Origin of the sequence: Undibacterium sp. RuTC16W, from assembly GCF_049339445.1 — a bacterium.
Classification (GTDB): Bacteria; Pseudomonadota; Gammaproteobacteria; order Burkholderiales; family Burkholderiaceae_D; genus Undibacterium.
Genome location: NZ_JBMPPE010000004.1, coordinates 172,730 through 230,400 on the forward strand (window position 1 = coordinate 172,730; position 57,671 = coordinate 230,400).

A 57,671-nucleotide genomic window follows, 5' to 3' on the forward strand; every position below is an offset into this window, starting at 1 on the left:
AATCACTGCATATCGATTCAATATAAGGTCGTTCGGTTCAAGCTCCTAAGTGAGTTTTTTCGGGGTGGATCAGGGTTGTTATAGACCAATTTCGCCATTGCAGAGAACGCTTGCTGGTATACTTGTGCCAATTTTTCGCACTATCGTGTCAATTTTTGCATCTTCTTGGTCAGGTTTTTGTCCGAAATTTTTGTTTCGATAGAATACCGTAAATTAATGCTCTAGTGATATGTTGGATGAGCTAGTCTCATCGTGAAAAGCATCTAATTGCCTTTATTGATGCGGTATTGATGGATTTTCAGCATCCGATTTCGACATGGCTTGGCATTAACGCGAGCATTCTGTTCTTTTAGAGCGTGGAATAGATACAGAATTGTGTGGATGTCGTATCACTCTGCAAACCAAGATATCAATGATGATCTAAGTCTAAGCGATTTACTTTTTATACCCATTTTTTGCCATAAATTCGGGCCAGTCAAACGATGACAACACAACAATTAAGCGCCGATCCGCAAGTCGAACATTCACTTGCTTCACTACCGGGCCACTGGCGCTCAGAGATTCGGCAGCAACTTTCCACAGACGAAAACGTTTTAAGTGCCGTTGAGGTTGACCTTGACGGTCGATTGCATTTTGTTAAAGGGTTGTTGGTCGTGACCAGTCAGCGTCTGCTGGCACGCGCTCCCGGTGAAACGGCATGGCAAGCCTGGCATTACCAGAAAGGATTGAAACTCCATCATCATGATCATGCTGGTGTCGGTCATTTGGAGTTGTTCGACGATAGCGGGCGACTGGCAAGCTGGTGTTTTACCCTCGGACAAAATCTGCTGATGATCCGTCTGATGGATCAGTTTAAAGAGCAGTTGCACAGCCACGTCACCGGCATGCCGGTAGAGAAGGCCGAGCAAAATATTTGTCCGACCTGCAAAGCACCGTTGGAACCGGATCAGGACGAGTGTCCAATTTGCACTAAAGTAATTTACACGCCGCCATCGACCTGGACTTTATTCCGCCTGTGGCGTTTTGCGCATCCGTATCGCTGGCAATTGCTGGCCGGTTTCAGCCTGATGTTGCTTGGTACCGGCGCTCACATGATTCCGCGTTATCTGACCAAGCCGCTGACCGATGAAGTACTGATTCCATATCAGAACGGGCAGCATGTCGATCCGCATCTGGTGAGCTTGTATATCGGCGGTTTACTGGGCTCTGCCGTGCTCGCCTGGTTATTGAGTTGGGGAAAAACCTATATTCTGGCGCTGGTTTCTGAGCGTATCGGTGCCGACCTGCGTACCACTACCTATCAGCATTTACTGAAATTATCCCTGGAATATTTTGGCGGAAAACGTACCGGCGATCTGATGTCGCGTATCGGTAGTGAAAGTGACCGGATTTGCGTGTACCTGTCCTTGCATTTACTCGATTTTGCAACAGACGTCTTGATGTTCGTGATGACAGTAGTCGCCTTATTGCAAATCAATACCAAGCTCGCCCTGGTGACTTTGTTACCGCTACCAATTATTGCCTGGATGATTCATCTGGTGCGTGACAAATTGCGTACCGGTTTTGAAAAAATTGACCGTGTCTGGGGCGAGGTCACGAATGTGCTGGCAGATACGATCCCTGGCATCCGCGTAGTTAAAGCCTTTGCGCAGGAAAAACGTGAAGCTGTGCGTTTCCGTGAGGCGAACAAACATAATCTGGCTGTCAACGACAAGTTGAATAAAGTCTGGTCCCTGTTTTCTCCGACCGTCTCGTTCTTAACTGATCTCGGTATTCTGGTGGTCTGGGCGTTTGGTATCTGGCAGGTATCACATAACGAAATTACGGTCGGTGCGCTGGTCGCGGCGGTGGCGTTTATCAGTAATTTTTATGGCCGTATTGATTCCATGAGCCGTATCGTGTCCGTCACGCAAAAATCGGCGTCTGCGGCCAAACGTATTTTCGATATTCTTGATCACGTATCCAGCGTGCCCGATCCGCAGCAACCTGTCAAAGTGAACGAAGTCAAAGGTCAGATTGACTTGCGTGAAGTCGGCTTCCGTTATGGCAATCGCGCTGTGAATCGCGGCATTAATTTATCCATCAAGCCGGGTGAAATGATCGGCCTTGTCGGGCATAGTGGGTCCGGTAAGAGCACTCTGGTCAATCTGATTTGCCGTTTCTACGATGTCTCAGAGGGCGCGATCCTGCTTGATGGCGTCGATATCCGTTCGTTTGCGGTATCCGATTATCGTCAGAACATTGGTTTGGTATTGCAGGAGCCTTTCCTGTTCTTTGGCACGATTGCCGACAATATCGCCTATGGCAAGCCAGATGCGACACGTGAGGACATCGTTGCCGCAGCGCGTGCTGCTCATGCGCATGAATTTATTTTGCGTTTGCCACAAGGGTATGACTCGATGGTGGGCGAGCGCGGGCAAGGACTTTCTGGCGGTGAGCGTCAGCGTATCTCGATTGCACGTGCCTTGTTGATCGATCCGCGTATTTTGATTATGGATGAGGCAACATCCTCAGTCGATTCAGAGACGGAAAAAGAGATTCAGAAAGCACTCGATAATCTGGTAAAAGGCCGTACCACGATTGCGATTGCGCACCGCCTGTCGACATTGCATAAAGCTGATCGGCTGGTCGTACTCGACCGCGGTGTGGTGGTCGAAGTAGGTAGTCACGATGATCTGATGGCAAGCGAAGGAGCTTATTTCCGTCTGTATCAGGCACAGGCACGTAATGCAAATCTCGGTGGAGGATAATAAGATGAACGATCAATTTCAACTCAGCCGTAACAACTTCGGCCATCTGGTATTAATTACCGCCAGCGGCGAGATGCATGACCATGTCAGCCCCGTGCGTGCCTTTCCTATCCAGACGCCGGATGAGGGTATCTCAATGGTGTTGCAAGATGGACAGGAAGTCGCCTGGATTGCGAAACTCAATGAGTTGCCGGAGTCAGTGCGCGTGCTGGTCAATGAGGAGCTGGTGGGGCGTGAGTTTATGCCGGAGATCCAGCACATTCTTAGCGTTACCAGCTATGCCACGCCCTGTACCTGGAATGTTAAAACTGATCGCGGTGACACAGCGTTTGTACTGAAGGGTGAAGAGGATATTCGCCGCATAGGCAGAACCTCGTTACTGATTGCCGATAATCACGGCATTCACTTTCTGGTCAGGGACATGTTTGAGATAGACAAGCACAGCAGAAAAATACTGGATCGCTTTTTGTAGAAAATTCTTGCCGTATTGAGGTAATAAGTCATTCGCTTAGTCTTAAGGTGGTCTTCTCATTGTCGCAAAAAAATGCCTACAGGCATACCCTGGCTACACTGTATTAACCTGCACTAAGCGAACCTTAGTCCTATATTTATGGCTACTTCACTGAGATGCTGCGATCCAGAGGAAAACCGGGTTTAACTAAGGCTCGATGACGGGTAAATTTTATTGCCGATTTACTTTGTCATCTTTTTTTCCTGTTATCCGTTCCTGGAACCTGAAGTAAATTTTCGTGCATTCAAACTAATGCATATTAGTTAAAGTCGTGTGTATAGAATTTACTGACTTCTTCTTTGCCATTACGCGTCAAGCGGATAATTTTTTCAAAGCGAAAACCGATTTTTTCCAGTAAATGTGATGAGCGCGCGTTGTCGGGTGCTGTAATAGCAACCAGACGCTGAATTCCTAATGTCTCGTGGGCGTATTGCATCACGGCGCTGGCCGCTTCTCTGGCCAAACCTTGTCCGGCAAAAGCGGGCAGAAACGCATAGCCGATATCAACATTCTCCAGGCCATCTCGTTTGATTAAACCGCAAATGCCAGTTGGCCTGGCTTCTGTGTGTAACTCAACGAGATACAAACTAAAACCCAGTTGCGCCTGCATCGCCATCGGGCCTTGCTGAATCGATTCTTTCGCCGCGTCAACCGTCCGTATTCCTTTATCGCCGATGTTGCTGATGTAGGACGGGTCATTGATGAGCTTCAGATAAAATTCAGCGTCATCGCTGCTGATCGTGCGTAACTTCAGGCGAGCTGTCTCAAGAATATCCATAGTTTTTCTTTTACTCTGAACGGAAAGATGAATTCTTTTTGATTGTAGCAATCAATTGGATTCGGCATCATCTGATATTGACCTTACACCATTCCGAAAGATGTTTATGACCGCCTATATTTGTGATGCAGTCCGCACTCCGATCGGACGATATGCCGGGATTTTCAAAGATGTACGTCCTGATGATTTAGGCGCAATTCCTTTGCGCGCGCTGATGCAGCGGCAGCCGCAGGTCGACTGGTCTCAGTTGGATGAGGTGATTTTTGGTTGTGCGAATCAGGCAGGTGAGGACAACCGGAATATCGCCAGGATGTCTGCCTTATTGGCTGGCTTGCCCATCACAACCGGTGCGGCGACCATCAATCGCCTGTGTGGCTCGGGTATGGATGCGGTAGGCAGCGCCGCACGGGCAATCAAGGCGGGCGAAATTACGCTGGCAATTGCGGGAGGGGTAGAGTCTATGACGCGTGCACCAATGGTGATGGGGAAATCCGAATCCGCTTTCTCGCGCCATGCCGCAATTTTTGACACCACCATCGGCTGGCGCTTTATCAATCCTCAGATGCGCGCTTTGTACGGGGTTGATGCCATGCCAGAGACCGCTGAAAACGTGGCCATCGATTATCAGATCAGTCGCGCTGATCAGGATGCATTTGCACTGGCAAGTCAGCAAAAAGCTTTGCAGGCGCAGGCGAACGGTGTGCTGGCAGAGGAAATTATTCCGGTGAGTTTGGTGCAAAAAAAAGGCGATCCTTTGGTATTGACCCAGGACGAGCATCCGCGTGCAACGACTTTAGAATCGCTGAGTAAGTTAAAAGGCGTGGTCAGGCCTGATGGCAGTGTGACTGCCGGTAACGCGTCCGGGATCAATGACGGTGCCTGTGCGTTGTTGCTGGCATCCGAGAGTGCCTTGCGGCACTACGGTCTTACGCCCAAAGCCCGTATTCTTGGCATGGCAACTGCTGGTGTTGCGCCGCGCATCATGGGCATCGGCCCGGTACCTGCGGTACAAAAGGTCTTGGCGCTGACGGGGCTCAGTTTGTCACAAATGGACTGGATAGAATTGAATGAGGCATTTGCGGCGCAGGGCCTGGCCGTATTGCGTCAGTTGGGCTTGAAGGACGATGATGTGCGGGTAAATCCGAATGGTGGCGCGATTGCTCTGGGGCATCCGCTTGGGATGAGTGGCGCGCGGCTGGTCACGACGGCAATGCACCAGTTACAGCGTTCTGGCGGCAGATATGCTTTATGTACGATGTGTATTGGTGTCGGGCAAGGTATTGCCATTGTGATTGAGCGCGTCTGAACAATGACCTAAAGCTGAATCACAAAGCCACGCTCTTGCCTCCTGCTTATAAAGTGCAGGGAAATACAGATAAATGGCAGTAGTAGGGGTTCCATTAAATATCGATGTCAAAGCGAATCCGAGAGTCCATACACCAACTGATGCGGACCCACCAATACGGCTCACCAATCGTCTCTGCATTCGTCTCCTCCCACTCCTGACATATTGGGAGATAAGGCATGGCAAGGTAAAATGCTCGCAATTTAACAGAAATGAAATCCAATTTATGAAACTCGCAACCCTGAAAGATGGTTCCCGTGACGGTCAGCTGGTGATCGTTTCCCGCGATTTAAAAACCGCGATGATGGCGGATGGCATGGCACCGACTTTGCAGCGCGCACTCGATGACTGGAACTTCATCGGACCGCAATTGCAGGAGGCGTATGAGCGGTTGAATGCGGGTCGGGCGACAAATACATTTGATTTTGATCCCGCAAAATGCATGGCACCCTTGCCACGTGCTTTTCAATGGGCGGATGGCTCGTCCTATGTGAATCATGTCGAGCTGGTGCGCAAGGCACGTAATGCTGAGATGCCAGAAAGCTTCTGGCATGATCCGCTGATGTATCAGGGCGGCAGCGATGACTTTATCGGTCCGAAAGACGATATCGAATTAGGCTCAGAAGACTGGGGTATCGACTTCGAGAGCGAAATCGCGGTGATCACAGGCGACGTGCCTATGGGTGTCAAAGTGCAACATGCTGCGGAGCATATCCGCCTGCTGATGCTGGTGAACGATGTCTCGCTGCGCAATCTGATTCCGGCGGAACTGGCTAAAGGCTTTGGCTTTTTTCAATCGAAACCGGCATCGAGTTTTTCACCCGTTGCGGTGACGCCGGATGAGCTCGGCGACGCCTGGAAAGACGGCAAAGTTCACCTGCCGTTGCGTTCAAGCTGGAACGGCAATCTGGTCGGTCAGCCCAATGCAGGCGTGGATATGGTGTTCTCGTTCCCGCAACTGATTACGCACTTATGCAAGACCCGTAACGCCCGCGCCGGCACGATTATCGGCTCAGGGACTGTATCGAACAAGGATGCGGCAAAAGGTTATAGCTGCATCGCCGAGCAGCGTGCGTTGGAAATGATTGCGCACGGTGAGGCGACCACCTCTTTCATGAAATTCGGTGACAGCATCAAGATTGAGATGCTGGATAAAAACGGGAAGTCGATTTTTGGTGCGATTGATCAGAGCGTGGTAGAGATCGCCAGATAATCTGTATTGACCAACATTAGTCCACATCGATCCGTGTCATCGTCATTGGCCGAGACCTTGAGTCAGCAGAGTCGCCGCTGGTCTGAGGTCTGAGATCTGAGAACAGGAACGTACGCTTAGTTCAGTTGCTTGAAAAACACTTGCTTGAAAAACCATAAGGGGAAATATACTCCCCTTATTTTTTTATTAAACAGGCTATTTCCGCACTGTTTTATTAGGCGTGTAAAATATACTCTACCCTAGTATGTAAATTATCCAATATCGCTTCATTGACGTCCAAGCTGGAAGAAAACGTTTCTGGCACCTGCCGGACCAGCCGCGACACCCAGATAAATCGGCCCCATAAAGCTATTAAAACCGGCAAACAAGCTCGCGCTTTTTCGCAGGGATGACAGCGCTATCTCGTTCTTGGTATTCCAGACATTACCAGCTTCGAGCGAAGTTCCGAGGAACAGACTTTGTCCCGCCAGATCAAACTTCACTGCGCGCAGCAGATACGTGGCGCTGCCGTATAGCATGTAATTACCGGCAAACTGGTCTGGCTGATATGCTGACAATTGCTGAAAACCACCCAGAGTCGAACCTATGCCGCGGATCTCGGTATCGTGCTGAAACAAGCCGGAGCCATTGAATTTGAGGTTGATACTATGGTTGCCAATACTCTGTGCCCAGGTGCTGTTGAATGAAAATTCTTGAAAATTAGTGCGGGTTTTATCGGCGCCGATAAACAGGTTGCTGCCTAATTTATAGCCATAGCGCGGGAAAGTTGGATCACTGAGCTGATCAATCACGAACGAGGATTTGATGCCGACTTGTTGCAAGTCGGCGCTCGGCAGCGGTGCCGAAACAAAATCGCCCGCCGCATTCACCAGCAACAGGCTGCCCAGTTTTGGCCTGACGCGATAGTGATTCAGTCCCAGGCCGATTCTGACTTCACCCAGCATACTTTGCTCACCCAAAGGGAGCGCCAGATCGATACCTGCCTGCTCGCTGCGGAAATTATATTCGGCGATGCGGGTATCGCCGTTATAAAAATTCCGGGTATTTTGTCCCAGCTCCAGATATGGCGCGACGAACATACCTTCGCGTTCGAACAAAGGCTGACGCAACTCGGTGCGCAAGCGGATGACATTGCCGAACTCAACGTCGTTACGCCACTCCAGGCCGCTGTCGGTCAGCCATGGACGGCGGTGGCCGACTTGCAGACGGAAGCCACCTGCACCCTCAAAGCCGCTGGATAAGGCCAGGCCAAAACGTAAAAAATGCGGCCCCCAATTACGTCCCTTGGCATTGATGCGCACACCGTATTCCCCGTCGCGCTGGATCAGCTCATGATTGATACTGTCGTATTCGCGGGAGATATTCATCAGGGCGAGTTTGCGGTTAATTTCTTCGGCATTGTACTTGCTGCCTTTTTGGATCGAAATCTGACGGCGGATATCGCTTTCAGGAATCGATCCATTGGTGTCAATGTCGATAAAGCTGATATCAATGCTCGGCAGTTGCGGACGCAGGCGCGCTTGCTGTCTGGCCACATACAGATGCGGTTGCAGACTCAGCGCGGAGAGTTTTTCCTGAATACCTTGTGCGGCGACCTGACCGATGACGGAGGCTTCCGATGCCCGTCCAAAATCCATAAAACTGATGGTGCCGAGATCGGGTTCGATCAAAATATCGTTGGGACGCAATGATGCTTTTTGTGCTTCGACGTTTTGTTCGGTCAGGATATTCACCATCTGCTGACTGACATTAAACAGGGATTGGAGTTTGTCGCGTGGTAGTAAAGGCGTCCCGATATTCACCGCAATCACGATGTCTGCACCCATGCTGCGGGCAATGTCGACGGGGAGATTGCGCACCAGACCGCCATCGGTCAGCAGGCGGCCATTGACTTCGATCGGGGCAAATACCCCAGGTGCGGCCATACTTGCGCGGATCGCGGTGTGCAGCGGCCCTTGGTCGAATACGACCATTTTGCCACTCTCCAGATCAGTCGCAACCGCCCTGAAAGGAATCGGTAAGCGATCGAATGTGATATCGGGCTGGATATGGATCGTCCAGTTTTGCAGCAACTCCAGAAATTGCGTCGCCTGCACGGCACCGGTCGGCAAGCGCACGCCGCTGGCGCTCAGCCCCAACGTCGCACCGAGCGGGTATTGGGTATCTTCTTCCCTAATTGCCTGGGGTAAGACTCGGCGCTCGACCCGGTCCAGCGCGACGTCATTGAGCTTCAGTGCTTCGAGTTTTTGCTCAATTTCTGTAGCGGACAGTCCGGCTGCATATAAGCCGCCAACGACCGCTCCCATGCTGGTGCCAGCGATACAGTCGATCGGCACATTCAAGGCTTCCAGAGTTTTTAATACGCCGACATGCGCAAAGCCACGCGCACCGCCGCCGGACAGGGCAAGGCAGATTTTTGGAGCTTTGTCGGTTTTGGTATCAGCTTTATACAAGCTAAGCCGCTCGGCCTGAGCGCTGCTACCTAGCAGAGCGGACAAAGTGATGATGAAACCTAGCACAGGACGTGAAGACAGATACAGTGGGCGCATAACGATTAGGGGAGCTATCTAAGAATGAGAAGCAGAATTCTGGAAGTGGTCGTTATAGCATAATAAATGCTTCCAGCTATGTCATCCATGATGAGGATGTGTCAGCAGTGTCCTCGTATCTATTATCATTTTAAAAACTGATCCGCATGTTATATGCGCCTCTCAGGCCAATATGCCTTGGAAAGCCGCATTCAGCCTGCGGATTTAATTTTGAGGGGCTTCCATAAATTTTCACACTAAAAAATCACATTGACAGGAATTACGCAAAAACAAGATCTCACATCATAGAAACACGGAGACACAGAAACACGGACACACAGAGATAGGGCAGGAAGAAGCGGTAATGCCCTTCAGTAAAACCCTAAACTTAAAGCCGTCATTCCTGCGCAGGCAGGGACACAGTGTCTTTTGTCAACGACAACACTCGATTCCAGCCTTCACCGGCATAAGGAAACAAAGGGCACGGTTTAACTGAGCGGCATTTCCGCTATCGCAGGGTTTTCAGATACAAACGACGCATTCATACCGAACTGCCATGATTAGAATGTATACTGGCGCCAGTTAGCAAGTTTGTAAAAATCAAAGCATCACGATTGACTGACCCAATTGCCAGGATTTTGCCAGATTGCGCAAAAACGAATCCGAACCCCTAAGGCCACTCCATGAACCTACACCAACTGCGCTTTGTTCGCGAAGCTGTGCGGCAAAATTTTAATCTGACCGAAGCTGCCAAAGCGCTGTTCACCTCTCAACCAGGTGTATCCAAGGCCATTATTGAGCTGGAAGAGGAGTTGGGCGTAGATATCTTTACTCGTCATGGCAAGCGTATCCGCGGCCTGACCGAGCCGGGACGCGCCGTGCTGAAGTCCGTTGAGCTGATCATGCAAGAGATTGATGGACTCAAACGCATCGGTAAAGAATATGCAGCGCAGGATACTGGCAGCTTCACCATTGCGACCACTCATACGCAGGCACGCTATGCCTTGCCGAAGGTGGTGCAGGCGTTTATGCAAAAGTATCCCAAAGTCCGGCTCTCGCTATTACAAGGCAATCCCAAGCAAATCGCCGAGATGGTCATGCGCGATCAGGCCGATCTGGCAATCGCGACCGAGGCAATTGCGGGTATTGACGGTTTGATTTCTTTGCCGTGCTACCAGTGGGAGCATGTGGTGGTGGTGCCGCCAGATCATCCTCTGCTGAAGAGCAAGAGTGTTACTCTGGAAGAGATTGCGCATTACCCGCTGATTACGTATGACAGCGCATTTGCGGGGCGAACCAAGATCGACCATGCGTTTGAGATTCGTCATTTAAAACCCGATGTCTTGCTCGAAGCGATTGATGCTGACGTGATCAAGACCTATGTGGAATTAGGGATGGGTGTCGGCATTATTGCCGGTATGGCGTTTGATGCTGAGCGCGATAAAGAGCTGCGGTCGATCCCGGTCGGTCATCTGTTTGGCATGAATGTATCGCGGGTGGCGGTGAAGCAGGGTGCCTATTTGCGCAGCTATATTTATACCTTTATCGAACTGATGACACCGACCTTAAACCGCAAACTGATTGATCAGGTGATGCAGGGCGGTAAGGATACCTACGACCTATGAGTATGCAACCGTTGTCGGATTGGCCGCAAGAAGAGCGCCGCCAGATACGCGGCATACTGACCGATATCGACGACACCCTGACGAAGCACGGTAGCCTGAGTGCCCCGGTGCTTGATGCGATACAAAGAGCGCGGCAGGCTGGTTTGAACGTGATAGCTGTAACTGGCAGACCGACTTACTGGACCCTGCCTTTGCTGCGCTTATGCAGTTTTGATGCGGTCATTGCTGAAAACGGTGCCAGTGCATTTTGGCGGGACTCGCAAGGGCGTGTACAGTCAATGTTCTATGCAGATGACATAATTCGGCAGCAGCATCGCCAGCAATTGCAGACATTTGCTAGCGTAATGACGTCCCATTTTCCGCATGTACAGCTTGCCGATGATGCGGCGATGCGGGTCGGCGATCTGGCATTTGATATCGGTGAGCATATTGCGCCATTACCAGCCGCAGAATTGCAACAAGTCGCGGATCTGATCCGCAGCAGCGGATTTTTTGCGACGACCAGTAGTATTCATGCTCACGCATCACTTGCGAGTTTTTCGAAACAGAATATGAGTCAGCGAGTATTGCATGAGGTATTTGGTATCGCAGACGAGGCGGCGCGGCAGACGTATGTTTTTATCGGCGATTCTGCCAATGATGCGAGCATGTTTGCGCATTACCCGCACTCGGTCGGCGTGGCAAATATACGCTTGTCATTAGACCGCTTTGACGCTCATCCCCGCTATGTTTGCCAGGAGAGTCATGGTGCCGGATTTGTAGAATTAGTGGATGCGCTGATCGCGTCATCCTGATTGAAAACGCGGTAAATCAACCTTACCGTGATAGTGAAAAGAAAGAACCCTATGCGCGACTACTACGCTCAACGAGCAAAGACCTACGACAGTATTTATGCCAAACCAGAACGCCAGGAAGACCTGGAAGAATTAAGCGAACGGATCAGTGAAGTTCTGGCGGGCCACACTGTGTTGGAAATCGCCTGTGGCACCGGATACTGGACGGAACGTTTTGCAGAAAGCGCACAGTCGGTTTTAGCCACTGACATCAATCAAATTATGCTGGATATGGCGCTTGCCAAGCCGATCACGCCTGGCAAAGTGCGCTTTGCGATTGCCGATGCGTTTGATCTGCCTAAGGGCGATTACAGCGCTTGTTTTGGTGGCTTCTGGTGGTCGCATGTCAAAAAAGAAGAGCAGGCTGACTTTCTCAAAAAGCTTCAGTCACGCGTCGGCAAAGACTGTGTGCTGGTATTGATCGACAATAATTATGTCGAAGGCAGCAGTCTGCCAGTTGCCCGGACAGACAGCGAGGGCAATACCTATCAGCAGCGCCTGCAGGAAGACGGCACGCGTGTCGATATTGTGAAAAATTTCCCCACCGATAGTTTTATGCGTAAAAAATTCGCTGCCTTCGCACGCGATATCCGCATACATAGAACCGACCATTTCTGGATGCTGACTTGCGTGTTGCGCTGATGTTTCTGAGTGTCGATATACGATTGGGGTAACTATTTAGAGGAAATGTCGGATGCGTATCTTCACCTTTGTGGTCTCTATTCTTGCCTTGGCATATTTTTTATTGTGTGCAGGCATCTTTTTTTATCAACGTTCATTAATTTATTACCCTCAGCAAGGTGTTAAAAGCGTAGCAGAAAATACAATCTGGACACGTTCCGGTGAAGCAAATATCCACATCGCCGTTCGAAAGCATGAGGGGAATGATGCGATTATTTATTTTGGTGGTAATGCTGAAGATGTCGTACTTAGTTTGCCCGATTTTTCAGAGATTTATAAAGATCGAGCGATTTATTTGATGCATTACCGAGGTTATGGAGGAAGCACCGGGGCGCCAAGCGAAGACGTTCTGCATAAAGATGCACTTACGTTATTTGATCAGATTTATAAAAAACATACCAATGTAATTGTGATAGGACGCAGTTTGGGGACAGGGGTTGCTGTTCGGCTCGCAAGTCAGCGGCCAGTGTCTCGATTAATTTTGATAACTCCGTACGATAGCCTCGAAAGCGTTGCTGCATCACAGTTTCCCTACTTGCCAGTGCATTGGCTTTTAAAGGATCGGTTTGACTCTGGAGTTTTGGTGCCGAAATTGAAGATGCCGACTTTAATTCTGATGGCTGAATTAGATGAAGTCATCCCTAAGTCAAGTACCGAGCAGCTTTATAGCCGTTTTTCTAAAGGAGTCGCATCAATAAAAACAATACAAGGTGCGAGTCACAATACTATTTCAGCTAATGATAATTATAGTAAGGCTCTAAAAGAATTTCGGTAATTTCAATCATCGGTGATTCTTCATTCAATTACTGATTGGCCGTCATAAATAAAATTTTGCTTTTATTTCTTGAGTTGCACTTAGCGGATTCCCTCTAAATTCTGGATAACAGCGATACGGCATGATAAATTGCGCGTGGTTTTTATTATTCGATGATAACGGGAGATGATTCATGGATTTACAAGAATGCACAGCAGCAATACGCGCTAAGGTTGGTGAGGATAGTGGTCTCAACGCATTATTGAAATTTGATTGCGGTAGCGATGGCGTGGTATTCGTCAATGCACTCGAAGTGCCGAATACGGTGAGCAATGACAATCTGGACGCCGGTTGTACGGTTACTCTAGCATTGGCCGATCTGAGTGCTCTCTTGTCCGGCGAGTTGAATCCGGTGAATGGCTTTATGATGGGCAAGCTCAAGGTTGCCGGTGACATGAGTGTGGCAATGCGCTTGCAAAAAGTCGTCTGAGCTAGAGTCGGGGTCAGAGTCAGTCTGATTGAGGACTTCTGATTTGTAACGTTCCCAAAAGGGAATTTCTAAAAAACCTTTAATCGATATGTAATGGCGCCGCTTATTCCTGCCTTTCCTCAGTGCCTCAGTATCTCTGTGGTGAGAGGTCTTGGTTTTTGTGTCCGTCGTGTCGATATTATTTTTCAATTTCGCGATTTTTAGAAATTCCCAAAACAAAACACGCAGTATTGATGCGCCTTCCAGCATGAAAGTGGCTGAAGTTCCTCATGAATGCTGCGTGTTTGTTTTTAGTCGTTCTATTTTGAGATTTATTTTTAAAAATCAGGTTCAGTGAGTCCAGGTACTCACACTAAGGACACGGCACCCAAGGCCAGTGCTGAGCTGCCATCGGGATACAGGGCGTCGTAGCAGCGGGTGCAGCAGTCGCAAAACAGGTGCGCACGTTTGACGTGCCGGAACCGTAGAATTAATTGCAGCGGAACGCCACTGCAATGCGGACAGATTTCACGCATTTTTCCAGATGACTGCGCATCCTCAGACAGATATCCTCGCTCTAGCATGACGCCATCAATCACGTCTCTGGGATCAAGTTCGATAAGAGTGAACTGCGGCGCTCTGGTGCCACGGCGTTCGCTATAGGCTAAGTCATTTTCATAGTGGCTTGATGATGTTGCACTGATCATTTTTTACTCCTGTGCCAACGAGATTGTGAATCCACTGCTAAGCTATTACCTTAGCAAATGATTCTGATGGGACTTTTAATCTAGTCAAAACTTTGGCATAACTCAAGCCCGGTAACAATAAGTCTGCGACAGATCAAAATTACTGATGCGTGTTTGCATTTGCTGCGGTGCGATATTGGTATGTCATTGACGTAATCAGTTGACGATTGCGGCCAGCGCTGGGTCAGCTTCAGAGTGAAAATGAAGAGTGAAAAAATGAGATGGATAAAGCAGACGTAGTTTTTCAGGTGACTTTAGTCAGACAGGGCTGGTCGTTCCCGGCGACGGCTGATGTAACCGTGCTGCAGGCGGCACAACTGGCAGGCTTTCAACTGCCGGCGTCGTGCCGGAACGGTACGTGCAGAACCTGCTTGTGTCAGATGGAGAGCGGTGCGGTTGACTATACCGTCGATTGGCCAGGTTTATCTTTTGATGAAAAAGCCGAGGGGGCGATTTTGCCCTGTGTGGCACAGGCCCGCTCGGATCTGTTGCTCGATCTGCCTTTTGTTACGGACGAACGCATTGCCTGACCTGGTTGCTCTGCTTGTCCCAGCAGGCGCTGGCTGCGTTAGCTACCGGATGAGGGATGCCGTCGTCGTCAATTTTTGCTACTACCGTATCCCAGGCTTGTACGCCTTGACGGTTCACGTGCAGACGGATGACCCAACCCTTGGTCTGCGCGTCATTATCCAGCGCATCAATCATAAAATTGCCTATGCTATAGATGATGGGCTTGCCTTGATAGTGTTCGATATCCTGGATGACATGCGGATGGCCACCGATCACGGCATCAGCACCGGCATCAATCATGATGCGCGCCAGGCTACGTTGCCTTTCGCCCGCACTAAGTTCATTTTCCCAACCCCAGTGCATGAACGGAATGACGAGGTCTGCTTTGTACACGCTGCGAGCCTGGCGAATATCGTCAGCGACTTGTTCGTTTTCGCTCCAGGCGATACCTGCGGCATGCACATCGGCTTCAAAACTTCGCGGCATGAATTCGTTATAGGCGAGCAGGGCGATGCGCAGTCCTTTGCGTTCAATGATGAGTGGCGTGTGGGCATCGCGTAAATTTTTGCCGCCACCAAAGTACGGCATCTTTTGCTGATCAAGTAAGCTCAGCATCTCAGTAAATGCGTCACGGCCAAAATCGCCGGAATGGTTATTCGCGATCCCGACGGCATCGAAATGGCGTTTGAGAATAGCCAGGGTACGAGGGTGCGCGCGGAAGGTGAAATTCTTATCTGCGGCGTCACCGCTCGTTGCCACTACACATTCGAGATTGCCGATGCGTATGTCGGCATCTTTCAGAATCGCGGCGAATGCGGCAAAGGGATCTTTGCCTTGTTCGATAACCTGACCCGGTTTGCCATCCAGGACGATATCTCCTGCGAATAAAATACTGACGGTGTCCTCTTTGTTTGCCGGGATCGTGGCTGTCCGGTCGGCTGCGGTAGCTGGCAGAGTGGTAGATAAGCATGCGCACAGGCAGGCGCACAGGGTTGCTAGTGTCATCGAGATTCTGCGCATCATGGCTGTACCTCTTGCAAGGTGCAGAAATACTGTAACTCTCTTTCCACGTCGCCCGCGTATAGTGAGTTTTTTGGCGTCAACTGAACGGGAATTGTTGAAAGCGTAAAAGGCGGATAGTAAGTCGCCTGATGGATAGGCATATCTTTATGGCGTGTCTGAAAGTAGGCGTACAGCTTGATGTAATCGATGGGTTTTTCTTTACCAATTATCACGGCTTTAAATAAAAAACGACCGCCAATATCTACTGGCTCAATGGCATACGGATCTATGGTCGGCGCGGTATCGATGATTTGTGTACTGCCGGCATAAGTGACATGGCAGCGTAACAGCGGTTTGGCATGGGCGTTGCCGGTACTTAATATCGTCATTGTGAGAGCTGTTACAGCGAATAAGACTGCTTGCGCTGAACTGAACTGCGTACAAATAAGTAAAAAAGTCTTTTTCTTGCGATTACCTTTATTACTTGTATTTACGGGTGCTGGCTGCGTCATTATTGTGATCGATTAGAGTAAGGGTGAGTGCGCTCAATACCCCGAGTGATGCGGGTAGTTTATCGGGGTACTTGTTTGAGATTATTCGCTTGGCAAGGCGTTGGCTAGCTTATAGTTTTTTGTGTAGCTCGTCATGTGTTGCAAAAAAACTGTTGCAATCGGTGATAGCCGCTTGCCACGCGGATGGATAACCCACCAGTTTGAATGAATCGGAAAATGCTTCACCGTGAGTATTGTCAGGCCTTCTTGCTCTGGATGCCTTGTTAAGGCGTGAGTGGAAATAACTGCCAGACCCAGTCCGCCGGCAACGGATTGCTTAATGGCCTCATTGCTTCCTAATTCAAGGCGCACCTTAGGATGAAATTCAAGCTGAGCAAAGTGGGCGTCGCAGGCCAGACGGGTGCCTGATCCTGACTCTCTCAGGATAAATAATTCCTCAGATAAGTCCTTTAAATGGAGTGATTTTCTTTTTGCGAGGTGATGCGTAACAGGCGCGATGAGCACCAGCGGATTTTGCAGAAAAGCATGCTGTACCAGATCAATGTCGCCGGGCGGCATCGACATGATGTAGAGATCGTCGGCATTTTGCCGCAATCGTTGCACCACACCGTCCCTGTTCAATACTTCAAACGCAATATCAATATCAGGAAACTGCTGGCAAAAATCTCCCAGGATACGCGGAACAAAATATTTAGCCGTGCTTGCGACGGCTACGCGTAATCGTCCTTTGGTATGGCCAAGCAGTCCAGCAATGGTTTGCTCAAAATTACTCCACTCTTGTTCCATATTACGTGCCGTTTCGACTAGAGCTTCACCGGCCTCAGTCAGATGCAGGCGCTTGCCTATCTGTTCGTAGAGCGGTAAGCCGATCGCATCTGATAGCTCTTTCATTTGCATCGACACAGTTGGCTGCGTGATATGACAGGCTCGGGCGGCCGCGGTGATGCTGCCATGCTCGGCAATGGCGAGAAAGACTTTGAGTTGTCTGAAGCTTGCATGCATAGATATTTATCGATGGTAAGTATTGTTATTATTGATTTTACTTGATGATTGACCGGAATTTACAATTCGCCTCAAATCATTTTTTGAGGACGATATGCAAAATTTTTTAGACCCTGCGATTTTATTTTTTGTGTTTGGCCTGCTGGCGGGACTGGTGAAGTCCAATCTGGAGATTCCGCCACCGATTTCCCGGTTTTTATCTTTGTATTTGTTGATGGCCCTGGGTTTGAAGGGTGGTTTTGCTTTGGCAGGATCGGGCTTTAATGCCAGTGTTGCCACCAGTCTTGCTTGCGCTGTCTTGCTGGCGATCTTGATTCCGGTCATGGGGTATCAGGTCTTACGGCGATTCCTATCAGGATTTGACGCTGCGGCAATTGCGGCGACTTATGGCTCTGTGAGCGCGGTCACGTTCATCACCACGACACAATTTTTGGAGAGCCATCAGATTGCCTATGGTGGCCATATGGCTGCAGCGATGGCGCTGATGGAGTCGCCGGCCATCGTCATCGCGGTACTACTGGCGAATCGCGTGCGACATTCTTTATCTGTACAAAGTAATTCACTGGCGTCGAATCAGCAAGCGCGGATAGCTGGTTCCCAAGTCTCTCTCGGCAAACTGCTGCATGAATCCGTGACTGACGGCGCGCAAATGCTCTTGATGGGCGCTCTGGTCATCGGTATGTTGACTGGGGAGTCGGGTAAAGCTGTGATGCATGTGTTTTCCGTCGATTTATTTAAAGGCATGCTGGCTTTCTTTTTACTCGATATGGGCTTGCTGGCGGCGCGTAATATCAGTGCGTTGAAGACCAGTTCAATCGGCTTGCTGATCTATGCCGTCGTTGCACCAGTGCTGCATGCAGGCATTGCCTTGTTGCTGAGCGTTTTGTGCGGACTTAATCCGGGAGATGCTTGTCTGTTGATGTTGCTGGCTGCCAGTGCGTCGTATATCGCCGTACCAGCCGCATTGCGTATCGCGATTCCGGAGGCGAATCCTTCGCTGTATATCGGGCTGTCACTGGGGGTGACGTTCCCGGTGAATATTTTGGTTGGAATTCCGCTGTATTCACATATCGCCCAGCGTGTTTTGGCTCATTGAGGCTGGCTTAATTGGATATCAAGTACTTATATTGATGATGTTGTTATATCGGATCGGTCCTGCTTGTGCGATAGCTTGACGGTTTAGTAACCGGGTAAAGAACTTTACAAAGCAACTGCTTGCTTTGTAAAATGAGCGTGACTATTGAGCGCACTTTTCAGAGTTTTAATCTATTACACACTCTCTCCGCTATGACACAACACATCATCGATAATCCGGAATTTCAGTACATGCTGCGCATGGTTATGGAAGAGAAAATTCCGTTTTGCCAGCTATTAGGGATCAAACTTGGCGAATGTGATCCTGAGAATCCGATGATTCATTTTGATATGCGCGAGGAGTTGTTAGGCAATTTTGCACAGGGTATGTTGCACGGTGGCGTAATTGCCTCAGTGCTGGACAGTGTTGCGGGTTTCGCCATCCTGTTGAAAATGGCGAAGCAGAGTCCCAAAGACGATCCGCTCTCGCAATTGAAAGAGTTCGGGAACATGAGCACCATTGATCTGCGAATTGACTACTTGCAGCCAGGTAAGGGCAAGCGCTTTACCGCGACTGCGGAAGTCACTCGATTAGGTAAACGAGTAGCGAATGTCCTAATGGATTTGCGCAATGAGCAAGGCGAACGTATTGCGACTGGTGCCGCGGCGTTCATGTTGCACGGGCGAGCATAAAAGTAGACGTTCGTGCGTATTGATGCGCGGCACCTATAATTCTTACTCTTTTATATGGTAGCCCATCAACTGAACTACTGAATCACTATGGCTAAACATCGTCCGCTTGCAACTGTCCTTGACGAGGAGGGGAATCGTCGCGCTGATCTGGTGCGGGTGTCGGCGCGACTTTTTCGTGAGAAGGGTTACGACGCGACGACCGTACGCGATATCGCCAGTGCTGTCGGTATGCGCTCCGGCAGCCCTTTTTATCACTTCAAGAGTAAGCAAGAGATACTCGCCGCAGTAATGGAGGAGGGATTGGTTGCCGGTCTTGATGAGGCCGAAGGCATAGTCGCCAGCGAACTTCCGGCCTTGGATAGATTTAGAAAACTATTACGCGCGCATCTTGAGACTGTCTTGGGAGAGGGACATGATTTTATCCCCGTGTTGCTATACGACTGGCATGCACTGAGTCCTGATTTGCAAGAAAAAATTATCGATCTCAAGGATCGCTATGACCGGCTTTGGCAAACCGCAATTTCAGAATTAAAACAGGCCGGCCTGGTCCGGTCTGACAGCAAGATTGTCCGTTTGTTACTGCTAGGCGCAATCAATTACAGCGTGCAATGGTATAAGCCGGGCAAGGGGCTCGACCTCGATCAGTTGGCGGAACAGATAGTCGATTTTTTCCTGACAGGTGAGGCTGCGTCGCAATAGCTGAGACAGCTACATAAGACAGCTAAGTAATCTTAGTAAAAGTAGTGATTTGAGCGCATAAAATGAGACGAAATACACAAGATTTCTTTTTATTTTACTTTGTAAGGGATTTATGCGTATAATCGAACAATCGTTGAGATTCTAGGTGGTAGTGCAGTATCAGTCTGTCATTTCTTCTTGGTTGAAACGATCTATCGGGCATTTGCCCACATTAACTGAAATAGGAAATAGTAATGGCAACAGGTATTGTTAAGTGGTTCAATGATTCTAAAGGTTTTGGTTTCATTACTCCAGATGAAGGCGGCGAAGATTTGTTTGCTCACTTCTCTGCAATCGTATCCTCCGGCTTCAAATCTTTGAAAGAAAACCAACGCGTTTCTTTCGACGTAACAACTGGCCCAAAAGGCAAACAAGCTTCTAACATTCAAGCGATCTAATTTTCATATTGAGACGCAGAATGCGACTTGTTTAAGTTGCTAAGTAAAAATCCCCGACATGTCGGGGATTTTTTTTGTCTCAATTTTTGTGCTCATCTGGTTTCGAATGCGATTGAATCCGTATATGATGGAAAAGTCAGTGATAGAGATGATAATTAAAGTTGTATGCCTTTAATTAGCGTTTTACACTGCGCTTTTTATATATTTTCCTATGCAAATCACTCAGTACTAATAATGAGGGACACAACATGTTCAATTTGACGATTAAATCTCGATTGATAGGTGCGATGGGATTCATGGCGATCATGCTGGTAATTGGCGCATTCATGGGTATTTATGGTGTGAGCAACAGTAATGCAGTGATTCAGGAAATATTTACTAATCAATTGCCATCTGTGGAAAATTTGGGGCAATCGAGAGTGCTCCTTCTTCGTTCCAGAACAGCAATCGACAGAGTTATTGCTCATCCTGACGCGCCTGATGCAGCAGAAACGATCAAAAGGTCGGAGGACTTCCTGGCAAAATCCGACGAGCTTTGGAAAAAATATCTGGCACTACCTCAGGATGTGGATGAGAAGAAAATATCAGATATAGTTGCTGTCGCTCGTGATAAATATATCAAAGACGCGCATAGCCTCATGGTTGCTGCAATAAAGAGCGGGAATAAGGACGAGGCAGATAGAATTAATATGTCGGTAGTGCCGCCTCTGTTTTCTTCTTACTCGGACAAAATGAGTGAGCTAAGTGATTATCAATTTAAATCGGCATCTCTCGCATTAAATAAAAGTAATGATGAGTTCAAAACATTTGTCTGGATAGATATCTTTGGCATAGTTGCGGGCCTGTCAGCGGTATTTGCTTCAGCTTTTTTCTTATTACGTGCGATTTCGAATCCGCTGAAAGCGGTGCTCCATCAGTTTGAATCTATCGGCAATGGCGATCTGACGAATCAGATCAGGCCCAAGTCCAATGATGAAATGGGAAAATTATTGGCAGGCCTGGAAAATATGCGCCAAAGCTTGGTGCAGACGGTCACTGTAGTTAGGCAGGGTAGCTCGTCAATCGCAATTTCCTCTGATGAAATTGCGACGGGTAATATGGATCTGTCCTCCCGTACTGAACAGCAAGCCGCCAGTCTTGAAGAGACAGCGTCTTCGATGGAGGAGTTAACATCGACAGTACAGCAAAATGCCGATAATGCACGGCAAGCTAACACGCTGGCGGTTGCTGCCTCGGAAGTCGCAACACGGGGTGGGCAAGTGGTTGGCGATGTTGTTCACACCATGTCATCGATTAAAGAAAGCTCTAAAAAAATTGTCGATATTATTGCCGTCATTGATGGCATCGCGTTCCAGACGAATATTCTGGCACTGAATGCTGCAGTAGAGGCCGCACGTGCAGGTGAGCAAGGGCGCGGCTTTGCAGTTGTTGCATCGGAAGTACGTAATCTCGCGCAACGCTCTGCCAGTGCTGCAAAAGAAATCAAAACCTTGATCGGTGATTCCGTCGACAAGGTTGAGGTTGGTACACGATTGGTCGACGATGCCGGTAAAACGATGGATGAAATCGTTACCTCGATTCAAAGTGTGGCGGACATCATGGCTGAAATTACCGCTGCAAGCGCCGAGCAAAGCGATGGTATTTCGCAGGTTAATCAAGCGATTACCAAAATGGATGAAGCGACCCAGCAAAATGCTGCATTAGTAGAGCAGGCTGCCGCAGCTGCCGGTAGCATGCAAGATCAGGCACGTCAGTTAAATCAGGCTGTCAGTATCTTTAAAGTGACGGCTAGTGACACAGGTTCCCATGCCGGAAATAAGGCGCCAGCGATGCAGGCGATTTCATCTCCTAAGCCAGCCAGCAAGACGATCAAGAAAACTGGAGCTAAACCAGCGGTTAAATCTATTAGCAATAAACCCGCGTCAACCTCATCCTCAGCGACCTCCGCAGCCTCAGCCAAAAAAGCCACGGGCGGTGCATCTGAAGATGACTGGGAAGAGTTCTGATTTTTTTCAAGCCCGACAAAAAAGCGATGAATTCATTCATCGCTTTTTTTATATACCCACGATTTTCTATGGTTTTCTGCGGATCAGGATTTATGCCAGTAGTTCGGTTTGCTATAGGCGTGACGTAAAAAATCAACGAAGGCACGTATCCTCAGCGGCAGGTGGCGGCGCTGTGCAAAAATCGCATAAATATCGTTACCTGGCGCAGTAAAGTCATCAAGCACCGTCACCAGTTTGCCTGATTCGATTTCTGTACCGACTTCCCACATGGATCGCCATGCCAGGCCTTTGCCTGCGATTGCCCAGTCATGCAAGACCTCGCCGTCATTGCAGACCATATTGCCCTCGACTTTGAGGATGACATTTTTGCCGTTCTGGCGAAAAGTCCAGCCGCGCTGACTGCCATCACTGCTAAATGCCAGACAATTGTGATTGCTTAATTCATCCAGCGTAACAGGTGCGCCATAACGTTTGATATAAGCGGGAGAGGCAACGACGACACGCTTGTTATCCGCCAGTTTGACCCCGATCAGATTAGAATCCGTCAGCGAAGCAATACGAATAGCGACATCAACGCCTTCGCCAATGAGGTCCACGACACGGTCGTTTAAGCTGAGCGTAAGTTTGACATCCCTATGTTCGCTCAGAAACGATGGTACAAGTGGTGCTACGTGTTGCCGGCCAAATCCCGCAGGTGCCGAAATGGTTAACTGACCGCTGGCGCGTGCGCTGCGTTCCGATACCGAAGTTTCCGCTTCTTCCAGCTCGGCGAGAATGCGCTGACAGTCTTCCAGAAACGCGGCACCTTCGTTAGTGAGCGCGATTTTGCGCGTGGTTCTTTGCAATAATTTCACGCTTAAGCGTTCTTCCAGTGCATCGAGACGACGGCCTATCATGGCGGGAGCAACGCCTTCAGCGCGAGCCGCAGCAGACAGGCTTCCTCTGGCAGCAACCTCGGCAAAAGTAGAAATTTGTTTGAATTGGTCCATGTCGTTGTCGTGAGTAAAAACAAGAAAAACAGCGCTACATTTGACAAATATAGATGATTTTAGTGAGATATGCGATTCATCTTTAACTAAAACGCAAAGATAAAATGATAAAACATCGTATTTATAATAATTTTTACTGAATATACTGCGTATCACTAGATTAATGTTTCTTTTATCGATAGCAGAATTTTTAATTTTCTAAAAAAATCCTCACATTTTGATTGTTTCGTTCATGTCCATTCAGGCAATTGCTTTTGATGCTTACGGTACGCTGTTTGATGTGTACTCGATAAGTGAGCTGGGAGAAAAATTTTTCCCGGGTAATGGCATTGCGCTTGCTGCGTTATGGCGTGATAAGCAAATTGAATACACACGCTTACGCACCATGTGCAGCATGTACAAACCGTTTTGGGAAGTCACTCAGGATGCACTGATCTATTCTTGCAACTGGCTGGGATTGCCATTGAGTCTGGATGCACAAAATGCCTTGATGGGACAATATGCGCGCTTGCAGGCGTTTCCGGAAAATCTCTCTGTGCTGAGGCTATTGCGCGATCAGGGATTGAAGCTGGCAATCCTCTCGAACGGCAACCAGCATATGTTGCAATCCGCGGTGGATGCCGCTGATATGCAAGGTCTTTTTCATCATCTGTTGTCGGTTGATACGGTAAAAAAATTCAAGACGGCACCCGAGGCTTATCAGATGGCACCAGATATGTTTGGCTTACCCGCCAGGAATATTTTATTTGTGTCGAGTAATTGCTGGGATGCGTGTTGCGCTACCTGGTTTGGCTACACCACCTTTTGGGTGAACAGGAATGATGCGCCATTGGAGGAGTTAGGTGTGGCACCTCATGGTCAGGGTAAATCTCTTACCGATGTCATACCGTTTTTAAGTACACAGGATTCGTTTTAAGATTGGTTTTTGTATTTTTTATTTTCATATTGGAGAATCTCATGACACACATCACTTTGCCGGCAGGTATGCAAATTACTGGCGAAATTAAACCAGGCTTTGAACAAATTCTGACTCCGGAAGCGCTCGAATTGGTCGCTAAATTAAGTCGCGCTTTTGAGCCTCGTCGTCAGGAGTTGCTGGCGGCGCGCGTGGCCCGTGCAGCACGTCTGGACGCAGGAGAGTTACCGGATTTTTTGCCAGAGACGAAACACATACGCGAAGGTGATTGGAAAATCTCGCCAATCCCAAAAGCGCTGGAATGTCGTCGTGTCGAGATCACAGGTCCGGTAGAGCGCAAGATGGTGATCAATGCGCTGAATTCGGGTGCAGACAGTTACATGACTGACTTCGAAGATTCCAATACGCCAAACTGGGATAATCAATTGACCGGCCAATTGAACATGCGCGATGCAGTTCGCCGCACAATCAGCCTGGAACAAAATGGTAAAAGCTATAAACTGAACGATACCATCGCCACTCTGGTCGTGCGTCCGCGCGGCTGGCATCTCGATGAAAAACATGTATTAGTTGACGGTAAGCGCATCTCTGGCGGTATTTTCGATTTCGCCCTGTTCTTATTCCATAACGCCAAAGAACAACTGGCACGCGGTGCCGGTCCTTATTTCTATTTGCCTAAGATGGAGTCACATCTGGAGGCACGCTTGTGGAACGACATCTTCGTCATGGCGCAAAATGAAATCGGTTTACCACAAGGTACTGTCAAAGCAACCGTGCTGATCGAAACAATAGTCGCAGCTTTTGAAATGGATGAGATTCTTTATGAATTGCGTGAACATAGTTCAGGCTTGAATGCTGGTCGCTGGGATTATATTTTCTCTTGCATCAAAAAGTTTAAGAACGATAAAGACTTCTGTCTGGCTGACCGCGCCAAAGTGACGATGACTGCACCGTTCATGCGTTCGTATGCCCTGCTATTGTTGAAAACCTGCCACAAGCGCAATGCACCGGCAATCGGTGGTATGGCAGCCTTGATTCCGATTAAAAACGATCCTGAGAAAAATGAAATCGCCATGGGTGGCGTACGCAATGACAAAGCCCGTGACGCCACCGATGGTTACGATGGCGGCTGGGTTGCTCATCCAGGCTTGGTTGAGCTGGCGATGACAGAGTTCAAAAAAGTATTGGGCGATGCACCGAATCAAATCAGCAAACAACGTCCTGATATCGACGTCACGGCAAAAGATTTGCTGAACTTCCAGCCAGAAACACCGATCACCGAAGCCGGCCTGCGTTACAACATCAACGTTGGCATTCATTATCTGGGTGCCTGGTTAGCGGGTAACGGTTGCGTACCGATTCACAATTTGATGGAAGACGCTGCGACTGCTGAAATCAGTCGCTCACAGGTCTGGCAGTGGATACGTTCCAGCAAAGGTTTGCTGGAAGATGGAACTAAAATCACTGCGGACTTAGTGCGCTCCATGATTCCTCAGGAGCTGGCCAAAGTAAAAGAACTGGTCGGTACCGGAGCGACATATGATCGCGCTGCGGTGATTTTTGAAGAGATGTCGACTTCGGATTCCTTTGCTGAGTTCCTGACTTTGCCTTTATACGAAGAAATCTAATCCATCAGCAGCGTCGTGCCTGTCAGCCAATCAGTCAGACAGGTATCAGCTTGATAAAAAGCGATCTGCGGATCGCTTTTTTTACGTGTGAATATATCGCGGCCTGAATTGCGATGAGTTTCTGGGCAGGGGAATTTTATAAAGATGTTTAAATCAACGAATGTCAATTGCGATACTCACATAGTTTAACAATATGGCAATAGTTATTTGTTATATTAATGCGCATCGATACGACCGTATCGTAAAAATGAATAAATCCTTTTTTACAGGAAAGTGAGTGAGCAAATGAAACAATACGGCGCTGAATTTTTTGGAACTTTTTGGCTAGTCCTGGGTGGCTGCGGCAGTGCAGTACTGGCAGCGGCTTTTCCCGGAGTCGGGATAGGATTGCATGGCGTTTCGCTCGCATTCGGTTTGACCGTGCTGACCATGGCGTATGCGATAGGACATATTTCCGGTTGCCATCTGAATCCTGCGGTATCCATCGGTTTGTGGGTTGGCGGACGTTTTCCGGCAAATAAATTGTTGCCCTACATCGTGGCACAAGTCTTGGGCGGCGTTGTGGCGGGCGGTGTGTTGTTCCTGATCGCCAGTGGCAAACCTGGCTTTGATGTGGCAGCAGGTTTCGCTTCGAATGGTTTTGCTGAACATTCTCCCGGCGGTTATTCTTTGCAGGCGGCATGGCTGACTGAAGCAGTGATGACGATGTTTTTCCTGGTGATTATTCTTGGCTCTACCGATGCACGGGCACCGAAGGGCTTCGCGCCGATTGCGATTGGTCTGGGGCTGACTCTGATTCATCTGATCAGTATTCCGGTCACGAATACATCAGTTAATCCGGCTCGTAGTACCGGCGTCGCTCTGTATGTGGGTGGCTGGGCCGTGCAGCAATTATGGTTATTCTGGGTTGCACCGATTGCGGGTGCGGTGATCGGTGCATTCACTTATAAAATGATTGCCGGCGACGGTAAATAAATTGGGTGTAGCCACGTCTGGATAATCGCCTCTGAAGCGAGTTTCGTGTTATTTCCATGCTACTTCAACGCTATTTCAATGCTATTTCAACGTCATTAAGACGGGGTTGAGATAATTAGCGTCAGCCGATTCCTGAGGACGTAAGAACAGCGGAAGATTTATTTTTGCCGCGCTGCGGTAGCAAATAATTGCATGCTATTCTTGCGTCTTCTTTTATTCGGGACTTACGCAAAGCACTAATTGAATTACCCCCTGAATTACCACCTCTCTCCGTGTTATTTGCGCTATTCGTACTGTCTTTGTACGGTCTTCACCGGAGTATCTAGGTAATATCACGTTGCGTAAGCCCCCATCATTGCTTAATATTTTATGCCCGCTACTTTCATTACTGCAAACGACGCAATTGCCGCTACCGAACTCTGGCTGGAAAAAGCGGTAATCGGGCTGAACTTGTGTCCATTTGCTAAAGCTGTTCAGGTCAAGCAACAGATTCGATTCACTTTCAGTGAGGCGAAAACGCCTGACGATCTCTTGCAGGATGTCGTCAAAGAATTGGAACTGTTAGCGGAAGCTAATCCGGAGAAAATCGAAACCAGTATTTTGATCCATCCCTATGTATTGACGGATTTTCTGGACTATAACGATTTTCTCGATGTTGCTGACGCTGCCCTACAAGAGCTGGATCTTGATGGCATCTTGCAGATAGCCAGCTTTCACCCGGATTATCAATTCGCAGGAACCGACCCTGACGATATCGATAACTTCACCAACCGCTCCCCTTATCCTTGTCTGCATCTGCTGCGTGAAGAGAGCATCGACAGAGCGGTCGCGGCGTTTCCCGATGCTGACATGATTTACGAAAAGAACATACAAACCATGCGTGACCTGGGTCTGGACGGATGGCGAAAATTGTTTCCGTCAACGCGTAAAAAATAGAAGCCAGAGCGGATACAAAATGGCGTCAGAAAAAATTGCTGATGCCAGTGCTGCTGGCTGTGATGAGAAGATGACATGTCATCTTATTTCGTGTAACCGAGGCAGTTTAGGGTAAGTGCTTCAGTCACTCATAGGCAGATGAAACGGCGCGTAGATTTTTTTCGGCATTGATATAAAAATGAAGGAAACTTGCAATCATTTTTTTATATCCTTATGCAAATAAGTAATTTACTCACTTTCATTTGCTTTTATTTTAAACACGCCCGTGCTTAATTCTGAAGGCTTCGTTTTTTCATATACTGAGTAGGGGTATATAATATTTTTCTATAAAACACCCGATATATACTCGGACTTGATGGTTCGTCTTAATATACTCCCCTTGTTTTTAAAATTTTCTCGATTAAGTGCGAGATGGCGATTTTCGCTTAATTCGCTAGTGATGCCATCAAGCTGACAATTTCATAAGCAAACTGTTCAGATTTTTGTCGGCGATTTCGCAATGACAGATTTTTTCATCTGATGACTGCTTAAAAAATGGGCAGTGTTGACTTGTTATTTTGCGTAGCAGCATGTAGAGTAAAGGGTTGATTTTCCGCATTTTTTACCCTTTAGGTTTTCTACAGCTATGGCTCTAATCGTCCACAAATACGGCGGCACTTCGATGGGTTCAACTGAACGTATCAAGAACGTCGCCAAGCGCGTTGCCAAATGGCATGATGCAGGTCACCAGATCGTTGTGGTGCCGTCTGCGATGTCTGGCGAAACTAATCGCATTATCGGTCTGGCCAAAGAAATTATGGCGCAGCCTGATCCTCGCGAACTTGACATGATTGCATCCACTGGTGAGCAGGTATCTGTTGGTTTGCTATCGATGGCATTGCAGGCAATCGGCAAGCAGGCCGTGTCTTATGCCGGCTGGCAGGTTGCGATCAAAACGGATTCGGCACACACCAAAGCCCGGATCGCATCGATTGACGATACAAAAGTTCGCGCTGATCTGGATGCCGGCAAGATCGTGATCATTACAGGTTTTCAAGGAGTCGATGATCTGGGCAATATTACGACGCTGGGTCGTGGCGGCTCTGATACGTCGGCGGTCGCTGTTGCTGCTGCTCTGAAGGCGCAAGAGTGCCTGATTTATACCGACGTTGACGGTGTTTATACGACGGATCCGCGCGTGGTATCTGATGCCCGCCGCCTGAATACCGTTACGTTTGAAGAAATGCTGGAAATGGCATCGCTGGGATCTAAAGTCTTGCAGATCCGTTCCGTCGAATTTGCCGGTAACTATCGCATGCCTACGCGTGTTTTGTCTTCGTTGACAGATCCACTAATTCCGCTGGAAGAAGAAATGAATTCCGGCACCCTGATTTCGTTTGAGGAAGATACACATATGGAACAAGCCACCATCACAGGCATCGCGTTTAACCGTGATGAAGCAAAGATCACCGTTTTTGGCGTACCAGACAAGCCAGGCATTGCTTATCAAATTCTCGGTCCGATCGCTGATGCGAATATCGAAGTGGATATGATTATCCAGAATCAATCGGTCGAAGGTAAGACAGACTTTACCTTTACCGCACCACGCGGTGAATACACGAAAGCCATGGACGTGCTGGAAGGTAGCGTCAAAGCACACATTGGTGCAGGCAGCATCATTGGCGATCCAAAAGTCTCCAAAGTCTCTGTCGTCGGTGTCGGGATGCGTAGTCATGTTGGTATCGCCTCGCAAATGTTCCGTACCTTGTCGGAAGAGGGTATCAATATCCAGATGATTTCGACTTCAGAAATCAAAATCTCTGTGCTGATTGATGAGAAATACATGGAATTGGCGGTACGTTCTTTGCATAAAGCATTCGGACTGGAATCTGCCTGAGAAAATTAACAGATTGTTCTGGCTTGGTTGTTGACCAATTCCAAACAAGCAGCTATTATCTCGGTCTTGATTGCGATTGAGTAATTAGTCGCAAACATGTGGAGGCGTGGCCGAGTGGCCGAAGGCACTTCCCTGCTAAGGAAGCATATGGGCTTAAACCTGTATCGTGAGTTCGAATCTCACCGCCTCCGCCAAAGAATATGTGCTCGCTTAACGAAAGTTAAGCGGGCATTTTCTTTTCTTGATCCGGTCATGACTGGAAAATGATGAGTTCTCTTTTGATTGGCGATACACTCTGGGTCTTACTTGTTACCTGCATAAAATAATGACTATTCTTGTCGCCATGACCGCCGATTTCTTTTCACGCTACCTCGCGCAGGCTATTGGTGGTTATGCTGCGCAGAATGTGGAATCCGGTCGTAGTGCTCCCGAGGAGGCGATGGCGCAATCTGAGCTTGAACATCATCGCCTGTTGCCGCAAGGTCAGGCTACTCCAGATCACTATTTTTTTGAAATTCGAGACGATGGTTGTGATAGTAACGATCGTAGCGGCAACGTCACGGTAGGTACTTTGTGGGTGGCCGTGATCGATAAGGGTGGTGTGCGCAGCGCCTATATTTACAATATCGAAATTGATCCGGCCTACAGGCGACAAGGACATGCGAAGCGGGCATTTGTCGCACTGGAGTCTTTTGTCGGTACGCTTGGCTTATCTACCATCGGTCTGCATGTCTTTGCTTTCAACCGCGGCGCGCAAGCTCTTTATGAATCTCTCGGGTACGCTGTCACCGGTCTGAATATGCAGAAAAAAATTCAGACCTTCAGATCATCCTAAGAACTGATTTAGATTCGCTGATGTAGATTACCTCATGTAGATTAACTGACGTAGATTCACCAATGTATCTTCGTCACGCCCATATCCCCCAGAGCTGACTTCGCATAAGTTCAGCTCTTCATTGCGACTACTTCACTGGTTGCCCACACTCCCATCTGATTTTCCTTATTTGTATTGATTCGGTTTTTTTACATCTTGTTTACACCGCGTCCGTCAGTCTTTACAAAATCTTTAGACCCTTCTGGCTATCCTCTCTCTCGTTAAAACAAACTTTCTGAGGATTGTGATGGCGGATTTCATGGATCTGTTTTTTGTTGCAGGAATCATAGGATTCTTCCTGCTGGTATTGGCGTTTACGCATGTTTGTCATGTGTTGGGAGAAACGAAATGAGTATGTTCACTATTTTAGGTGCAGTCGTAGCTGCTGCTTTATTGGTGTATCTGGTGATCGCATTGTTGAAAGCAGAGGAACTGTGATGACGACTCAGGCGATTGTCTTATTGCTGACATTTTTAGCAATATTATTGGTGTTGTCTTATCCGCTGGGGAGCTTCATTGCCAAGCTTGCAGGTAATGGACGTGTACCGGGTTTTGGCTGGTTATCTGGTGTAGAAAAAGTTTTGTATCGTGCCGCTGGCGTTGATCCTGAGCAGGGTATGGGTTGGAAAGCCTACGCGATTGCTTTGCTGGTGTTCAACACGCTTGGCGCCTTGGCGGTGTACTTGCTGCAGCGTGTACAGCAATGGCTGCCGTTGAATCCGCAAGGCTTTGCCAATATTAGTCCTGATTCCGCATTTAATACTGCGGTGAGTTTCGTCAGTAACACCAACTGGCAAGGTTACTCGGGCGAATCTGCCATGAGTTATCTGACACAGATGCTGGTTTTGGTAGGGCAAAACTTCTTCTCCGCAGCGACTGGTATTGCAGTTGTCTTCGCTCTGATTCGCGGGTTTTCACATCACTCAGTAAAAGCGATCGGCAATTTTTGGGTCGATATTACCCGCACGACCTTGTACTTGTTGTTGCCATTGTCGGTGATCTTTGCCGTGTTCCTGATGGGGCAGGGCGTAATCCAAAATTTTGATGGTTACAAAGAGGCGACTTTGCTTGATCCAGTCACTTATAGTCAGCCTAAAGTCGGTGCTGATGGCCAACCTTTAAAAGATGCGCAAGGTGCGCCAGTGATGGAAACCTTGACGACTAAAACCCAAACGATTGCGATGGGTCCAGTGGCATCGCAAGAGTCCATCAAAATGATTGGTACGAATGGCGGCGGCTTTTTCAATGCTAACTCTGCTCATCCTTATGAGAACCCAAACTACCTGACCAACTTCGCACAGATGCTGAGTATTTTCCTGATTCCTGCGGCACTGTGTTTTGCCTTTGGTCGCATGGTCGGTGATATTCGCCAAGGCTGGGCAGTGCTGGGTGCCATGACGATTTTGTTTGTCGTGATGACGATCGGTGTATTAATGGCAGAACAGCAAATCCATCCGCTGATGCAAGCCTTAAATGTCGATCAAGTGACGAGTGTGCTGCAATCCGGCGGCAATATGGAGGGTAAAGAAACCCGCTTCGGTATCAGTGCTTCTGCCTTGTTTGCTGCGATCACGACAGCGGCATCTTGCGGTGCTGTGAATGCCATGCACGATTCTTTAATGCCGCTCGGTGGCCTGGTACCCATCGTGCTGATGCAGTTTGGCGAAGTGGTATTCGGCGGTGTCGGTTCTGGTTTATACGGCATGCTAATTTTCGCGATCCTGGCAGTGTTTATTGCTGGCTTGATGATAGGTCGCACACCAGAATATCTGGGTAAAAAAATCCAGTCCTACGAAATGAAAATGACGGCGATTGTGATCCTGGTTACGCCAGCATTGGTCTTGGTCGGTACTGCGATTGCAGTCATGGCTGATGCAGGTAAAGCGGGTATTGCTAATCCGGGGGCGCATGGTTTCTCTGAGATTTTGTACGCATTTACCTCTGCTGCAAATAACAACGGTAGTGCATTTGCTGGATTGTCTGCGAACACACCGTTCTACAACATCATGCTGGCGATTGCGATGTGGTTTGGTCGTTTTGCGATGATCGTACCTATCTTGGCTATCGCAGGTTCTCTGGCCTCTAAAAAACGTTTGGAAGTGAACGCAGGCACCATGCCAACTCATGGCTGGATGTTTATCTCGTTGCTGGTTGGTACGGTGGTGTTGATTAGCGTCTTGAATTATGTTCCAGCATTGGCGCTTGGACCGGTCGTCGAACATTTGCAATTGTTCGCTGCTCATTAAGCTCACTAAGGAAGAAATTCATGTCTAGCGTTAATTCTCAAAATACAAATAAAGCTGTCGCTGATCAAGGTGATGCCTCCGCGGAAAAACTGCGCAGCGCAAAATCACTCAGCATGATGGATAGCACGCTGATGTTGCCAGCGATTGTGGATGCCTTTAAAAAGCTGAACCCAGCGACGCAATTGCGTAGCCCGGTGATGTTTGTGGTGTATGTCGGCAGTATCCTGACTACGCTGTTATGGCTGCAAGCCTTGTTTGGCAAGGGTGAGGCCAGCGCTGGGTTTATCCTGGCGATATCAGTTTGGCTCTGGTTCACGGTCTTGTTCGCTAACTTTGCCGAAGCATTGGCAGAAGGTCGCAGCAAAGCACAAGCCGCATCCTTGCGCGCTTTAAAGCAAACAGTGATTGCCAAAAAACTGGCAGTGCCAAAGCACGGCACAAGCTGGTTGCCAGCCAATGCCAGCGACTTGCGTAAAGGCGATGTCTTGCTGGTAGAAACCGGTGATGTCATTCCCATCGATGGTGAAGTAGTCGAAGGTGTAGCAACTGTGGACGAAAGCGCGATCACCGGTGAATCTGCACCTGTGATCCGCGAATCTGGTGGCGATTTCTCTGCAGTTACCGGCGGTACTCGTGTGTTGTCAGACTGGTTGGTCATGCGTGTAACGTCGAATCCTGGCGAAGCATTTATTGATCGGATGATCGCCATGGTAGAAGGTGCAAAACGTCAAAAAACACCGAATGAAATCGCATTGACGATTTTGCTGGTCGCACTGACGATTATCTTCTTACTAGTTACGGTCACTCTATTACCATACTCTTTGTACAGTGTAGAAGCTGCAAAATTAGCAGGCATTGCATCTAGCCCAATCTCTATCACGGTCTTGATTGCTTTGTTAGTGTGCCTGATCCCGACCACGATTGGTGGCTTGTTGTCCGCTATTGGTGTTGCCGGTATGAGTCGCATGATGCAAGCCAATGTCATTGCCACATCCGGTCGTGCAGTTGAAGCGGCTGGTGACGTTGATGTCTTGATGCTGGATAAGACCGGTACGATTACTTTAGGTAATCGTCAAGCGTCAGAGTTTTTCCCTGCACCTGGCGTCATCTTGGCGCAATTGGGTGACGCAGCACAACTCGCTTCATTAGCGGATGAAACACCCGAAGGTCGCAGTATCGTTGTCTTAGCAAAGCAAAAGTGCAATTTGCGTGAACGTGAAATGGCGAGCCTGAACGCGCAGTTTATTGAATTCACTGCGCAAACTCGTATGAGCGGTGTCGACATTGGTACTCGTGTCATTCGTAAAGGTGCGGCTGATTCAGTGAAGAAATTTGTTGAAAGCTTAGGCCGTCCTTTCCCCGCCGAAGTCAGCAAAACAGTGGACGATATTTCTCGTCGCGGTAGTACGCCACTGGTGGTGGTGGACGATGGCAAAGTCATGGGTGCGATTGAGTTAAAAGATATCGTCAAAGGTGGTATCAAGGAGCGTTTTGCTGAGCTGCGCCGCATGGGTATCAAAACCATCATGATCACCGGTGACAACAAGTTGACCGCTGCTGCGATCGCAGCAGAAGCGGGTGTGGATGACTTTTTGGCAGAAGCAACACCAGAAGATAAGCTGAAATTGATCCGCAGCTATCAGTCAGAAGGCCGTCTGGTTGCGATGACGGGCGACGGTACCAACGACGCGCCAGCACTGGCACAAGCAGACGTCGCCGTTGCCATGAATTCCGGTACGCAAGCCGCGAAAGAAGCGGGCAACATGGTCGATCTGGATTCTAATCCGACCAAGTTGTTAGAGATCGTAGAAATCGGTAAACAAATGCTGATGACACGCGGCTCTTTAACGACCTTCTCGATTGCGAATGACGTAGCGAAATATTTTGCGATCATTCCTGCCGCTTTCGTCGCCACCTATCCACAGTTGAAGGCCCTGGACGTGATGCATTTGTCCAGCCCGGCTTCGGCAATTATGTCAGCCGTGATTTTTAATGCGCTGATCATTGTGTTCCTGATCCCGCTGGCACTCAAAGGTGTGAAGTATCGTGCGATTGGTGCAGCGCGTCTGTTACGTCGTAATCTGTTGATCTATGGTCTGGGTGGCATCGTGTTGCCGTTCGCAGGCATCAAGTTGATCGATATGATTCTTGCTCTGTTTAATTTAGTGTAATCAAGGAGTGAAAATGAATTCTCTATTCTCCCAATTTCGTCCTGCCGTTGTCCTGTTCGTTGGCTTTAGTCTGATCCTTGGTGTGGCGTATCCCTACGCAATTACTGGCATCGGTAAAGTGGCATTTAACAAGCAAGCTGAGGGCAGTTTGCTTGAGCACGACGGTAAGCTAATTGGCTCTAGTCTGATCGGTCAGGCGTTTAGTTCAAACAAATATTTCTGGAGCCGTCCTTCCGCTACATCTCCAATGCCGAATAATCCAACGGCATCGAGTGGTTCTAATCTGGGCCCATTTAATCCTGCACAGATGGATGCTGTTAAAGGTCGTATTGCTACTTTACAAGCGGCTGATCCGGAGAATAAGCAAAAGATTCCAGTCGATTTAGTCACCGCATCAGCCAGCGGTCTTGATCCAGAAATCAGTATCGCCGCGGCACAATATCAAGCGACTAGAATTGCCCGCGAGCGTAAAATGTCTAACGAACAAGTCATGGCGTTGATCGAACAATTTGCACAACGCCCGGTGATGGGTGTGTTTGGCGAGCCACGGGTCAATGTGCTGGCCTTGAACCTGGCTTTAGATGATGCAAAGTAGACAGAGGCAATGACGGGTAATTGACATCAAGCCAGATAAAGCCGGATAAGCTCACCCCGCTAAGGTTTTGTCCGGAGAATCAGGATTGAGGTGGTATAGGGATACTCCTGTAGGTATTGTTATACCACCTATATAAATAGTGCGGATAAGGCAGTATTTTTATGCATACTCCCCTTAATTGTTGAATAGTATTGATCTGGTGAGCAATGAGCAGTGGTTTTTTTACCCCGCCGCTAAACCTTTCACCTACAAATAGTTTTTTTGAAAAATGGCCAATCTGAACGATCAACGTCCTGATCCTGATGTCTTGCTTGCTCATGTGCAGGCGCAGGAACGTCGTGCCTCGCGTGGCAAATTGCGGATTTATTTTGGTGCTTCTGCCGGTGTGGGCAAGACCTACGCGATGCTAAGTGCTGCGCATAAATTGCAATCCGAGGGGCAGGAGGTATTGATCGGTGTAGTAGAAACCCATGGGCGTCGTGAAACCTTGGCCTTGCTCGATGGTTTGCCGTTGCTGCCTCCGAAGCTGATTGCCTATCGCGATAAGACGCTGAGCGAATTTGATCTTGATAGTGCTTTAGTCCGTAAGCCGCCCTTGATCTTGATGGATGAACTGGCGCATTCAAATGCGCCGGGTTCTCGCCATCCTAAACGCTGGCAAGATGTCGAGGAGTTGCTCGATGCAGGGATCGACGTCTACACTACCGTCAACGTACAGCATCTGGATAGCCTGAACGATGTCGTTGGCGGCATCACCGGTATCCGCGTGTCAGAGACGGTGCCGGACACGGTATTTGACGACGCCGACGAGGTAGTGCTGGTCGATGTACCTGCCGATGAGTTATTGGCGCGCCTGCAAACAGGGCGGGTTTATCACGGGCAGCAAGCCGAGCGGGCAGCAAAGAATTTTTTCCGTAAAGGGAATCTGATTGCGTTGCGTGAACTCGCATTACGCCGTACTGCGGATCGCGTAGAAGAGGACGTGCAGGCGTACCGGATTGAGAAATCGATAGGCAAGGTGTGGAAGACCGACGCCGCGCTGCTGGCTTGTGTCGGCAGTGGACCGGGTGCGGATCATCTGATACGCAGTGCGGCGCGTCTGGCAAGTCAGCTCAGTGCTGAATGGCATGCCGTCTATGTCGAGACGCCGCAATTACAGCGCCTGTCTGCCAGTCAGCGCGAACGGATTTTAAAAAGTCTGAAACTGGCACAAGACCTCGGTGCCAAAACGGCGGTACTTAGCGGTCAGGATGTCGCGAACGAAGTCGTGGATTATGCGCATAGTCATAATTTTTCCAAGATCGTACTGGGACGCCGTCGCTACTCTTGGACGTCGGTGTCATTGCATAAAAAAATGGCCGCACTGGCACCAGATCTGGATCTGATTGAGATCGGACGGGCGGCGACAGATCCCGTTAATCCTGTGAATGAACGACATGATTCCCGGAATCAGCGTAGTCAGCGTGATGACATCGGGCATCGTCAGAGTACGGATTTTTTTGATCATACGCCATCGGCGACCTCATGGACTGACGCAACAATGCCGATCAATCCAGTTCGCTGGCTTACCCGACATCTGCGCTATCTGTATGCCCTGCTGGCGATTGTCGCAGCTGCAATCGCGTGCACACCGTTGCTGAATTTTTTGCATCTTGTGAATATTGCGATGCTGTTTATGCTGGTGGTGGTGCTGGTCGCATTTCGCTTGGGACGTGGTCCCTCAGTGCTGGCGACAGTGGTGGGTGTGGCAGTGTTTGATTTTTTCTTCGTGCCGCCGCGGTTTACTTTTGCGGTCAGTGATTTTCAATATCTGGTGACGTTTGCTGTGATGCTGGCAGTGGGTTTGCTGACCGGACATCTGACCGCGGGTTTGCGTTATCAGGCCAGAGTTGCCTCGCATCGCGAGTCTCGGGCGCGCGCGTTGTATGAATTTGCGCGGGACTTGTCCGGCGTATTGCAAGACGAGCAGATTTCTGAGAGCACGCAAGCGATTATTCAACGGGCTTTTCGCGCCAGAGCGATTTTGTTATTACCCGACGCTAATGGAAAATTACAAGCGCCTGCCGTGATTACTGAAGGGCTGGATCTGGGAATTGCCCAATGGGCTTTTGATAAAGTCGAAGCCGCCGGCATAGGCACCGACACGCTGCCGGCAAGTAATTTCTTTTATTTGCCTCTGGTGGCACCGATGCGCACCCGTGGCCTGTTAGCGATACAACCGGATAACCGTCGATGGATTTTAATACCGGAGCAGCGTCAGCAGCTCGATACGTTTGCCGCGCTTGCTGCGATTGCATTGGAGCGCGTACATTACATCGAGGTTGCGCAAGAGGCATTGATCCACATGGAATCGGAACGCCTGCGCAATTCATTACTGGCCGCTTTATCGCATGATCTGAGGACACCATTGACCTCGCTGGTTGGTATCTCTGAGTCGCTGACCATGTCTAAACCGGCGCTGACTGATTTGCAGCAACAGATGGCGCAGAATCTGCATACCGAATCCTTACGCATGAGCGCTCTGGTGGCGAATCTGCTGGATATGGCGCGCATCCAAAGCGGTGAAGTGAAGTTGAATCTGCAATGGCAGCCGCTGGAGGAGGTGGTAGGCAGTGCTTTACGCGCCAGCACGGCTGCTCTGGCACAAGCCCGAGTTCAGACGGCCTTACCGGCAGACCTGCCTTTGCTACATTTCGATGCGGTGCTGATTGAGCGGGTGCTATGTAATTTGCTGGAGAATGCAGCGAAATACTCGACTGCTCATGCCGTGATTGTTATCCGTGCCGAGATGGATGACAGCCGTCCGATGGTCAAGATCATGGTTGATGACAACGGCCCTGGATTACCTGCGGGACGTGAAGAGCTTATTTTTGAAAAATTTACCCGTGGAGAGCGCGAGTCTGCGACACCGGGTGTTGGTTTAGGACTGGCGATTTGCCGTGCGATAGTTGAGGCGCATGGTGGTCGTATCGCACCAGCGAGTTCGCAACTTGGCGGGGCTTGTATCTGCTTTACTTTGCCACTGGGCTCGCCACCGTCGTTGCCAGATTTTGATGCTAATGATGTTTGAACGTGCCGCGCCTGTTCCGGTGTAAGCGACCTGTCACGATGCACTACCTGCTGCTATTTAATGAATGCTGATTGATTAAAACCAAGTGATGAAAACTGAATCAAAACCTACTGCGCTATTGGTTGAGGACGAACCGCAAATCCGTCGTTTTGTACGTAGTGCGCTGGAAGAGGAGGGCTGGCAAGTTGAAGAGGCCGGAGGGTTTCAACGCGGCTTGATTGATGCCGGTACGCGCCAGCCAGATTTGATTATTCTTGATCTCGGCTTGCCGGACGGTGATGGAGTTGATTTCATCAAAGACCTGCGTCATTGGTCTAGCGTCCCGGTTATCGTCTTGTCGGCAAGGGTTAACGAGGCCGATAAAATCAAGGCGCTGGATGCGGGTGCCGACGATTTTTTAAGCAAGCCTTTTGGTGTTGGCGAATTATTGGCGCGGGTGCGCGCAACCTTGCGTCGCCAGCGCCAGCCAGGTACTGCCACTGACGGAATAGTCCAGTTCGGCGATATCCGCGTCGATCAGCAGGCACGCCTCGTTACCAAGGGGGGCAATATGGTGCATCTGACAAAAACGGAATTTCGTCTGCTCAGTGTGCTGGTCAACAATGCAGGACGAGTCGTCACTAATCTGCAATTATTAAGAGAAGTCTGGGGGCCATCGCATACCGAGGACGGCCATTATCTCCGGATCTACATGGGGCATTTACGACAGAAACTCGAAGATGATCCCACCCAGCCTCGCTATCTGCTAACCGAAACTGCAGTAGGTTACCGATTGTTGCTACCGATGTGACGCGTACTCACGTCAGCTTATCGGTGAATTGCGCTGTGATCGGTAGTGAATATTGAGTGCGCGTTGAACACTGGTTGAACGAGCAAACAGCATTAATCCAATAATCCGCTAATTCCTTTATCTACTTAAGTAGTCATTAATTATTTTCAGCTTTGCCAGGCTGAGAGTCGGGCTTTTGCACGCCTGTTTTTTGTCAAATGGCATGTCGTACTGTTATTAAGTGTCGTTGTCAGTTGCTGTGCGTTGTTGCATATCTTTTCGGGAAGTCCTCGACCGATTTGCCAGAATACCGTACCAGCAGTTTTTTTAAATCAGTAGTTTTATATGAATGTGAAAATCCAATGAAAAAAATAATCTTGATGAGTGTGCTCTCCAGTTTGTTTTATGGAACGGCTGCGTATGCAGACGAGCCAAAGCCAGATAACGAGTTGAGTTTTAATGTTGCGGTGGCATCCGATTATCGCTACCGAGGAATCTCGCAGACCCGCCTGCAGCCTGCCTTGCAGGGCGGTGCTGATTATGCGAACAACCCCAGTGGATTTTATGCGGAGACGTGGGCGTCAACCATCAAATGGACAAAAGATGCCGGAGGTAGCGGCGATCTTGAGATCGATCTGTATGCAGGCAAACGTGGCGAGATCGTTAAAGATATAGGTTATGACGTCGGCGTATTGACCTATGTTTATCCATCTAACGGTTTGGCTGTGAACGCCAATACAACGGAAATCTATGGACAGCTAAGCTATGGTCCCGCCTATGCAAAATACTCGCATGCCGTAACCAATTTATTTGGTTTTGCCGAGAGTAAGAATAGTGGATATCTGGATCTCGGTGTCAATCTGGATCTCGATACAGGACTGGTACTCAATCTGCATGCTGGTCGCCAGAATGTGAAAAATAATTCTGCCGCAACCTATACCGACTGGAAAATCGGTCTCACCAAAGAGCTGTGGTCAATCAACTGGGCAGTCGCCGTTATTGGTACAAACGCAGATAAGCTTGCTTATGCTTCACCTGTGAATGGCAAATTTTTGGGTAAGACAGCGCTAGTGGCGTCTGTAAGCAAAAATTTTTAGTCAAACCTTTTAAGCGCTTTTTCATTCTGCTGGCTTGCATGGTTAAGACTGTGATCAGCGTAAGCCGGCAGTGTGGTTCGCGAGCGTAATATGAATTGATAAGCTCTCTGGCTATAGCAGGTTAGCAACATCAGAAGTTTGCATAGCGTAGAAAGAATTTTCAATTAGTTTCACATTGAATCCGCAATCTGCGTGCGGCTTACAAGCCAAAATGCCTCGGAAAGGCTTGTTCTTATTGCGGATTCCTTTTTTGGGAGCCTCTACACATCGCAACATCGTATTCAAGATGTTGACAGATCCCGGCTTCATGTTTCGGAAGGATCGTCTGGATTCTCAAGAACCACGCCTCCACGCGCATCCCAGATAACATTGGTAATGCCTGGTTCGCTCTCTTCCAGAGATTTTTTTTCTAGCTCTTCGGGTGTGAGTTGATGATGTTCAGCCTGTGCCTGATCAATGATTTTTTTGTCCTTGAGTAGCTGATCTCTGAGATCGAGTGCTAATTGCACATTTTCTTCCAGATCGGCGGTTTCCCACGGCTTGGTAATATAGCGAAATACTTCAGCTTCGTTGACTGCACCCATAATTGTCTTGAAGTCAGCCGATGCGCTGAGCATCATGCGGATACTGTCGCTCTGAATTTCTTTCGCGATTCTAAAAAAATCTACGCCGTTCATCGAAGGCATATGATAATCAGAAATAATAAAATCATATTGAGTCGTCCCCATTTTTTGAATCGCAAGCTTGGGGTCGTTACATAACTCAATATCAATATGCAATTTTTGGGAGATAGGACGAAGGCTGCGCTGAAGAGCGTGTAATACATTCATTTCGTCATCAACTAATAAGGCGCGACGCATTATGTTCTCCTTATAATATTGGCGTAAGGGTTTGTTTGCGCGCTCGCTGTTGCGTTTGGATTTGTTTTTACTCTTAGTGTCATACGGCCACCATTCGATGCATCGTAGAGACGCATTTTTTCTATGATGCGGTCAGTCAGTACATGATCTGCGGGTAATAGCATGACACCGTCACGCGATATCATCTCATTAGACAACACCATGCCAGCTTGCAAGTCACGGATAGCAATCTCCATATCTGACGTAGGTTCGCCAAGGTGACCGCTTAAAACCTGATTGAACGCGTTGACAACATTTTCATCGTAACGACTTTTTAAGCCTCGTTGCACCACTCTTTGAGCTTCGTCGGCGGGTAGCCTGCGTAGTACCAGACTACCAGTTTGCAGACTATCGTAATCACTTGCCAGAGCCAATATACGAGCGCCTAAAGGAATTGCATCCGCGGCTAATCGATCAGGGAAACCGCTACCATCAAAACGTTCATGTTGCGACCGGAGTATTTTTGCAGCGCCTTGCAAATCCTCAAGTGGCATCAGTAACTGCTCTGCGCGTATGGTGTGTTTGTGGTATTCCCCAAGTTCGTCGCCGTTCAGGTTATTAAATGGGGTATTAAGCAGTTCATCTGAAAAACCGATTTTGCCGATATCTACCAATAGACCTGCGACGAAAATTTCTTGTGAGTCTTTGGCATCGCATCCCATCCGGATTGCAATTTTCCTGCCTAGGTCAGCGACTCTTCTGGAGCGTCCTGCAAGTTTACCGCCACGCATTTCAATCAGGCTGGAAAACACTTTGATAGAGGTTAAAAAACTGGTTTTAAGTTTATCGTTGGCATGGATCAGAGAGTCATGTGCTTTTTTTAGTTCAGCAGTCCGGGCTTCTACCTTTGCTTCGAGGCTATGATTCAATTCCTTTAATTCGTCGTTTTGCCGCAAGGTCAGAGCTTCCAGCCTTTTCTTTTCATTCTCCAGTGCTTTACGCTCCAATGCCTGGCGGACCACCAGCATGATGTCGTTATCGTCCCACGGCTTTGTGATGTAGCGATAAATTTCACCGCGATTGATGGCATCAATAATAGCCTGGACATCTGCGTATCCGGTCAATAAAAGACGTAAGGTAGCCGGCCAGCGACTCCGGACTTTCTCCAGGAACTGGGCACCATCCATTTCCGGCATGCGCATGTCAGAGATGACCAGGTCAATCGCTTCAGTTTCCATGACAGCTAAGCCCTCCTGTCCACTATTGGCGATTAGAACTTTGTAACCTTTGGCACGAAAAAGGCGGCGTAACGACGACAGGATGTTGGGTTCGTCATCGACACATAAAATTTTTGCCGACAGAACAAATTGCTCCATTCGTTCCGTTTCTGATTGCTGATCGGGAAGGAGGGGATCGCTCATGTTGTGCTCTCCTTGTTATTGTCTGATTCAGGATGTTTAACTGGTAGTTTGATGCGGAAACAGCTGCCTTTCCCTACCTCCGATGAGAGGCTAATCTGTCCCTGATGTTTTTGAATAATGCCGTAAGCTAATGAGAGACCCAGACCGGTTCCTTTACCTATTGGTTTTGTCGTAAAAAAAGGGTCAAAGATACGTGAGGTAATCTCTTTAGGGATGCCTGATCCGTTATCCTCTATTTCGATGATGACGAATTCCTGTTCATGGTGCAGCTCTGGAAATGTGCGTATGATAATTTTGCCGCGTTCATCGCCAATCGCATGGCTGGCATTCACCACCAGATTCATGATGACTTGGTTAATCTGGGTTGGCAGGCATTCGACATCGGGAATATGCCCATATTCTTTGATGACGTCCGCTTTATATTTGATTTCGTTATTGACGATATTGAGTGTTGAGTCAATCCCATGATGGAGGTTCGACCACTGCCACACATTGTTGGTATCTGTTCTTGAAAAATCTTTGAGATCTTGAACGATCTTACGCACCCGGCCAATGCCTTCTTTAGATTGAGACATGAGCTCAGGTATGTCATCTTTTAAAAAATCCAGCTCTAGGTCTTTTTTTAACTTGCTCAGTTCAGTAAGTACATTTGCCTGACTGATATGCTGTTCGGCAGATTCATATGCAGTAAGCATCTCAAATAAATCGGCTATATATTTTTCTAGTGAGCTGAAATTGGAAAAAATATACCCTACAGGATTATTAATCTCATGTGCGACGCCTGCCGCTAGCTGCCCTATAGACGCTAATTTTTCAGATTGTAGTAGTTGTTCCTGCGCTTTGGATAGCTGGATGTTGAGTTGTGTCAGCTCGCCATTACGTCGTATTAATTCAAATTCGATGATGGCTCGCTGTTGCAAGTCGGCTTCTAATTTTTGATTTGCTTCGGCTAATTGTTCGGTTCTTTTTTTGACGAGTGTTTCCAAGTCATTATGGGCTTTACGCAAAGCCTCTTCTGCATCGTGACGCTCAGTAATATCCTCTAAGGTTTCGATCGCGCCAATGATTTCACCCTGATGAGTGAATAAAGGTGCCGCCGTAAAATGTAACCACAATCCGCTTTGCCCTAGATGAGGGAAAAAATCATCCACTTCATAAGCACCTTTGATTAAAGTCGATGCTTTAAATTTTTTGCTATAGAAGGTGTCGACGCTATTTTCTACCTGTTCTGCTATGACCAGGTCGGCAAGCACCGGACGTTTATGCCGATAAAATGGCAGCCATTGTTTTTGCGTGGAGACCATCGTACTTGCGGAATGCCCGAGAACTCGCTCTGCCGCCCGGTTCCAATGAGTGATGAAGTGTTCTTTATTAATGACAAAGGTAGGAACAGGATTGCTATCTAAGAATTGAAATAAGTCCAGATCCATCAAACTTAAAGCCAGTTCATCGGGCTTTTCTTTTGATAATAAATTGACCGGTGACGTAGTCGAAACATCGTCAGTTGCCGGTGTGTGTTGACTATCTGCAGGTTTTAAAAAATCGGAAGGAGGTTGGTTTATCACTATGTCTCCAGATTAGGCGATCAATATTGCGCAAATTTCTTCACATTGCATTTCTGTGCGGCAGAATATTTTTTTACATGTCTGAGGAGTCAGTCCTAGTTGTTGCCAGGCAAATTCGTTTATTTCGGGTACTGCTTCGTCATGGGAATGAGTGAGATCTAATGCGTGGGCAATTGCATCTGCAACATGTAAAATCATCGCAAGCTGCTGATGGTTTTCCGGTGCATGATGGCAGGCAATCGCGTGTTGAATTTCTTCAGGAAATTTCCAATAGCTTGCCAGTGCGCTTCCAACTGCTGCATGATCAATACCTAACATTTCGTTTTCTAATAAAAACAAAGAAGTATCGGATTGCTTTTGTCGTTCCAGAACTTGCGTATATTGCTCTTGATATACAGTGATCAGGACTAATTTGCCGATGTCGTGGAGCAGGCAGGCTGTAAACGCCTTATCTGGACTCATTTCTACAAAACGAGCAATTTCCTGTGCACATATTGCGCTGGCAATAGAGTGTCTCCAGAAGACGGTGAAGTCAAAAATAGACGCATGATTTTCTCTAAAGCTAGAAATGATTGCAGTAGTGGTTACCAGCGTCTGTATACTGCGGAAACCTAATACGGTAATGGCTTCCTGGATGCTGGTGATCTGATGTTGCATGCCGTAAAACGATGAATTAGCGAGGCGTAAGGCCTTGGCTGTCAGAGTCTGGTCATGTGAAATTTTTGTGACGACGGAACCGATATCGACATCGTCTTTCTCCATGCTTGTCAGCAATTCGGTGACGATTGAAGATAAAGCTGGGAGGCGTTGAATTTTTGTTGCAATCGCCTCCAGTGAAATGTGACCGGTCTGATTCATCCGATCTTCTCCGCATAATATTCCGACAGATATTCCTTTAGCTGCAAGTTAGCAGGCAGATGTTCTGTTTGCTTGAATATCTGATCAAGGCGCTCGTGTAGTTGATTTATATTGCTCGTATCCAGATTGCTTCCTGCATCATTGATTACTATGCATACTTGATCAATGTCACGTTTTATCAGCGATTGAATCAGTGCTGACGTGAGTCTTATGCCTTTGGAGAGTAATATGCGACCCCCTTCATCGAAAAAATTATCGGCGATGATCATGTCGGGGAGCGCGTCGCAAACCCTGATGAGCTTAATCATGCTAATTGTCTAATCGCAAGGTAATTAATTTTCCACGAGATTGTGATCGTTCTCCCATTACTTTCCAGTTGGCGATGTAATACGTATTTTCTATCGCAATTTGAAAATCCTGACCCGCTTCACGTGCTTGCAGAGAGTGACTGAGTTCTCGGGATAATAGTTGAATATTTTCTCCTAGCATTGGGGTGGATTTTTGTAACAGTATCTCCGCTGCCTGATTGATAAACGCGACCATGTCGTCGTCGTCAATGCCAATCAGCGGTACGGGTATATATTGCAGAACTTCTCTGACAATTCCCAGGCTGGTTTCGTCTCGCTTGATTTGTAATTGTTTTTGTTTCAGTACATCGGCCAGATGTCGATTGGTGGTTGCTAACTCCTGATTGGCTGTCTGAATTTGCATATTGAGCCGACGGTTTTCGTCAGCCATTTCTTTATGATGAAAGGCTTCTGCTATTTGTTCTTTGAGCTGCTCATCTTCCCAAGGTTTTGTCAGGAATTTATAGATTGCCCCTTCGTTGATCGCGTCCGTAATCGATTGTAATTCGGTGTAGCCGGATAAGACGATGCGTATCGTATCCGGGTAAAGTTTTTTTGCATTGCGTAGAAATTCAACACCTGTCATTTCAGGCATACGCTGATCTGAGACGATAACATCAACTTTGTTTTCACTCAGTAATCTAAGGCCATCTTGCCCGCTATTGGCGGTAAAGATTTGATATCCGTCACGCCGTAAAAGTCGTTTTACGGAGGCTAAAATATTTGGTTCATCATCAACTAAGAGTAAGGATCGTTGTGGTTTTTCCATGCGCAATAGATGATTTTCCAAACAAATATCATTTTGTAAAAATTCTTTTGTTTTATCTGCTGGCATTGGCCTGGAGAGGAAATATCCTTGAATCTGATCGCACATATTGAGGCTTAAAAATGCACACTGAGCTTCTGTTTCGACACCTTCGGCAATGACCTTAATGCCCAGACTGTGCGCCATGGCGATTACTGCTTTAGAAATGGAGGCATCACCGGAATTTTCGGTAATGTCGCGAATAAACGATTGATCTATTTTGACGTAATCAAAAGGGAAGTGTTTGAGATAGCTGAGTGCTGAATAGCCAGTACCAAAATCATCTAAAGCCAGGGTGATACCATGCTCTTTGAATCCCTTTAGCATATTGCCTACAGGGGTGCGGTGATCCATTAATACACTCTCGGTCACTTCTAAAGAAATCATATCGTGACCGATCTGCATTTCTCTCAAGATATTCAGTAATTTGGTAGTGAAGAAAGGATTCTGCAATTGTCTTGGGGAGACATTGATCGCGATACATGGGACGATAATTTCATCTTGCTTCCAGGCGACTATATCTCGGCAGACCTGTTTTATCACCCAGTTACCGAGCTTTTCAATTAAACCGGATTCTTCTGCGATCGGAATGAAATAGGCGGGAGAGACCATGCCTCTATGTGGATGAGCCCAGCGTAAGAGTGCTTCCAGTCCAATGACTTTCCCTGTTTGTAAATCTGCTTTTGGCTGGTAGTGTACAGATAGTTCTTCAGCAACAATAGCCTTATGAAGATCGTTTGATATTTCGACACGATCTTTCGTAATGTCATTCATTTTTGCTGAGTAAAACTGGAAGTTACTACGTCCCAATTGTTTGGCGCGGTTCAATGCCAGATCCGCAAAAGTAAATAGTTCATCGTCGCTACTGCTATCTTGTGGGTAAAGGGCAATGCCTATACTGCATGAGAGATGTAGCTCAATATTGTTAGCTAAGTAGGGCTCAGCAATGACGCCTGAGATGCGTTCGCAAACATTGATAATGTTCTCTGTTTTTTCAAAATCTTTCAAAATTAATACAAATTCATCCCCGCCGTAGTAAGAAACTGTATCGGCTTCATGAACGGACTGATGCAGTCGTTCGGCTATATTTTTAAGTATTTCATCGCCAGTGTTGTAGCCAACACCATCGTTGATTTGTTTGAAATGATCCAGTCCAAGGTGAAGTATTGCGACTGTGGTCGCCCTTCTGTCTGCAGAGTAGATGGCTTGTTTCGTCCGATCTTTTAATAAACTACGATTTGGAAGTCCTGTCAGGTCGTCGTGGGTTTTTTGAAAAAGAAATTCTTTTTCTAGTTCTTCCTGAATTTTCTTTGCTTCCTCCAATTTAAATTTTTCATTGTAGGAGTAAGCACTCAGGACAACACCTATATCGAAGAAGATTAACTTGAGCAGGGCGTCAAAGTAGAGAGTAAAGTTTGAAAAATCATGTTCGCTGATTTCCCATATGATCGATTTTATTTCAGATAAATATTTTCGACAGGTGTTTAAATAATGTTCATGACTTAAACCCAGACCTTGTTTTTTTATAGCTAAATTCAGTCGATTATGAATGTAATTTTTATCATAAACACCGCTAGTCAGCAGGGAAAAATAGATGCGATTATATTCGTGTAACTCCTCATATTCTGCGGCAGTCAGTGATCGCGTTAACTGATTTGTGTTTTTTAAATGCTGTGACAGCATATCGAGGAGTCTTTGGCGGTAGGGATATATTTCCCCCCCTAGATCAACCAACGCTGCTGCATCTCCCTCGCTAAAATCGAGAAAATTTAGCTGCTGCAACAATATGTCTTCACTACTTTTCAGTGTGTCGAGTATGTGGTTTACTTTTTCATCATAATTAGCTGGGTTTGGCATGGTTCTTGAGCTTATAAAGAGGACAAATTCAGCTAAAATAATTGGTATGCAAATCAGTTTTTCGCAATACCCTTAAGTTCTTCAGCGATCTCTGCTGAGCCTGAGAGCAATCGCATCTATGTATCTGCTCTAGGTTTCTGGCGCATTCTCTGGATGTATCGGTAAATGTAAAGTGAAGCTGGTTCCCTTGCCTAATTCGCTTTCAACCTCAATTCTTCCCCTATGTTTTTTAATGATTCCATAGGTTAAAGATAATCCTAATCCAGTGCCGCTACCGATCGGTTTTGTAGTGAAAAATGGTTCGAAAATACGTTTTAAATTTTCTGGAGAAATGCCTGAACCTGTATCACTTACTTTAATCCAGACCCAGTCGTTCTGTACCCCGGTGCTGACCGTGATAACGCCGGTTTCTTTGATTGCATGCGATGCGTTAACAAAGAGATTCATGAAAACTTGATTGAGCTGGGAAATAATACATTTCACCGGAGGCAGTTTTCCGTATTCTTTGACAATATTCGCTTTGTATTTAATTTCGTTTTTGACGATATTTAAAGTGCTATCAAGTCCTTGATGAATATCAGCTTCTTGCCAGTCAGTTTCTCCGACATGAGAGAAATCTTTTAAGGACTGGACAATATCCTTGACGCGCTTCAGGCCATCCATCGACTCACGAACAAGATCCTCCACGTCTTCTTTTAAAAAAGCCAGATCTGCTTTTTCTCTTATCGCTGCCAGGCGTTTGTGAAATTCAGAGGTCGGAGGAATATGTTGGAATAATTTGTCGTACTGCTCAATGACGCCAAACAGGGTTCCTACATAATTTTGCAAAGACCCCATGTTCGAATTCACAAACCCGACAGGGTTATTGATTTCATGCGCGATGCCTGCCGCAAGTTGCCCGACGGAGGCCATTTTTTCGGATTGCAGTAATTGCTCTTGGGCTTCTTGTAATTTTTGGATCAGCGCTTGTTGCTCTTCGCCTTTTTTTTGCAGTGCTTCTTCCATCTGCTTGCGTTGAGTAATATCGGTGAGTGAGCCGACGACTTCTACTGGATTGCCATCAGCATCACGTATGAGTCTGAGCATATCGTGCATCCAGATGTAGCTTCCGTTACTACCTTTAAAACGATATTCGTAGGTTCTGGATCCTTCAGTAAAGAGCATTCCGATACTGGAAAATATTTGTGGGATGTCTTCTGGATGAATATGATCGAACCAGAAATTGGGATCAGATACCATTTCTTCTGGATGGTAGCCGAGGACACGCAGAGCATTGCTGCTCACGAAGGTCATTTTGAAATCCCCGGTTGGTACACTGCTGTAAATAATCGCAGGGGTATTCTCAATCAGGTATTGAAGACGAGCTGTCGTCGTCGGTGCGGACGCAGGTGCGACGCTCCCGTTGCTGTGCAAGGCAGGCAGCTCTGCTGGCTGCGATAGTGAGCTGAATTCGTCGAATTGATCATTCATCAGTGTAGTCACACCATGAGTAAATCGGAATTACATACGTTTTATTAATAAAAACTATCAGTCTTCTTATACCTATGTTAAACCAAAATCATGCGATTGTAATAATAGAAATGTGACCCGTTGCTTTTTAGTAAGTCACGGTTAAATCCATCCTGACACAGTTAATTTTTGGCATAATTGAAGTTTGTTTACTTTGATCATAGTAAAAAATCAGAGTACTGTTTATTTATCTGCTCATTTTTTATCTCACGATGGCTTCAACGCGATTAAGTCACAGTTTTTTTCATTTACACTACAACTGAAACTTTGCAGAATGTTGATAGTTGTTGCACAAATACATATGGCTAGCTAATTCCTGAAGTTCTTTCTTGAAATTCTTTGCCGGATCACCTATTGTGCAATGCACCAATAATAACAAGGTACACAATTGGCTAATCAACATACTAAAAGCAGCTTAACGGCTCTAACGTTAGCTGCCATCGGCATCGTCTACGGCGATATCGGCACCAGCCCTCTTTACACAATGAAAGAGGTGTTTTCAAAAGAGCATGGACTTCCACTCACTGAAGCAAACATTTTTGGCATAGTCTCACTGATTTTGTGGGGCTTGTTCATTATCGTTGCAGTCAAATACGTGACGCTGATCTTGCGGGCAGATAACCGGGGGGAGGGCGGTATTATGGCACTGACTGCAATGGCGCTGGAGTCCGTCGGCAAGTCCTCGAAATGGCATTTCCTCTTATTTGTACTCGGCCTGTTTGGCGCTGCTCTGTTCTATGGGGACGGTGTTATTACACCAGCGATTTCTGTCCTGTCGGCGATTGAGGGCCTTGAAGTTGCAACGCCTGCGTTTTCTCCCTATGTTGTTCCGATTACGCTGGTGGTGTTGATCGCGCTGTATTCAGTGCAACACAAAGGCTCGGCGGGTATCGGCCGATGGTTCGGTCCGATTATGGTAATCTGGTTTTTGGCATTAGCGGCGATGGGTATATATAACATCATCAAAATGCCGTTGATTCTGGGTGCTTTAAATCCATGGCATGCCGTTCATTTTTTGACAGAAAATCGTTCACTTGCCTTCCTTGCTTTAGGTGCGGTCGTGCTGGCGTTTACCGGTGCAGAGGCTTTGTATGCGGATATGGGACATTTTGGTCCTAAGCCTATAAGGATGGCATGGTTCCTGATTGTCTTCCCTGCATTGGGCCTGAATTATCTCGGGCAGGGCGCGTTGCTGATTGATAATCCTGCTGCTGTGGCAAATCCGTTTTATTCCCAGCTGGGAGCGTGGAGTATTTATCCCCTGGTGGCGCTGTCGGCGATTGCTACGGTGATTGCGTCTCAGGCGACAATTTCCGGCACATTCTCCATGACGAAGCAGGCTATCTCACTTGGATTTTTGCCACGCATGAAAATCATTCATACGTCGTCTAAAGAAATCGGACAGATTTATATTCCTGCGGTTAACTGGTTGCAATTATTGGTTGTGGTTGCTGCTGTTGTCGGCTTTGGCTCTTCATCGAATCTTGCATCCGCTTATGGTATTGCCGTGACGGGTACGATGTTAGTGACGTCTTTACTGACATTCTTCGTGATTCGTTATGGCTGGAAATACAATCCTTTCCTGTGCTTTGTAGCGACGGGTTTTTTCCTGATAATTGACGTTGCATTCTTCTCCGCGAACGTGTTGAAGTTTTTCCACGGTGGTTGGTTTCCAGTCGTGTTGGGTATCATCATGTTCACGATCATGGTCACTTGGAAGCGTGGACGTGAGCTGGTGTTTGAAAATTTAAAGAAACACGCCATTCCTCTGGAAGATTTTTTATCTTCTTTGTTTGTCTCGCCGCCAGTTCGGGTTGATGGAACAGCGATATTTTTACGTGGTGAAGCTGACGGTGTACCGCATGCGCTGCTGCACAATCTGTCTCATAACAAAATTTTGCATGAGAGGGTCGTCTTCTTAACTTTGCATAATAAGGAAATTCCCTGGGTACCTTTCTCTGATCGAATCAGAGTGGCGGATTTAGGGCATAACTGTTTCCAGATTGATGTGAACTACGGTTTTAAAAATGAGCCGGATATTCCTAAGGCGCTGGAGTTGTGTGAAACCTATGGTTTGAAATTCGAGCCGATGGAAACCTCTTATTTCATTGCGCGCCAGACGATTGTTTCTCGCCCTGGCAGCGGTATGGCGTTGTGGCGTGAATGGTTGTTTGTTGCGATGTCGCGCAACGCACGCGATGCAGCGGACTACTATCAGGTTCCAACTAACCGGGTGATCGAAGTCGGTTCGCAAGTTGAGATTTGAGGAATAAAAAAGAGCAAAGGGCTTATCAACTGAAAATTGCTATGCTATAATCTTGGTCTTTCGCGGCTGTAGCTCAGCTGGATAGAGTACTTGGCTACGAACCAAGGGGTCGTGGGTTCGATTCCTGCCAGCCGCACCAGATTCAAGGGACTAGATGCAGATCTAGTCCCTTTTTTCTTTTTTGTCAGTTCTTTAATGAGCTTAAAACCAACCTCAATAAAAAATATCTGAGGTTTTCTATCAGTTGCATTGAATTCTCTCGTGGCTAGCTGGTTCAGTGAGTTTCTTGATCTAGCCTTGCCTGAGCCATTCACTTGGTCTCCTCCCGAGAGGATTTGCCAGGAATTTAGCATAAAACCGTCATTCATTATTGGCTCGGGTGTTCCTAATTGAGGATTGTTATGCTATAATTCTGTTTTTTCGCGGCTGTAGCTCAGCTGGATAGAGTACTTGGCTACGAACCAAGGGGTCGTGGGTTCGATTCCTGCCAGCCGCACCAGATTCAAGGGACTAGATGCAAATCTAGTCCCTTTTTTCTTTGTATTTTTAATATGCACATCACGTATTCGCCGGTGCAAAGTCGGATCAGATAACTTTGCGCGATGGTGGTTGGATGGCGGTGCGATCAGACGGTCTGATTCAATATCAGATGACGCAGGCTCCATCCTTCTGGCGTGCCTTGATTCATACCCGCAGCTGCTATGGTTGTGGAGATACTCGTATCACGATGGGTATCAATTACCGAGGTGATCAGGCGATCAAGTTGTTTGGTATCCGGTAGCATGGTGCCGAAAAACTGCACTGAGTCTTTGTGCTGAATTAAGAGTGTTGGGAAGTTTTCAATCTCGACCTCATCAACCAGATGCGCCTGATCTTCAATGTCTATCCAGGCAAAACACAGGTCGGGGTGCCGCTTTGCCAGTGCATCAAAATGATGGCGATAACTTGTACAGGTGTCGCACCATGCAGCACACAGGCAGGCGACTAGCCATGCTTTGTTTTCTAACTGGCTTTTGATGCTATTCAGATCTTCGGTATTGGTTGCTAATTTCATGTGCTCTATTTTAACCTAAAGCTTTTCATCTCAAAATTTTGGGTGAGATGCCACTCCCGATGGCGCTGTTGGCAATGTTAACAGGCGATGTTCAAAGATCTGAGTTTGGGTTTGTGGCTGCGCCCTGTAAAATACGTCCATGACAATATTACTTGCAATTGAAACTTCTACTGAACTCGCTTCGGTCGCTTTGCTGACAGGCGAGGGTTTGATCAGTCGTGAGTTATCTGGTGTGCAAACACATTCTCAGGGCATCTTGCCCGCCATCCAGTCATTATTATCGGATGCCGGCATTCGCTTGCAGGACTGCGATGCGATTGCTTTTGGCTGCGGACCTGGCGCTTTTACCGGGGTGCGGACCGCTTGCGGCATCGTACAGGGACTGGCGTTTGGCGCTGAGTTGCCCATTTTGCCCGTTGTAAGTTTGCTTGCAATGGCGGAAGCCGCGAAGCAGACGGCTGACACCGCAAATGTAGTCTGTGTTCTGGATGCCCGGATGGGCGAGGTGTATTGGGCGCAATATCGCTATGCCGCAGGTCGCTGGCTGGAACTTGTCGCGCCAGTCTTATCGAAAGCTGATGAGATTAAAGCGATTGAACCGTCTGATGACATCATGTATGCGTTGGGTAACGGCGTAGTGCTGACTCAGCTTGATGCGTCTGTAAGACAGATCCCGTGCATGCCTCATGCCAGACAAATCGCTGTATTGGGAATGCATGATTTTAAAGCAGGTCTGGCAATGGATGCATCGCATGCGCAGCCTCTGTATTTACGCAATAAAATTGCCTTGACTACAGCTGAGCGCCAGCAATTGAAAGAAGCAGTTTGATGCAAGAAGGTACGCATTTTTCCCGGCTTGGTTTCGAGGATGTTGATGTCATTCTGGCGATTGAAGAAAAAGTCTATACCCACCCCTGGACGCGGGGTAATTTTTTAGATTCTTTATATAGCGCTTACCATTTCCTGGGTTTGCGCGACGCCGATCAGACCTTGATCGGCTATGTTGTCTTGATGCCCGTGATGGATGAAATGCATTTACTGAATCTGGCCGTGGCTGCCGAGTATCAAAGACAGGGTTATGCCCAAAGTCTGCTTGAGCAGATGCTGGTGTTTTGCCGGGAAAAAAAATGCCAGTCAATTTTGCTTGAAGTCCGTGTCAGCAATCAGCGCGCGGTCGATGTGTATAAGCGGTTTGGATTTAATGAAATTGGTCGGCGCAAGGGCTATTATCCGGTGGACGACCAAACAAGAGAAGATGCGATTGTGATGCGCCTAGAATTGTGAGCTCCTATGAATAATGCTGAACAACACGATACCTTCCTTGATGAGTTGGGAATAGGTCCAGTCTGGAAGTTGCGAGATAGCAGTGTATCGGCCGCTAATATTTCTCATGTTGCTGACGTCACCCCAGTTACGCATGTTGTGATGCCGCGTCCCCCACTTATCCCAGCTAGTCACGGTCTGTTGAATGCGGTTGTGAGTGACTCTGTACCAGACGCCACTCGCACTCTTGCTCCGGCCACTACCGATATGCATCAACCTCTATCGATAGTGCCAGCCGTATCTGCTGCCGTTGCAGATATGGACTGGACAGATTTAGAAAGTACGGTAGCGGCATGTCGTGCTTGCCAGTTGTGTGAGGGCCGGGCGAATACGGTGTTTGGTATCGGCGATCAACGTGCAAAATGGTTGTTCGTCGGTGAGGGGCCAGGGTATCAGGAGAATTTGCAGGGAAAACCTTTTGTCGGGCCTGCCGGACATCTGCTGGATAATATTTTGCGAGCATTGGGCATGCAACGTGGTGAGAATACCTACATCGCCAATATCGTGAAATGCCGGCCGACGGATGCCCAAGGCAAGGACAGGGCGCCATCGCCTGAAGAGGTTGCTGCATGCCTGCCTTATTTAAAGCGGCAGATTGCTTTGATACAGCCTGAAGTCATCATTGCTTTAGGTAAGACGGCGGCGGTTTCCTTGCTTGATCTGAACCCGGAGACGCCTGTGGGGCAATTGCGCGGTAAGTTGCATCGTTATCAGAACCTGCCTCTGGTTGTCACTTATCATCCCGCGTATTTATTGCGCAAACCAACCGAAAAAAGCAAAACCTGGGAAGATCTTTGTCTCGCATTACGTTCGATGTGAGGTATGAAGACTTATCAAAGCCAGTTTCATCATCAATGGCAACATCTGCATGATAAGCACGTACGTGCTTTGGCCTGGCTCATTACTTCACCGTCATTGCTGACAGAGGTGCCGCCGTGGCGAGGTAAGATCGCTGAGATTGAAGCGAGTGATGATCACGGTTTGATTACGTGGCTCACAGAGCTGGATCGTCACCCGGAAACCTTGCACCAGGTTCTGGAAAGTCATCATCAGCGCCGCCTGGGACGCTATGCCGAAAATCTCCTGGCGTTTTATTTGCAACATCTGAATATTTTGTATGCAAAAAATGTACAGGTACAAAATGGCAAACATACGCTGGGTGAGTTCGATTTTCTCTTAAATGATGTCAATGGTTTGTTGCACTGGGAGCTGGCGACAAAATTTTACATTCATGTCGCGGGGGGAGATGGTATCGATAGCGGCGTGCATTTGCATGACTATCTGGGACCCAATCTGGTTGATACCCTGTCTGCCAAGTTAAATAAAGTGTTCACTCAGCAGTTGCAGTTATCCCATAATCCCGCCGCTGCATCCGTGTTGCCTTTGCCAGTGCTGAAGGCACAAGCCCTGATCAAAGGCTGGCTATTTTATCGGCCTGATGATGCATTTTCTTCAGTGGCATCATTGGCATCAGTAGCTTCAGTGACGTATCCTGCGGAGATCGCGGTGAATCATTGTCGAGGCTATTGGTGGAGTATTGCTGAAGTCATGCAACTGGAATTATCTGCCGGACTGATATTGGACAGGCTGGACTGGTTGGCGCCTGCCCAGGCTGGCGATGCCGATGTGATAGAGACGGCAGAATTGCATGAGCAGGTCAGACAGCGACTCATACGCGATCAATCTCCCATTTTGCTGGCTGTGATGTCAAAAAACGGGGATGTCTGGCAAGAAAGTTGTCGTGGCATGGTAGTGCCAGATACGTGGCTGACCAACGCCTTACAAAGGCGTTTTCAAAACAGGCCTGATAATCAGTCAAGTTAAATTGGTGGGGTACACAACGATGAATTTTTTCATCTGGCAAGATGGGAGGAAGCCGCATAGTTAGCTATGCAATGACGAACAACGGCGCCGAGCGGAAAAAGGCGCTATATATATCTACCTGATTCAGCTTAGTTTACTGCTCGTGCTTATGTTCGCCGATCAATGCCAGTGAGTCAAATTCCAGCTGATTCGCTGCATGTTTGCGTATCACCATATAGGTTGTCCCAGATACAAACAGTCCAAACAAAATGATGACGAGGTGAATATTCAAATTGTAGTACACCATCAAGGCATACAAGGCCAGCATGGTCAGAACAGAGAGGTTTTCGTTAAAATTTTGTACGGCGATCGAGTGTCCTGCACTCATCAATACATGGCCGCGGTGTTGTAGCAAGGCATTCATCGGAACCACAAAAAATCCAGCCAGGGCACCGATCAATATCAGCAGGGGATAGGCAACCCAGACGTTGGTCACCATGGTCATCGTAATGACAACCAGACCCATCGCGACGCCCATAGGCATCACCGACAGCGATTTTTTTAACGGAACGAAACGGGCCGCAGCAACTGCACCTAAAGCGATTCCGACTGCCGTCACCCCTTGTAAGGCTGCGGCTTTGTCCAATGTCATATGCAAGGACTTCTCTGCCCATTTCAACACGATAAATTGCAAGGTAGCACCCGCTCCCCAAAACAGAGTGGTCACAGCGAGCGAGATTTGACCTAGCTTATCTTTCCATAAAACACTGAAACAGCCAGCAAAGTCCGCAACAAGTTTGATCGGATTACGCTGTTGGCGTGCATATTTTGCACCAGTGTCAGGTATGCGGAGATTGAATAGAGCGCCCAGCGCATACAAACTAACGATGACGCACAGGGCAGCCTCGTTCGGTGTATTGATACCGAAGTCCAGAACCGGGAAATCAAAATTCAGGAGAGTAGCCGAAATATGTGGATTCACCAGCAGTCCGCCTAAAACCGTACCAAGAATGATGGAGGTCACCGTCAAGCCCTCAATCCAGCCGTTTGCTGCCACCAATTTTTCAGCCGGAAGCAACTCAGTCAGAATGCCGTATTTTGCAGGCGAATAGGCTGCTGCGCCAAATCCCACGACACCATAGGCAACCAGAGGATGCACGTGAAAAAACATCAGGGCGCAGCCGCCAACCTTGATCAGGTTTGTGATGAACATGACCTTGCCTTTGGGCAAAGAGTCTGCAAATGCACCAACAAAGGCTGCCAGCAATACGTAGGATAAAACGAAGAACAGTTTTAAGAGAGGCGTCATCCAGGTCGGTGACTGCATGGAGATCAGCAAAGACATCGCAGCAATCAGTAAAGCATTGTCTGCAAGCGACGAAAAAAACTGCGCCGCCATGATTGTGTAGAAACCGCGTTTCATTCTTTATTTTGCCTGTTACAAAATGTCACCGGCTTGCTTTATACCATGAAAATTAAAGAATATTCGTGATTTAGACCAAGTCAATTGCTGAATACTGGGTAAAATAACAGTAGTTTTGTATAAGTCCTCATTTATCCAGTTTTCTAAAAACCCCGTTTTCTTTATTCAACGATGGCCAAACCTAAAACCAATTACACCTGCACCGAATGCGGCGGCATCGTCAATAAATGGGCGGGGCAATGCCCGTCATGCCAGCAATGGAATACTTTAGTAGAGACGATCGTAGAGGTC

The 57,671-nt window shown here is 47.8% G+C and carries 50 protein-coding genes and 3 tRNA genes (1 of these 53 cut by a window edge); 37 read left to right on the forward strand and 16 right to left on the reverse strand.

Annotated features, from left to right (window positions below; all coding sequences use genetic code 11):
- Window positions 1-482: 482 nt before the first annotated feature.
- Window positions 483-2,750, forward strand: a complete 2,268-nt coding sequence (locus tag ACO0K4_RS09695; RefSeq protein WP_422956423.1) for an ABC transporter ATP-binding protein — start codon at window positions 483-485, stop codon at window positions 2,748-2,750.
- A gap of 4 nt (window positions 2,751-2,754) precedes the next feature.
- Window positions 2,755-3,222 (forward strand): DUF1854 domain-containing protein, encoded by a 468-nt coding sequence (locus ACO0K4_RS09700; RefSeq protein ID WP_422956424.1) that lies wholly within the window; start codon window positions 2,755-2,757, stop codon window positions 3,220-3,222.
- 298 nt (window positions 3,223-3,520) lie between these two features.
- Here ACO0K4_RS09700 and ACO0K4_RS09705 read toward each other — a convergent pair whose 3' ends face one another.
- Entirely contained in the window at window positions 3,521-4,039 is a 519-nt protein-coding gene (locus ACO0K4_RS09705; protein ID WP_422956425.1) for a GNAT family N-acetyltransferase, read from the reverse strand.
- Window positions 4,040-4,145: 106 nt separating this feature from the next.
- Between ACO0K4_RS09705 and pcaF the strand changes: the two genes are divergently transcribed.
- Together pcaF and ACO0K4_RS09715 are read left to right on the forward strand one after the other, a co-directional pair.
- A complete protein-coding gene (gene pcaF, locus ACO0K4_RS09710; RefSeq protein WP_422956426.1) occupies window positions 4,146-5,345 on the forward strand; it encodes a 3-oxoadipyl-CoA thiolase in 1,200 nt (399 codons plus the stop codon).
- Window positions 5,346-5,610: 265 nt separating this feature from the next.
- Window positions 5,611-6,597 carry a fumarylacetoacetate hydrolase family protein gene (locus tag ACO0K4_RS09715; RefSeq protein WP_422956427.1) on the forward strand — a complete coding sequence of 329 codons (987 nt, stop codon included), beginning with the start codon at window positions 5,611-5,613 and terminating at the stop codon, window positions 6,595-6,597.
- A 266-nt stretch (window positions 6,598-6,863) separates the two neighbouring features.
- Here ACO0K4_RS09715 and ACO0K4_RS09720 read toward each other — a convergent pair whose 3' ends face one another.
- The gene (locus ACO0K4_RS09720) at window positions 6,864-9,146 is read right to left on the reverse strand and encodes a patatin-like phospholipase family protein (protein ID WP_422956428.1); all 2,283 of its coding nucleotides are present in this window, start codon (window positions 9,144-9,146) and stop codon (window positions 6,864-6,866) included.
- Between the two features lie 662 nt (window positions 9,147-9,808).
- On the opposite strand from ACO0K4_RS09720, the gene ACO0K4_RS09725 reads away from it, so the two are divergent.
- The 5 genes from ACO0K4_RS09725 (at window position 9,809) to ACO0K4_RS09745 (ending at window position 13,508) form a co-directional block, all read left to right on the forward strand.
- Window positions 9,809-10,750: a CysB family HTH-type transcriptional regulator gene (locus tag ACO0K4_RS09725; RefSeq protein ID WP_422956429.1), complete on the forward strand. Its 942-nt coding sequence runs from the start codon at window positions 9,809-9,811 to the stop codon at window positions 10,748-10,750.
- Window positions 10,747-11,544 carry an HAD family hydrolase gene (locus ACO0K4_RS09730; RefSeq protein ID WP_422956430.1) on the forward strand — a complete coding sequence of 266 codons (798 nt, stop codon included), beginning with the start codon at window positions 10,747-10,749 and terminating at the stop codon, window positions 11,542-11,544. The genes ACO0K4_RS09725 and ACO0K4_RS09730 overlap by 4 nt, the downstream gene beginning before the upstream one ends.
- Window positions 11,545-11,595: 51 nt before the next feature.
- The gene (locus ACO0K4_RS09735; RefSeq protein ID WP_422956431.1) at window positions 11,596-12,225 is read left to right on the forward strand and encodes a class I SAM-dependent methyltransferase; all 630 of its coding nucleotides are present in this window, start codon (window positions 11,596-11,598) and stop codon (window positions 12,223-12,225) included.
- A gap of 52 nt (window positions 12,226-12,277) precedes the next feature.
- Window positions 12,278-13,039, forward strand: coding sequence for an alpha/beta hydrolase (locus ACO0K4_RS09740; protein ID WP_422956432.1), 762 nt, complete (start codon window positions 12,278-12,280; stop codon window positions 13,037-13,039).
- 172 nt (window positions 13,040-13,211) lie between these two features.
- On the forward strand, window positions 13,212-13,508 hold the full coding sequence (locus tag ACO0K4_RS09745) for an SCP2 sterol-binding domain-containing protein (protein ID WP_422956433.1): 297 nt from the start codon (window positions 13,212-13,214) through the stop codon (window positions 13,506-13,508).
- A 347-nt stretch (window positions 13,509-13,855) separates the two neighbouring features.
- Here ACO0K4_RS09745 and ACO0K4_RS09750 read toward each other — a convergent pair whose 3' ends face one another.
- On the reverse strand, window positions 13,856-14,194 hold the full coding sequence (locus ACO0K4_RS09750; protein WP_422956434.1) for a hypothetical protein: 339 nt from the start codon (window positions 14,192-14,194) through the stop codon (window positions 13,856-13,858).
- A 260-nt stretch (window positions 14,195-14,454) separates the two neighbouring features.
- Between ACO0K4_RS09750 and ACO0K4_RS09755 the strand changes: the two genes are divergently transcribed.
- Window positions 14,455-14,763: a 2Fe-2S iron-sulfur cluster-binding protein gene (locus ACO0K4_RS09755; protein WP_422956435.1), complete on the forward strand. Its 309-nt coding sequence runs from the start codon at window positions 14,455-14,457 to the stop codon at window positions 14,761-14,763.
- Here ACO0K4_RS09755 and ACO0K4_RS09760 read toward each other — a convergent pair.
- From ACO0K4_RS09760 to ACO0K4_RS09770, 3 genes are all read right to left on the reverse strand, one after another.
- Complete coding sequence (locus ACO0K4_RS09760; protein WP_422956436.1) at window positions 14,741-15,766, reverse strand: CapA family protein; 1,026 nt, start codon at window positions 15,764-15,766, stop codon at window positions 14,741-14,743. The two genes, ACO0K4_RS09755 and ACO0K4_RS09760, sit on opposite strands and share 23 nt — an antisense overlap.
- Entirely contained in the window at window positions 15,763-16,134 is a 372-nt protein-coding gene (locus tag ACO0K4_RS09765; protein ID WP_422956437.1) for a hypothetical protein, read from the reverse strand. The genes ACO0K4_RS09760 and ACO0K4_RS09765 overlap by 4 nt, the downstream gene beginning before the upstream one ends.
- 204 nt (window positions 16,135-16,338) lie before the next feature.
- Window positions 16,339-17,259, reverse strand: coding sequence for a LysR family transcriptional regulator (locus ACO0K4_RS09770; protein ID WP_422956438.1), 921 nt, complete (start codon window positions 17,257-17,259; stop codon window positions 16,339-16,341).
- Between the two features lie 94 nt (window positions 17,260-17,353).
- Between ACO0K4_RS09770 and ACO0K4_RS09775 the strand changes: the two genes are divergently transcribed.
- The 5 genes from ACO0K4_RS09775 to ACO0K4_RS09795 all read left to right on the forward strand — a co-directional run bounded on the left by ACO0K4_RS09775 (window position 17,354) and on the right by ACO0K4_RS09795 (window position 22,168).
- Complete coding sequence (locus ACO0K4_RS09775) at window positions 17,354-18,355, forward strand: sodium-dependent bicarbonate transport family permease (RefSeq protein ID WP_422956439.1); 1,002 nt, start codon at window positions 17,354-17,356, stop codon at window positions 18,353-18,355.
- A 191-nt stretch (window positions 18,356-18,546) separates the two neighbouring features.
- The gene (locus ACO0K4_RS09780; RefSeq protein WP_422956440.1) at window positions 18,547-19,026 is read left to right on the forward strand and encodes a thioesterase family protein; all 480 of its coding nucleotides are present in this window, start codon (window positions 18,547-18,549) and stop codon (window positions 19,024-19,026) included.
- 87 nt (window positions 19,027-19,113) lie between these two features.
- Complete coding sequence (locus tag ACO0K4_RS09785; protein WP_422956441.1) at window positions 19,114-19,725, forward strand: TetR/AcrR family transcriptional regulator; 612 nt, start codon at window positions 19,114-19,116, stop codon at window positions 19,723-19,725.
- A 233-nt stretch (window positions 19,726-19,958) separates the two neighbouring features.
- The gene (locus ACO0K4_RS09790) at window positions 19,959-20,162 is read left to right on the forward strand and encodes a cold-shock protein (RefSeq protein ID WP_262836415.1); all 204 of its coding nucleotides are present in this window, start codon (window positions 19,959-19,961) and stop codon (window positions 20,160-20,162) included.
- A 248-nt stretch (window positions 20,163-20,410) separates the two neighbouring features.
- The gene (locus ACO0K4_RS09795; protein ID WP_422956442.1) at window positions 20,411-22,168 is read left to right on the forward strand and encodes a methyl-accepting chemotaxis protein; all 1,758 of its coding nucleotides are present in this window, start codon (window positions 20,411-20,413) and stop codon (window positions 22,166-22,168) included.
- 83 nt (window positions 22,169-22,251) lie between these two features.
- On the opposite strand, the gene ACO0K4_RS09800 is transcribed toward ACO0K4_RS09795, so the two are convergent.
- Entirely contained in the window at window positions 22,252-23,157 is a 906-nt protein-coding gene (locus tag ACO0K4_RS09800; RefSeq protein ID WP_422956443.1) for a LysR family transcriptional regulator, read from the reverse strand.
- A 232-nt stretch (window positions 23,158-23,389) separates the two neighbouring features.
- Between ACO0K4_RS09800 and ACO0K4_RS09805 the strand changes: the two genes are divergently transcribed.
- The 14 genes from ACO0K4_RS09805 to ACO0K4_RS09870 all read left to right on the forward strand — a co-directional run bounded on the left by ACO0K4_RS09805 (window position 23,390) and on the right by ACO0K4_RS09870 (window position 40,310).
- Window positions 23,390-24,073 carry a haloacid dehalogenase type II gene (locus ACO0K4_RS09805; protein WP_422956444.1) on the forward strand — a complete coding sequence of 228 codons (684 nt, stop codon included), beginning with the start codon at window positions 23,390-23,392 and terminating at the stop codon, window positions 24,071-24,073.
- 41 nt (window positions 24,074-24,114) lie between these two features.
- Window positions 24,115-25,701, forward strand: coding sequence for a malate synthase A (gene aceB, locus ACO0K4_RS09810; RefSeq protein WP_422956445.1), 1,587 nt, complete (start codon window positions 24,115-24,117; stop codon window positions 25,699-25,701).
- Between the two features lie 285 nt (window positions 25,702-25,986).
- Window positions 25,987-26,676, forward strand: a complete 690-nt coding sequence (gene aqpZ / locus ACO0K4_RS09815; RefSeq protein WP_422956446.1) for an aquaporin Z — start codon at window positions 25,987-25,989, stop codon at window positions 26,674-26,676.
- 369 nt (window positions 26,677-27,045) lie between these two features.
- Window positions 27,046-27,612, forward strand: coding sequence for a DUF1415 domain-containing protein (locus ACO0K4_RS09820; RefSeq protein WP_422956447.1), 567 nt, complete (start codon window positions 27,046-27,048; stop codon window positions 27,610-27,612).
- Window positions 27,613-28,237: 625 nt separating this feature from the next.
- Complete coding sequence (locus tag ACO0K4_RS09825; RefSeq protein WP_422956448.1) at window positions 28,238-29,488, forward strand: aspartate kinase; 1,251 nt, start codon at window positions 28,238-28,240, stop codon at window positions 29,486-29,488.
- A gap of 100 nt (window positions 29,489-29,588) precedes the next feature.
- Window positions 29,589-29,682, forward strand: a tRNA-Ser gene (locus ACO0K4_RS09830).
- Between the two features lie 131 nt (window positions 29,683-29,813).
- Window positions 29,814-30,323 (forward strand): GNAT family N-acetyltransferase, encoded by a 510-nt coding sequence (locus ACO0K4_RS09835; protein WP_422956449.1) that lies wholly within the window; start codon window positions 29,814-29,816, stop codon window positions 30,321-30,323.
- 387 nt (window positions 30,324-30,710) lie between these two features.
- Window positions 30,711-30,800, forward strand: a complete 90-nt coding sequence (gene kdpF / locus ACO0K4_RS09840) for a K(+)-transporting ATPase subunit F (protein WP_322118514.1) — start codon at window positions 30,711-30,713, stop codon at window positions 30,798-30,800.
- On the forward strand, window positions 30,800-32,608 hold the full coding sequence (gene kdpA / locus ACO0K4_RS09845) for a potassium-transporting ATPase subunit KdpA (protein ID WP_422956450.1): 1,809 nt from the start codon (window positions 30,800-30,802) through the stop codon (window positions 32,606-32,608). The genes kdpF and kdpA overlap by 1 nt, the downstream gene beginning before the upstream one ends.
- Window positions 32,609-32,628: 20 nt before the next feature.
- On the forward strand, window positions 32,629-34,779 hold the full coding sequence (gene kdpB / locus ACO0K4_RS09850; protein ID WP_422956451.1) for a potassium-transporting ATPase subunit KdpB: 2,151 nt from the start codon (window positions 32,629-32,631) through the stop codon (window positions 34,777-34,779).
- A 13-nt stretch (window positions 34,780-34,792) separates the two neighbouring features.
- Complete coding sequence (gene kdpC, locus ACO0K4_RS09855; protein ID WP_422956452.1) at window positions 34,793-35,374, forward strand: potassium-transporting ATPase subunit KdpC; 582 nt, start codon at window positions 34,793-34,795, stop codon at window positions 35,372-35,374.
- Between the two features lie 268 nt (window positions 35,375-35,642).
- The gene (locus tag ACO0K4_RS09860) at window positions 35,643-38,444 is read left to right on the forward strand and encodes a DUF4118 domain-containing protein (RefSeq protein WP_422956453.1); all 2,802 of its coding nucleotides are present in this window, start codon (window positions 35,643-35,645) and stop codon (window positions 38,442-38,444) included.
- 88 nt (window positions 38,445-38,532) lie between these two features.
- Window positions 38,533-39,234: a two-component system response regulator KdpE gene (gene kdpE / locus ACO0K4_RS09865; protein ID WP_422956454.1), complete on the forward strand. Its 702-nt coding sequence runs from the start codon at window positions 38,533-38,535 to the stop codon at window positions 39,232-39,234.
- Window positions 39,235-39,575: 341 nt separating this feature from the next.
- Window positions 39,576-40,310 (forward strand): TorF family putative porin, encoded by a 735-nt coding sequence (locus ACO0K4_RS09870; RefSeq protein ID WP_422956455.1) that lies wholly within the window; start codon window positions 39,576-39,578, stop codon window positions 40,308-40,310.
- 305 nt (window positions 40,311-40,615) lie between these two features.
- On the opposite strand, the gene ACO0K4_RS09875 is transcribed toward ACO0K4_RS09870, so the two are convergent.
- From ACO0K4_RS09875 to ACO0K4_RS09905, 7 genes are all read right to left on the reverse strand, one after another.
- Window positions 40,616-41,170 (reverse strand): response regulator, encoded by a 555-nt coding sequence (locus tag ACO0K4_RS09875; protein ID WP_422956456.1) that lies wholly within the window; start codon window positions 41,168-41,170, stop codon window positions 40,616-40,618.
- Window positions 41,170-42,570: an HD domain-containing phosphohydrolase gene (locus tag ACO0K4_RS09880; protein ID WP_422956457.1), complete on the reverse strand. Its 1,401-nt coding sequence runs from the start codon at window positions 42,568-42,570 to the stop codon at window positions 41,170-41,172. The genes ACO0K4_RS09875 and ACO0K4_RS09880 overlap by 1 nt, the downstream gene beginning before the upstream one ends.
- Window positions 42,567-44,000, reverse strand: coding sequence for an ATP-binding protein (locus ACO0K4_RS09885; RefSeq protein WP_422956635.1), 1,434 nt, complete (start codon window positions 43,998-44,000; stop codon window positions 42,567-42,569). The genes ACO0K4_RS09880 and ACO0K4_RS09885 overlap by 4 nt, the downstream gene beginning before the upstream one ends.
- A gap of 147 nt (window positions 44,001-44,147) precedes the next feature.
- Window positions 44,148-44,993 carry an HDOD domain-containing protein gene (locus ACO0K4_RS09890; RefSeq protein WP_422956458.1) on the reverse strand — a complete coding sequence of 282 codons (846 nt, stop codon included), beginning with the start codon at window positions 44,991-44,993 and terminating at the stop codon, window positions 44,148-44,150.
- Entirely contained in the window at window positions 44,990-45,301 is a 312-nt protein-coding gene (locus tag ACO0K4_RS09895; RefSeq protein ID WP_422956459.1) for a hypothetical protein, read from the reverse strand. The genes ACO0K4_RS09890 and ACO0K4_RS09895 overlap by 4 nt, the downstream gene beginning before the upstream one ends.
- Window position 45,302: 1 nt before the next feature.
- Window positions 45,303-48,002 (reverse strand): EAL domain-containing protein, encoded by a 2,700-nt coding sequence (locus ACO0K4_RS09900; protein WP_422956460.1) that lies wholly within the window; start codon window positions 48,000-48,002, stop codon window positions 45,303-45,305.
- A gap of 129 nt (window positions 48,003-48,131) precedes the next feature.
- Window positions 48,132-49,472 carry an ATP-binding protein gene (locus ACO0K4_RS09905; RefSeq protein ID WP_422956461.1) on the reverse strand — a complete coding sequence of 447 codons (1,341 nt, stop codon included), beginning with the start codon at window positions 49,470-49,472 and terminating at the stop codon, window positions 48,132-48,134.
- 427 nt (window positions 49,473-49,899) lie between these two features.
- Here ACO0K4_RS09905 and ACO0K4_RS09910 point away from each other — a divergent pair, with 427 nt between their 5' ends.
- The 3 genes from ACO0K4_RS09910 (at window position 49,900) to ACO0K4_RS09920 (ending at window position 52,276) form a co-directional block, all read left to right on the forward strand.
- Window positions 49,900-51,777 carry a potassium transporter Kup gene (locus ACO0K4_RS09910; protein ID WP_422956462.1) on the forward strand — a complete coding sequence of 626 codons (1,878 nt, stop codon included), beginning with the start codon at window positions 49,900-49,902 and terminating at the stop codon, window positions 51,775-51,777.
- Between the two features lie 62 nt (window positions 51,778-51,839).
- Window positions 51,840-51,916, forward strand: a tRNA-Arg gene (locus ACO0K4_RS09915).
- Window positions 51,917-52,199: 283 nt separating this feature from the next.
- Window positions 52,200-52,276: transfer RNA gene (locus tag ACO0K4_RS09920), tRNA-Arg, on the forward strand.
- Between the two features lie 126 nt (window positions 52,277-52,402).
- Here the strand turns inward: ACO0K4_RS09920 and ACO0K4_RS09925 are convergent.
- Window positions 52,403-52,831: a thioredoxin family protein gene (locus ACO0K4_RS09925; protein ID WP_422956463.1), complete on the reverse strand. Its 429-nt coding sequence runs from the start codon at window positions 52,829-52,831 to the stop codon at window positions 52,403-52,405.
- A gap of 139 nt (window positions 52,832-52,970) precedes the next feature.
- On the opposite strand from ACO0K4_RS09925, the gene tsaB reads away from it, so the two are divergent.
- From tsaB to ACO0K4_RS09945, 4 genes are read left to right on the forward strand one after another with little or no spacing between them, the layout of a single operon-like run.
- Complete coding sequence (gene tsaB, locus ACO0K4_RS09930) at window positions 52,971-53,660, forward strand: tRNA (adenosine(37)-N6)-threonylcarbamoyltransferase complex dimerization subunit type 1 TsaB (protein ID WP_422956464.1); 690 nt, start codon at window positions 52,971-52,973, stop codon at window positions 53,658-53,660.
- Window positions 53,660-54,115 (forward strand): ribosomal protein S18-alanine N-acetyltransferase, encoded by a 456-nt coding sequence (gene rimI, locus ACO0K4_RS09935; RefSeq protein ID WP_422956465.1) that lies wholly within the window; start codon window positions 53,660-53,662, stop codon window positions 54,113-54,115. Before tsaB ends, rimI begins: the two co-directional genes overlap by 1 nt.
- 6 nt (window positions 54,116-54,121) lie before the next feature.
- The gene (locus ACO0K4_RS09940; RefSeq protein WP_422956466.1) at window positions 54,122-54,973 is read left to right on the forward strand and encodes a uracil-DNA glycosylase; all 852 of its coding nucleotides are present in this window, start codon (window positions 54,122-54,124) and stop codon (window positions 54,971-54,973) included.
- A 3-nt stretch (window positions 54,974-54,976) separates the two neighbouring features.
- Complete coding sequence (locus tag ACO0K4_RS09945; RefSeq protein ID WP_422956467.1) at window positions 54,977-55,978, forward strand: DUF1853 family protein; 1,002 nt, start codon at window positions 54,977-54,979, stop codon at window positions 55,976-55,978.
- Window positions 55,979-56,111: 133 nt separating this feature from the next.
- On the opposite strand, the gene lplT is transcribed toward ACO0K4_RS09945, so the two are convergent.
- On the reverse strand, window positions 56,112-57,380 hold the full coding sequence (gene lplT, locus ACO0K4_RS09950) for a lysophospholipid transporter LplT (RefSeq protein ID WP_422956468.1): 1,269 nt from the start codon (window positions 57,378-57,380) through the stop codon (window positions 56,112-56,114).
- Window positions 57,381-57,551: 171 nt separating this feature from the next.
- On the opposite strand from lplT, the gene radA reads away from it, so the two are divergent.
- Window positions 57,552-57,671: the 5' end (the start) of a DNA repair protein RadA gene (gene radA / locus ACO0K4_RS09955; protein WP_422956469.1), read on the forward strand. It continues 1,272 nt past the right edge of the window; the window shows 120 of its 1,392 coding nt (coding positions 1-120); the start codon lies at window positions 57,552-57,554; its stop codon lies beyond the right edge, outside the window.

Coding starts and splice junctions, on each gene's coding strand:
- ACO0K4_RS09875 (WP_422956456.1), bottom strand. CDS start 41,170: ATGCGTCGCGCCTTATTAGTTGATGACGAAATGAATGTATTACACGCT.
- ACO0K4_RS09720 (WP_422956428.1), bottom strand. CDS start 9,146: ATGCGCCCACTGTATCTGTCTTCACGTCCTGTGCTAGGTTTCATCATC.
- ACO0K4_RS09825 (WP_422956448.1), top strand. CDS start 28,238: ATGGCTCTAATCGTCCACAAATACGGCGGCACTTCGATGGGTTCAACT.
- ACO0K4_RS09905 (WP_422956461.1), bottom strand. CDS start 49,472: ATGAATGATCAATTCGACGAATTCAGCTCACTATCGCAGCCAGCAGAG.
- ACO0K4_RS09735 (WP_422956431.1), top strand. CDS start 11,596: ATGCGCGACTACTACGCTCAACGAGCAAAGACCTACGACAGTATTTAT.
- ACO0K4_RS09725 (WP_422956429.1), top strand. CDS start 9,809: ATGAACCTACACCAACTGCGCTTTGTTCGCGAAGCTGTGCGGCAAAAT.
- pcaF (WP_422956426.1), top strand. CDS start 4,146: ATGACCGCCTATATTTGTGATGCAGTCCGCACTCCGATCGGACGATAT.
- aceB (WP_422956445.1), top strand. CDS start 24,115: ATGACACACATCACTTTGCCGGCAGGTATGCAAATTACTGGCGAAATT.
- ACO0K4_RS09785 (WP_422956441.1), top strand. CDS start 19,114: ATGGCTAAACATCGTCCGCTTGCAACTGTCCTTGACGAGGAGGGGAAT.
- kdpC (WP_422956452.1), top strand. CDS start 34,793: ATGAATTCTCTATTCTCCCAATTTCGTCCTGCCGTTGTCCTGTTCGTT.
- ACO0K4_RS09895 (WP_422956459.1), bottom strand. CDS start 45,301: ATGATTAAGCTCATCAGGGTTTGCGACGCGCTCCCCGACATGATCATC.
- ACO0K4_RS09835 (WP_422956449.1), top strand. CDS start 29,814: ATGACTATTCTTGTCGCCATGACCGCCGATTTCTTTTCACGCTACCTC.
- ACO0K4_RS09730 (WP_422956430.1), top strand. CDS start 10,747: ATGAGTATGCAACCGTTGTCGGATTGGCCGCAAGAAGAGCGCCGCCAG.
- ACO0K4_RS09750 (WP_422956434.1), bottom strand. CDS start 14,194: ATGATCAGTGCAACATCATCAAGCCACTATGAAAATGACTTAGCCTAT.
- ACO0K4_RS09770 (WP_422956438.1), bottom strand. CDS start 17,259: ATGCATGCAAGCTTCAGACAACTCAAAGTCTTTCTCGCCATTGCCGAG.
- ACO0K4_RS09885 (WP_422956635.1), bottom strand. CDS start 44,000: ATGGATCTGGACTTATTTCAATTCTTAGATAGCAATCCTGTTCCTACC.
- kdpB (WP_422956451.1), top strand. CDS start 32,629: ATGTCTAGCGTTAATTCTCAAAATACAAATAAAGCTGTCGCTGATCAA.
- ACO0K4_RS09765 (WP_422956437.1), bottom strand. CDS start 16,134: ATGACGATATTAAGTACCGGCAACGCCCATGCCAAACCGCTGTTACGC.
- ACO0K4_RS09780 (WP_422956440.1), top strand. CDS start 18,547: ATGACACAACACATCATCGATAATCCGGAATTTCAGTACATGCTGCGC.
- ACO0K4_RS09740 (WP_422956432.1), top strand. CDS start 12,278: ATGCGTATCTTCACCTTTGTGGTCTCTATTCTTGCCTTGGCATATTTT.
- ACO0K4_RS09790 (WP_262836415.1), top strand. CDS start 19,959: ATGGCAACAGGTATTGTTAAGTGGTTCAATGATTCTAAAGGTTTTGGT.
- ACO0K4_RS09880 (WP_422956457.1), bottom strand. CDS start 42,570: ATGAGCGATCCCCTCCTTCCCGATCAGCAATCAGAAACGGAACGAATG.
- kdpF (WP_322118514.1), top strand. CDS start 30,711: ATGAGTATGTTCACTATTTTAGGTGCAGTCGTAGCTGCTGCTTTATTG.
- ACO0K4_RS09775 (WP_422956439.1), top strand. CDS start 17,354: ATGCAAAATTTTTTAGACCCTGCGATTTTATTTTTTGTGTTTGGCCTG.
- ACO0K4_RS09695 (WP_422956423.1), top strand. CDS start 483: ATGACAACACAACAATTAAGCGCCGATCCGCAAGTCGAACATTCACTT.
- rimI (WP_422956465.1), top strand. CDS start 53,660: ATGCAAGAAGGTACGCATTTTTCCCGGCTTGGTTTCGAGGATGTTGAT.
- ACO0K4_RS09800 (WP_422956443.1), bottom strand. CDS start 23,157: ATGGACCAATTCAAACAAATTTCTACTTTTGCCGAGGTTGCTGCCAGA.
- ACO0K4_RS09870 (WP_422956455.1), top strand. CDS start 39,576: ATGAAAAAAATAATCTTGATGAGTGTGCTCTCCAGTTTGTTTTATGGA.
- aqpZ (WP_422956446.1), top strand. CDS start 25,987: ATGAAACAATACGGCGCTGAATTTTTTGGAACTTTTTGGCTAGTCCTG.
- ACO0K4_RS09805 (WP_422956444.1), top strand. CDS start 23,390: ATGTCCATTCAGGCAATTGCTTTTGATGCTTACGGTACGCTGTTTGAT.
- ACO0K4_RS09820 (WP_422956447.1), top strand. CDS start 27,046: ATGCCCGCTACTTTCATTACTGCAAACGACGCAATTGCCGCTACCGAA.
- ACO0K4_RS09755 (WP_422956435.1), top strand. CDS start 14,455: ATGGATAAAGCAGACGTAGTTTTTCAGGTGACTTTAGTCAGACAGGGC.
- ACO0K4_RS09925 (WP_422956463.1), bottom strand. CDS start 52,831: ATGAAATTAGCAACCAATACCGAAGATCTGAATAGCATCAAAAGCCAG.
- kdpE (WP_422956454.1), top strand. CDS start 38,533: ATGAAAACTGAATCAAAACCTACTGCGCTATTGGTTGAGGACGAACCG.
- ACO0K4_RS09945 (WP_422956467.1), top strand. CDS start 54,977: ATGAAGACTTATCAAAGCCAGTTTCATCATCAATGGCAACATCTGCAT.
- ACO0K4_RS09745 (WP_422956433.1), top strand. CDS start 13,212: ATGGATTTACAAGAATGCACAGCAGCAATACGCGCTAAGGTTGGTGAG.
- ACO0K4_RS09860 (WP_422956453.1), top strand. CDS start 35,643: ATGGCCAATCTGAACGATCAACGTCCTGATCCTGATGTCTTGCTTGCT.
- lplT (WP_422956468.1), bottom strand. CDS start 57,380: ATGAAACGCGGTTTCTACACAATCATGGCGGCGCAGTTTTTTTCGTCG.
- tsaB (WP_422956464.1), top strand. CDS start 52,971: ATGACAATATTACTTGCAATTGAAACTTCTACTGAACTCGCTTCGGTC.
- ACO0K4_RS09700 (WP_422956424.1), top strand. CDS start 2,755: ATGAACGATCAATTTCAACTCAGCCGTAACAACTTCGGCCATCTGGTA.
- ACO0K4_RS09900 (WP_422956460.1), bottom strand. CDS start 48,002: ATGCCAAACCCAGCTAATTATGATGAAAAAGTAAACCACATACTCGAC.
- ACO0K4_RS09715 (WP_422956427.1), top strand. CDS start 5,611: ATGAAACTCGCAACCCTGAAAGATGGTTCCCGTGACGGTCAGCTGGTG.
- kdpA (WP_422956450.1), top strand. CDS start 30,800: ATGACGACTCAGGCGATTGTCTTATTGCTGACATTTTTAGCAATATTA.
- ACO0K4_RS09940 (WP_422956466.1), top strand. CDS start 54,122: ATGAATAATGCTGAACAACACGATACCTTCCTTGATGAGTTGGGAATA.
- ACO0K4_RS09760 (WP_422956436.1), bottom strand. CDS start 15,766: ATGATGCGCAGAATCTCGATGACACTAGCAACCCTGTGCGCCTGCCTG.
- ACO0K4_RS09890 (WP_422956458.1), bottom strand. CDS start 44,993: ATGAATCAGACCGGTCACATTTCACTGGAGGCGATTGCAACAAAAATT.
- ACO0K4_RS09795 (WP_422956442.1), top strand. CDS start 20,411: ATGTTCAATTTGACGATTAAATCTCGATTGATAGGTGCGATGGGATTC.
- ACO0K4_RS09705 (WP_422956425.1), bottom strand. CDS start 4,039: ATGGATATTCTTGAGACAGCTCGCCTGAAGTTACGCACGATCAGCAGC.